Source organism: Pseudomonas sp. MRSN 12121, from assembly GCF_000931465.1.
GTDB lineage: Bacteria > Pseudomonadota > Gammaproteobacteria > Pseudomonadales > Pseudomonadaceae > Aquipseudomonas.
In genome coordinates, this window is the sequence record NZ_CP010892.1 from 6516888 (window position 1) to 6573464 (window position 56577).

General features: G+C 63.8%; 52 protein-coding genes (2 of these 52 running past the window's edge). 14 read left to right on the forward strand and 38 right to left on the reverse strand.

The annotated features are described in order from the left end of the window. The 4 genes from TO66_RS29765 to TO66_RS29780 form a co-directional block, all read right to left on the reverse strand. Positions 1-1165, reverse strand: the 5' portion of a protein-coding gene (locus tag TO66_RS29765; RefSeq protein ID WP_044465606.1) for a putative 2-aminoethylphosphonate ABC transporter permease subunit. The gene continues 560 nt to the left of window position 1, outside the view; only the first 1165 of its 1725 coding nucleotides appear in the window; it begins with the start codon at positions 1163-1165; the stop codon falls past the left edge of the window. Position 1166: 1 nt separating this feature from the next. Further along, the gene (locus TO66_RS29770) at positions 1167-2243 is read right to left on the reverse strand and encodes a putative 2-aminoethylphosphonate ABC transporter ATP-binding protein (RefSeq protein ID WP_044465607.1); all 1077 of its coding nucleotides are present in this window, start codon (positions 2241-2243) and stop codon (positions 1167-1169) included. Positions 2244-2526: 283 nt separating this feature from the next. Continuing rightward, the gene (locus tag TO66_RS29775; protein ID WP_044465608.1) at positions 2527-3390 is read right to left on the reverse strand and encodes a LysR family transcriptional regulator; all 864 of its coding nucleotides are present in this window, start codon (positions 3388-3390) and stop codon (positions 2527-2529) included. A gap of 16 nt (positions 3391-3406) precedes the next feature. Then, positions 3407-5776: a heavy metal translocating P-type ATPase gene (locus TO66_RS29780; RefSeq protein ID WP_044465609.1), complete on the reverse strand. Its 2370-nt coding sequence runs from the start codon at positions 5774-5776 to the stop codon at positions 3407-3409. 85 nt (positions 5777-5861) lie between these two features. On the opposite strand from TO66_RS29780, the gene cadR reads away from it, so the two are divergent. Beyond that, positions 5862-6311, forward strand: a complete 450-nt coding sequence (gene cadR, locus TO66_RS29785; RefSeq protein WP_044465610.1) for a Cd(II)/Pb(II)-responsive transcriptional regulator — start codon at positions 5862-5864, stop codon at positions 6309-6311. Positions 6312-6392: 81 nt separating this feature from the next. Here cadR and TO66_RS29790 read toward each other — a convergent pair whose 3' ends face one another. The 3 genes from TO66_RS29790 to TO66_RS29800 all read right to left on the reverse strand — a co-directional run bounded on the left by TO66_RS29790 (position 6393) and on the right by TO66_RS29800 (position 9092). After that, positions 6393-7364: a thymidylate synthase gene (locus TO66_RS29790; protein WP_044465611.1), complete on the reverse strand. Its 972-nt coding sequence runs from the start codon at positions 7362-7364 to the stop codon at positions 6393-6395. A 47-nt stretch (positions 7365-7411) separates the two neighbouring features. Then, complete coding sequence (gene lgt, locus TO66_RS29795) at positions 7412-8233, reverse strand: prolipoprotein diacylglyceryl transferase (protein WP_044465612.1); 822 nt, start codon at positions 8231-8233, stop codon at positions 7412-7414. 76 nt (positions 8234-8309) lie between these two features. Next, on the reverse strand, positions 8310-9092 hold the full coding sequence (locus TO66_RS29800; protein WP_044465613.1) for a sulfite exporter TauE/SafE family protein: 783 nt from the start codon (positions 9090-9092) through the stop codon (positions 8310-8312). A 121-nt stretch (positions 9093-9213) separates the two neighbouring features. Between TO66_RS29800 and TO66_RS29805 the strand changes: the two genes are divergently transcribed. Next, positions 9214-9960: an NRDE family protein gene (locus TO66_RS29805; protein ID WP_044465614.1), complete on the forward strand. Its 747-nt coding sequence runs from the start codon at positions 9214-9216 to the stop codon at positions 9958-9960. 78 nt (positions 9961-10038) lie between these two features. Here the strand turns inward: TO66_RS29805 and ptsP are convergent, their stop codons facing one another. Together ptsP and TO66_RS29815 are read right to left on the reverse strand one after the other, a co-directional pair. Next, entirely contained in the window at positions 10039-12318 is a 2280-nt protein-coding gene (gene ptsP / locus TO66_RS29810) for a phosphoenolpyruvate--protein phosphotransferase (protein ID WP_044465615.1), read from the reverse strand. Positions 12319-12340: 22 nt separating this feature from the next. Further along, a complete protein-coding gene (locus TO66_RS29815) occupies positions 12341-12820 on the reverse strand; it encodes an RNA pyrophosphohydrolase (protein ID WP_007927344.1) in 480 nt (159 codons plus the stop codon). 143 nt (positions 12821-12963) lie between these two features. Between TO66_RS29815 and TO66_RS29820 the strand changes: the two genes are divergently transcribed. Continuing rightward, positions 12964-13620: an HAD family phosphatase gene (locus tag TO66_RS29820; RefSeq protein ID WP_044465616.1), complete on the forward strand. Its 657-nt coding sequence runs from the start codon at positions 12964-12966 to the stop codon at positions 13618-13620. An 87-nt stretch (positions 13621-13707) separates the two neighbouring features. Here the strand turns inward: TO66_RS29820 and TO66_RS29825 are convergent, their stop codons facing one another. Continuing rightward, a complete protein-coding gene (locus tag TO66_RS29825) occupies positions 13708-14121 on the reverse strand; it encodes a DUF2269 family protein (RefSeq protein ID WP_044465617.1) in 414 nt (137 codons plus the stop codon). 40 nt (positions 14122-14161) lie between these two features. Next, positions 14162-15676, reverse strand: coding sequence for a threonine ammonia-lyase, biosynthetic (gene ilvA, locus TO66_RS29830; protein ID WP_044465618.1), 1515 nt, complete (start codon positions 15674-15676; stop codon positions 14162-14164). Positions 15677-15890: 214 nt separating this feature from the next. On the opposite strand from ilvA, the gene rpiA reads away from it, so the two are divergent. Together rpiA and TO66_RS29840 are read left to right on the forward strand one after the other, a co-directional pair. After that, positions 15891-16562, forward strand: coding sequence for a ribose-5-phosphate isomerase RpiA (gene rpiA / locus TO66_RS29835; RefSeq protein WP_044465619.1), 672 nt, complete (start codon positions 15891-15893; stop codon positions 16560-16562). Between the two features lie 291 nt (positions 16563-16853). Then, positions 16854-18806: an autotransporter domain-containing protein gene (locus tag TO66_RS29840; RefSeq protein ID WP_044465620.1), complete on the forward strand. Its 1953-nt coding sequence runs from the start codon at positions 16854-16856 to the stop codon at positions 18804-18806. A 186-nt stretch (positions 18807-18992) separates the two neighbouring features. On the opposite strand, the gene TO66_RS29845 is transcribed toward TO66_RS29840, so the two are convergent. The 4 genes from TO66_RS29845 to TO66_RS29860 form a co-directional block, all read right to left on the reverse strand. After that, on the reverse strand, positions 18993-19910 hold the full coding sequence (locus tag TO66_RS29845) for an SdiA-regulated domain-containing protein (protein ID WP_044465621.1): 918 nt from the start codon (positions 19908-19910) through the stop codon (positions 18993-18995). Between the two features lie 115 nt (positions 19911-20025). Continuing rightward, entirely contained in the window at positions 20026-20955 is a 930-nt protein-coding gene (locus TO66_RS29850; protein WP_044465622.1) for an SdiA-regulated domain-containing protein, read from the reverse strand. Positions 20956-21150: 195 nt separating this feature from the next. Continuing rightward, positions 21151-21816: a fumarylacetoacetate hydrolase family protein gene (locus TO66_RS29855; RefSeq protein ID WP_044465623.1), complete on the reverse strand. Its 666-nt coding sequence runs from the start codon at positions 21814-21816 to the stop codon at positions 21151-21153. 52 nt (positions 21817-21868) lie between these two features. Beyond that, positions 21869-23263, reverse strand: a complete 1395-nt coding sequence (locus tag TO66_RS29860; protein WP_044465624.1) for an FAD-binding oxidoreductase — start codon at positions 23261-23263, stop codon at positions 21869-21871. Between the two features lie 204 nt (positions 23264-23467). Here TO66_RS29860 and serA point away from each other — a divergent pair, with 204 nt between their 5' ends. Then, positions 23468-24697 (forward strand): phosphoglycerate dehydrogenase, encoded by a 1230-nt coding sequence (gene serA, locus TO66_RS29865; protein ID WP_044465625.1) that lies wholly within the window; start codon positions 23468-23470, stop codon positions 24695-24697. Between the two features lie 62 nt (positions 24698-24759). Here the strand turns inward: serA and TO66_RS29870 are convergent, their stop codons facing one another. Beyond that, on the reverse strand, positions 24760-25197 hold the full coding sequence (locus tag TO66_RS29870) for a DUF4399 domain-containing protein (protein ID WP_044465626.1): 438 nt from the start codon (positions 25195-25197) through the stop codon (positions 24760-24762). A gap of 133 nt (positions 25198-25330) precedes the next feature. Here TO66_RS29870 and TO66_RS29875 point away from each other — a divergent pair, with 133 nt between their 5' ends. After that, positions 25331-26104 (forward strand): transporter substrate-binding domain-containing protein, encoded by a 774-nt coding sequence (locus TO66_RS29875; RefSeq protein ID WP_044465627.1) that lies wholly within the window; start codon positions 25331-25333, stop codon positions 26102-26104. A 34-nt stretch (positions 26105-26138) separates the two neighbouring features. Here TO66_RS29875 and TO66_RS29880 read toward each other — a convergent pair whose 3' ends face one another. Both TO66_RS29880 and TO66_RS29885 read right to left on the reverse strand, forming a co-directional pair. Next, complete coding sequence (locus TO66_RS29880) at positions 26139-26621, reverse strand: DUF523 domain-containing protein (protein ID WP_044465628.1); 483 nt, start codon at positions 26619-26621, stop codon at positions 26139-26141. 2 nt (positions 26622-26623) lie between these two features. Beyond that, on the reverse strand, positions 26624-27256 hold the full coding sequence (locus TO66_RS29885; protein ID WP_044465629.1) for a 2OG-Fe(II) oxygenase: 633 nt from the start codon (positions 27254-27256) through the stop codon (positions 26624-26626). A 170-nt stretch (positions 27257-27426) separates the two neighbouring features. Here TO66_RS29885 and TO66_RS29890 point away from each other — a divergent pair, with 170 nt between their 5' ends. Beyond that, positions 27427-28179, forward strand: coding sequence for a DUF2059 domain-containing protein (locus TO66_RS29890; protein WP_044465630.1), 753 nt, complete (start codon positions 27427-27429; stop codon positions 28177-28179). A gap of 30 nt (positions 28180-28209) precedes the next feature. Here the strand turns inward: TO66_RS29890 and TO66_RS29895 are convergent, their stop codons facing one another. Then, positions 28210-29133 (reverse strand): alpha/beta hydrolase, encoded by a 924-nt coding sequence (locus TO66_RS29895; protein ID WP_044465631.1) that lies wholly within the window; start codon positions 29131-29133, stop codon positions 28210-28212. A 110-nt stretch (positions 29134-29243) separates the two neighbouring features. Between TO66_RS29895 and TO66_RS29900 the strand changes: the two genes are divergently transcribed. After that, the gene (locus TO66_RS29900) at positions 29244-29822 is read left to right on the forward strand and encodes a DUF6436 domain-containing protein (protein ID WP_044465632.1); all 579 of its coding nucleotides are present in this window, start codon (positions 29244-29246) and stop codon (positions 29820-29822) included. A 103-nt stretch (positions 29823-29925) separates the two neighbouring features. Next, positions 29926-32337, forward strand: a complete 2412-nt coding sequence (locus TO66_RS29905; RefSeq protein WP_044466187.1) for a penicillin acylase family protein — start codon at positions 29926-29928, stop codon at positions 32335-32337. A gap of 108 nt (positions 32338-32445) precedes the next feature. Here TO66_RS29905 and TO66_RS29910 read toward each other — a convergent pair whose 3' ends face one another. Further along, positions 32446-33351: an AraC family transcriptional regulator gene (locus TO66_RS29910; protein ID WP_044465633.1), complete on the reverse strand. Its 906-nt coding sequence runs from the start codon at positions 33349-33351 to the stop codon at positions 32446-32448. A 111-nt stretch (positions 33352-33462) separates the two neighbouring features. Between TO66_RS29910 and TO66_RS29915 the strand changes: the two genes are divergently transcribed. Next, positions 33463-33804: a carboxymuconolactone decarboxylase family protein gene (locus tag TO66_RS29915; protein ID WP_044465634.1), complete on the forward strand. Its 342-nt coding sequence runs from the start codon at positions 33463-33465 to the stop codon at positions 33802-33804. Positions 33805-33897: 93 nt separating this feature from the next. Here the strand turns inward: TO66_RS29915 and TO66_RS29920 are convergent, their stop codons facing one another. The 8 genes from TO66_RS29920 to TO66_RS34060 all read right to left on the reverse strand — a co-directional run bounded on the left by TO66_RS29920 (position 33898) and on the right by TO66_RS34060 (position 42845). Further along, on the reverse strand, positions 33898-34788 hold the full coding sequence (locus TO66_RS29920) for an ABC transporter permease subunit (RefSeq protein WP_044465635.1): 891 nt from the start codon (positions 34786-34788) through the stop codon (positions 33898-33900). Next, on the reverse strand, positions 34785-35705 hold the full coding sequence (locus TO66_RS29925; RefSeq protein WP_044465636.1) for an ABC transporter permease subunit: 921 nt from the start codon (positions 35703-35705) through the stop codon (positions 34785-34787). Before TO66_RS29925 ends, TO66_RS29920 begins: the two co-directional genes overlap by 4 nt. Then, positions 35702-36844, reverse strand: coding sequence for an ABC transporter ATP-binding protein (locus TO66_RS29930; RefSeq protein WP_007928322.1), 1143 nt, complete (start codon positions 36842-36844; stop codon positions 35702-35704). Before TO66_RS29930 ends, TO66_RS29925 begins: the two co-directional genes overlap by 4 nt. A 71-nt stretch (positions 36845-36915) precedes the next feature. Continuing rightward, entirely contained in the window at positions 36916-38010 is a 1095-nt protein-coding gene (locus TO66_RS29935; protein WP_044465637.1) for a polyamine ABC transporter substrate-binding protein, read from the reverse strand. A gap of 242 nt (positions 38011-38252) precedes the next feature. Next, complete coding sequence (locus TO66_RS29940; RefSeq protein WP_044465638.1) at positions 38253-39350, reverse strand: polyamine ABC transporter substrate-binding protein; 1098 nt, start codon at positions 39348-39350, stop codon at positions 38253-38255. A 187-nt stretch (positions 39351-39537) separates the two neighbouring features. Next, positions 39538-40902 carry an aspartate aminotransferase family protein gene (locus TO66_RS29945; RefSeq protein ID WP_044465639.1) on the reverse strand — a complete coding sequence of 455 codons (1365 nt, stop codon included), beginning with the start codon at positions 40900-40902 and terminating at the stop codon, positions 39538-39540. A 57-nt stretch (positions 40903-40959) separates the two neighbouring features. After that, the gene (locus TO66_RS29950) at positions 40960-42318 is read right to left on the reverse strand and encodes a glutamine synthetase family protein (RefSeq protein ID WP_044465640.1); all 1359 of its coding nucleotides are present in this window, start codon (positions 42316-42318) and stop codon (positions 40960-40962) included. Positions 42319-42326: 8 nt separating this feature from the next. Then, a complete protein-coding gene (locus tag TO66_RS34060) occupies positions 42327-42845 on the reverse strand; it encodes a hypothetical protein (protein WP_082061153.1) in 519 nt (172 codons plus the stop codon). A gap of 284 nt (positions 42846-43129) precedes the next feature. On the opposite strand from TO66_RS34060, the gene TO66_RS29960 reads away from it, so the two are divergent. Both TO66_RS29960 and TO66_RS29965 read left to right on the forward strand, forming a co-directional pair. After that, positions 43130-44506: a glutamine synthetase family protein gene (locus TO66_RS29960; protein ID WP_044465642.1), complete on the forward strand. Its 1377-nt coding sequence runs from the start codon at positions 43130-43132 to the stop codon at positions 44504-44506. A 227-nt stretch (positions 44507-44733) separates the two neighbouring features. Then, positions 44734-45378, forward strand: coding sequence for a TetR/AcrR family transcriptional regulator (locus TO66_RS29965; protein ID WP_044465643.1), 645 nt, complete (start codon positions 44734-44736; stop codon positions 45376-45378). 110 nt (positions 45379-45488) lie between these two features. Here TO66_RS29965 and TO66_RS29970 read toward each other — a convergent pair whose 3' ends face one another. The 10 genes from TO66_RS29970 to argE form a co-directional block, all read right to left on the reverse strand. After that, positions 45489-45704 carry a molybdopterin-binding protein gene (locus tag TO66_RS29970; RefSeq protein ID WP_007928303.1) on the reverse strand — a complete coding sequence of 72 codons (216 nt, stop codon included), beginning with the start codon at positions 45702-45704 and terminating at the stop codon, positions 45489-45491. A 39-nt stretch (positions 45705-45743) separates the two neighbouring features. Continuing rightward, the gene (gene ssuB / locus TO66_RS29975) at positions 45744-46550 is read right to left on the reverse strand and encodes an aliphatic sulfonates ABC transporter ATP-binding protein (protein ID WP_044465644.1); all 807 of its coding nucleotides are present in this window, start codon (positions 46548-46550) and stop codon (positions 45744-45746) included. Beyond that, the gene (gene ssuC / locus TO66_RS29980; RefSeq protein WP_044465645.1) at positions 46547-47335 is read right to left on the reverse strand and encodes an aliphatic sulfonate ABC transporter permease SsuC; all 789 of its coding nucleotides are present in this window, start codon (positions 47333-47335) and stop codon (positions 46547-46549) included. The genes ssuB and ssuC overlap by 4 nt, the downstream gene beginning before the upstream one ends. Positions 47336-47344: 9 nt before the next feature. Continuing rightward, positions 47345-48493: an FMNH2-dependent alkanesulfonate monooxygenase gene (gene ssuD / locus TO66_RS29985; protein ID WP_044465646.1), complete on the reverse strand. Its 1149-nt coding sequence runs from the start codon at positions 48491-48493 to the stop codon at positions 47345-47347. Between the two features lie 25 nt (positions 48494-48518). After that, positions 48519-49487 (reverse strand): sulfonate ABC transporter substrate-binding protein, encoded by a 969-nt coding sequence (locus TO66_RS29990; protein ID WP_044465647.1) that lies wholly within the window; start codon positions 49485-49487, stop codon positions 48519-48521. Positions 49488-49577: 90 nt separating this feature from the next. After that, positions 49578-50171: an NADPH-dependent FMN reductase gene (gene ssuE / locus TO66_RS29995; RefSeq protein WP_044465648.1), complete on the reverse strand. Its 594-nt coding sequence runs from the start codon at positions 50169-50171 to the stop codon at positions 49578-49580. Positions 50172-50501: 330 nt separating this feature from the next. After that, positions 50502-51140, reverse strand: coding sequence for a peroxiredoxin (locus TO66_RS30000; RefSeq protein WP_044465649.1), 639 nt, complete (start codon positions 51138-51140; stop codon positions 50502-50504). 272 nt (positions 51141-51412) lie between these two features. Continuing rightward, a complete protein-coding gene (locus TO66_RS30005; RefSeq protein WP_044465650.1) occupies positions 51413-52786 on the reverse strand; it encodes an OprD family porin in 1374 nt (457 codons plus the stop codon). A 507-nt stretch (positions 52787-53293) separates the two neighbouring features. Further along, the gene (argA, locus tag TO66_RS30010; protein ID WP_044465651.1) at positions 53294-54592 is read right to left on the reverse strand and encodes an amino-acid N-acetyltransferase; all 1299 of its coding nucleotides are present in this window, start codon (positions 54590-54592) and stop codon (positions 53294-53296) included. 135 nt (positions 54593-54727) lie between these two features. Continuing rightward, complete coding sequence (gene argE / locus TO66_RS30015) at positions 54728-55876, reverse strand: acetylornithine deacetylase (protein WP_044466188.1); 1149 nt, start codon at positions 55874-55876, stop codon at positions 54728-54730. Between the two features lie 158 nt (positions 55877-56034). On the opposite strand from argE, the gene TO66_RS30020 reads away from it, so the two are divergent. Continuing rightward, positions 56035-56577, forward strand: the beginning of a protein-coding gene (locus TO66_RS30020; RefSeq protein WP_044465652.1) for an inorganic triphosphatase. 825 nt of this gene lie beyond the right edge of the window; 543 of the gene's 1368 nt are visible here — the first part of the coding sequence; it begins with the start codon at positions 56035-56037; the stop codon falls past the right edge of the window.

Here is a 56577-nt window from a genome sequence, read left to right on the forward strand (position 1 = left end):
GGGTGTGGGTCTTCTCCATCAGGTAGGCGCCGGTGAAGATCAGCACGCTGCCGATCAGCGCCGTGCACAGGGCCATGGTCAGGCTGTTGCGATAGGCCAGCCAGCCACCGCCGGCGGTGTCGTTGAACTGGTAGTGGTTGAGCGACAGCGACAGGTTGTAGGGCCAGAACTTCACCAGCGACGAGAACACCGCCATGCCGAACACCAGCAGCAGCGCGGCGCAGATCAGCAGCACGATCGCCAGGTAGCAACCGTCCCGTAGCCGGCAAGGCGCCGGCTGGAACACCTGGGCCCGGCCGCTCATGGCGTCGCCGTGGCGGCGACGCAGCCAGGCGTCGACCCCGAAGCTGAACAGCGCCGGCAGCAACAGCACCATGCCGATCAACGCGCCGCGCCCGAACTGCTGCTGGCCGACCACCGCCTTGTAGGCTTCCAGCGCCAGCACCTGGTAGTCGCCACCGACCACCACCGGCACGCCGAAATCGGTGATGGTCAGGGTGAACACCAGGCAGAACGCGGCGAACACCGCCTGCCGGGTAGCCGGCCAGGTAATGCTGCGAAACGCCTTGGCCGGGCTGGCGCCCATGCTCGACGCGGCGTCGAACAGCCGCGCATCGGCCAGGGACAGGGCCGACAGCAGGATCATCAAGGCGTGGGGAAAGGTGTAGATCACCTCGCCGAGGACGATGCCCCAGAAGCCGTAGATATTGTCCGAGAGCAGCCCGCGCAGCAGGCCCTGGTTACCGAACAGATAGACCAGGGCGATCCCCGGCAGCATCGACGGCGCCATCAGCGGCAACAGGGACATGCCGCGCCAGATCGCCTTGCCGGGAATCAGCGTGCGTTGCAGGGCATAGGCGAACAGGTAGGCCAGCGGCACCACGATGGCGGCCACGCTGAGGGAGACTTTCAGGCTGTTGCCCAACAGCCAGTGGAAGTTGGCGCTGGTCACCAGCTCGCGGGCGGCGGCCAGGCCACCGCCCTGCCCGGCTTCGCCACTGAAGCCGCGCCAGAAGATCGCCAGCAACGGCAGCAGCACCGCCAGCCCCAGCAGCACGAGCAGCACCAGCTTGCCGCCGAGCACGAAGAGACGGTCGCCAATCTCGGCGCGGGTAGCCTGGCGCGCCCGCTTGGCGGGTAGCGGCAGGGTCAGTTCGGCAGCCATCTCAGGTAAACACCTGCAGGCTGCGCGGCGGCAGCGCTACCCAGATGTCCTGGGCGCCGAGGCGCGGCATGGCTTCCGGGGCCAGTTCGGCCAGCAACGGATGGCCAGGCAGTTCGTTGAGCTCGAAGCTCATGCGGCAGCGGTTGCCGAGGAAGGTGATTTCCCGGACCTTGGCCGGGAACAGGTTTTCCTCGTGCACCGGCGGGTTGACGCTGATCGCTTCCGGGCGGCAGAACAGGCGGCCCGAGGCGGCCTTGCCGGAATCGGCCGCCAGCCGCACGTTCATCCCGCCGACCTGGGCATGGCTGTCGCTGCTGCGACGGAACGGCAGCCAGTTGCCCTGGCCGACGAACTCGGCGACGAAGGGAGTGGCCGGGCGATCGTAGATTTCCTGGGGCGTGGCGTACTGCTCAACCTTGCCGTTGTTCATCACCGCGATCCGGTCGGCCATCAGCATGGCCTCGTCCTGGTTGTGCGTGACCATCAAGGTGGTGATGCCCAGGCGCCGTTGCAGCTGGCGCAGCTCGGTACACAGGTGCTCGCGCACCCGGGCGTCCAGCGCCGACATCGGTTCGTCCAGCAGCAGCAACGAAGGCGCCGGGGCCAGGGCCCGCGCCAGGGCGACCCGCTGCTGCTGGCCGCCCGAGAGCTGGCCGGGGTATTTCTTTTCGCTGCCGGAAAGACCCACCAGCTCCAGCATCTGCGCCACGCGCCGGCGCACTTCGTCGCGGCCGCTGCCGGCCAGGCCATAGGCGATGTTGGCCTCGACGCTGAGGTTGGGAAACAGCGCATAGGACTGAAACAGGATGCCGTAGTCGCGGGCCTGGGGCGCCAGGTGCGAGACGTCGCGATCGCCCAGGAACAATTCGCCCTGGTCCTGGCGCTCGAGGCCGGCGATACAGCGCAGCAAGGTGGTCTTGCCACAGCCCGACGGGCCGAGCAGGCACACCAGTTCGCCGGCCGCGACATCCAGGGAGACGTTATCCAGGGCGGTGAAAGCGCCGAAGCGTTTCTGCATCCCGCGCACCTTCATGGGGGCACCGGGGTTGCTCAGGGCGGTTGCGATCGGGTGGTTCATGGACGGGCCTCATCAAGCAGATGCAGGCCATCCTAAGGAGCGAATGCGTAGTTACTGTGGCAATGAGGCAAAAGCTGCCGATAGTGGTATTGGCGGATTTGGGTTGCCTCTGCTGCTAACCGCGCAACCCTGTAGCCGCTGCCAAGCGCAGCGAGGCTGCGAACGGCTGCGCAGCAGCCGCAACCCAGGCAACGCCGTATGAGCAGATAATCGCAGGGCGCCTTTTTGCGGGCGCGGAGCGCCCGTTCGCAGCCTCGCTGCGGCTACAAGGAACGGGCTAGGTTCAGGCCGGCGCCATTTCCTGGGCCAGGCCGAGGAACGCCGCGGGCAGGCGTGCGCCCTTGCGCTCCTTGAGGCAGTAGAGGTACTCGGCGATCTGTGGCGCGTTCTCGATGGTCAGCACCCGCAACTGCGGATCGTGGGGTACTTCCTGGCGGGCGATGATGCTGATGCCGATATTGCGCAGCACCGCCTCGCGGATCGATTCGCGGCTGCCGATCTCCAGCAGCGGGCCAAAATTGACCCGGGCGCTGCCAAGCAACTCTTCGGTCAGGCGCCGGGTGGTGGAACCCGGCTCGCGCATCAACAGGGTGTGCCCGGCAAGCGCGTTCAAGGGTACGTGATCGAGGGCGGCCAGCGGATGATTGCGATGCACCGCCAGCACCAGCGGATCGCTGCCGAGCACCCGGCGAATCAACCGGGAATCTTCAAGCAGCTGCGACGAGGCGGCGATGTCGACCCGGTATTCCTCCAGCGACTCCAGCACCTGCTGCGAGTTGCCGATTTCCACCGAGACCTCGACTTGGGGCAGGCGCTCACGGAAGGTCTTCACCAGGTCGAGGATGTAATACGGCGCGGTGGCGGCGATCCGCAGGGTGCCTTGCACCTGGCCGCTGTTACGCAGGAAAAACTCGATATCGGCTTCTTGCTGCAACAACGCCTTGACCATCGGCAGCAGCCGGGCGCCCTCCTCGCTGACACTGAGGCGCCGGCCGCCGCGGTAGAACAGCTCGACCGCGTACTGGCTTTCCAGATGGCGGATCTGGGTGGTCACCGTGGGCTGGCTCAGGCCGAGCTTCTTGGCCGCCTGGGTAATGCTGCCCAGGCGGGCCACCATGTAAAACGCCTTCAGCTCGGCACTCAGCACCGCATCCTCTCACCCTCTATTTGCGCAGCAGGCGCAAACCGTTGAAGACCACCAACAGGCTGACGCCCATATCGGCGAACACGGCCATCCACATGGTGGCCAACCCGGCAAAGGTTACCCCAAGAAAGATTGCCTTGATGACCAGGGCCAGGGTGATATTTTGCACGAGGACGCTCGAGGTAGCGCGCGACAGGCGGACAAACGCCGGAATCTTGCGCAAATCGTCGTCCATCAGGGCGACATCGGCGGTTTCGATGGCAGTATCGGTGCCTGCCGCGGCCATGGCGAAGCCAATCTCCGCGCGAGCCAGGGCCGGGGCGTCGTTGATGCCGTCGCCGACCATGCCGACCCGATGCCCCTGGGTATAGAGGTCTTCGATGGCTTGCAGCTTGTCGGTAGGCAGCAGGTCGCCACGGGCCTGGTCGATCCCCACCTGGGACGCGATGGCCTCGGCGGTGTGCGGGTTGTCGCCAGTGAGCATCAGGGTCTTGATCCCCAGCTCGTGCAACTGCTGGATCGCTTCCCGACTGGATTCCTTGACCGTGTCCGCCACGGCGAACAGGGCCAGGGGGCCGGCGCTGTCGAGCAGCAGCACCACAGTCTTGCCCTGCTTCTCCAGGGCGAACAGCTTCTCTTCCAGGGCCGGCGAACACAGCCCCAGGTCCTCCACCAGACGGTGGTTGCCCAAGTGGTAGAGCTGGCCGTTGATTTCGCCGCGGACCCCGCGACCGGCCAGGGCCTCGAAGTTATCCACAAGGTGCAGGTCCAGTTGCTTATCCACAGCCGCGTTGGCGATGGCCAGGGAAACCGGGTGGTCGGAACGGGCCGCCAGGCTCGCAGCAATGGCCGGGGCGGTATCGTCCGCCAGCGGGTCGAGGGACAGGAAATCGGTCTGCACCGGCTTGCCGTGGGTGATGGTGCCGGTCTTGTCCAGGGCCAGGTAGTCGAGCTTGTGACCGCCCTCCAGGTACACCCCGCCCTTGATCAGGATGCCTTTGCGCGCCGCCGCGGCCAGGCCGCTGACAATGGTCACCGGGGTCGAGATCACCAGGGCACAAGGGCAGGCCACCACCAGCAGTACCAGGGCGCGGTAGATCCAGTCGAACCAGGCCGCGCCCATGAACAGCGGCGGAATCACCGCCACGGCCAGGGCGAAAGCGAAGACGGCAGGCGTATAGATTCGCGAGAAGCTGTCGACGAAGCGCTGGGTCGGCGCACGCGCACCCTGGGCCTGTTCCACGGCATGGATGATCCGCGCCAGGGTCGAGTTGCCGGCCACCGCGGTCACCTTGTACTCCAGCGAGCCGGCCTGGTTGATGGTGCCGGCGAAGACCTTGTCGCCCACGGTCTTCTCCACCGGCAGGCTTTCACCGGTGATCGGCGCCTGGTCGATGGTCGAACTGCCCGCGGTGACTTCCCCGTCCAGGCCGACGCGCTCGCCAGGACGCACCCGCACCAATGCCCCGAGTTCGACGCTTTTGGCTTCCCGTTCCCGCCAGGTGCCATCCGCCTCCTGCATCGTGACTTTTTCCGGGGTCATCTGCATCAGGCCGCTGATGGCATTGCGCGCCCGGTCCAGGGACTTGGCCTCGATCAACTCGGCCACGGTGAACAGGAACATCACCATCGCCGCTTCCGGCCACTGGCCGATCAGCACCGCGCCAGTCACGGCGATGCTCATCAGGGCGTTGATGTTCAGGTTGCGGTTCTTCAGGGCGATCCAGCCCTTCTTGTAGGTGCCCAGGCCGCCACTGAGGATCGACACCAGGGCGACTACCGCCACCACCCAGGTCGGCGCGGCACTGGTGAAATGGATCACCTCGGCAGCCAGCGCCGCGACGCCGGAGAGCGCCAGCGGCCACCAGTGTTTCTTGGCCGGTGCGGCTGGGGCGGTCGCTTCACCGTCCTGGCCGATGGGTTCGGCCTCCATGCCCAGGGATTTGATCGCGGCGATGATCGGCGCGGTATCCGGCAGGTCGTGGGTCACGCCCAGCACTCGGTTGATCAGGTTGAACTCCAGCTGCTGCACGCCCGCCAGCTTACCCAGCTTGTTCTGGATCAGCGTCTGCTCGGTGGGGCAGTCCATGGCGTCGATGCGGAAGCTGCTCAGGCGCGCATTGGCGCTCGACGCCGTGCCGAGCTTGACCAGCGAAGGTACGGCCTGGGATGAACAGCAGGAGCCGCCGTGACTGGCATGGTCGTGTTTCTCGACGGCCCGCAGCTTCGCGCCGTGGCTGTGGCTGTGGCTGTGGCTGTGGCTGTGGCTGTGGCTGTGGCTGTGGCCATGATCGTGATCGTGATCGTGATCGTGATCGTGATCGTGATCGTGGCCAGCATGCCGGGAGCCAGCGCCGGATTTGCTAGGGGTGTGCAGGGAATCGCTCATAAGGTCGCGTCCGAAAAGGTGCCTGTTGCCAAGTGAACACCCTGTAGCCACTATAGGGTCAAGCACCCTTTCGGAGATTGTCGCGATGAAAATTGGCGAGCTGGCGAAACTGACCGACTGTCAGGTCGAAACCATCCGTTACTACGAGCGCGAAGGCCTGCTGCCGGAACCGGCCCGCAGCGAGGGCAATTACCGCCTGTACACCCAGGCCCATACCGAGCGCCTGACCTTCATCCGCAACTGCCGCAGCCTGGACATGACCCTCGAGGAAATCCGCAGCCTGCTGAACCTGCGCGACAGCCCGCAGGACCAGTGCCAGAGCGTGAATGCGCTGATCGACGAGCATATCCACCACGTCAAGGCGCGGATCGACGGCCTGCTGGCCTTGCAGACACAGTTGCTCGACCTGCGCCAACGTTGCGGCGAAGGACCGGGCCTGGATCAATGCGGGATTTTGCAGCGCCTGGAGGTCAGCGGCTCGGTGGCGCCCAGCGAGGTCGAGAATTCACACGTGGGCCGCAGTCACGGCCACTAGAAACGGCATCGCGGGCAAGCCTCGCTCCTGCAAAACGTAGGAGCGAGGCTTGCCCGCGATCATTGCGCCCGAAGGTCTGGGTCAGACCGCCATCGGCGCGGTCATCGGCGCGTGGTGCTGGTAGCCTTCCAGCGAGAAATCGCTCGGTTCGACCTTTTCCAGCCATTGCGGCTCGTACACACCCGTCTTGGCAAACTCCGGCACGCGATCGGAAATCACCAGTTTCGGCATCGGGAACGGCTCGCGCTTGAGCTGTTCGTTGAGCATGTCCAGGTGGTTTTCGTAGACGTGGGCATCGCCGATGAAATAGGTGAACCAGCGCGGGGTGTAGCCGGTCAGGCGGCCGATCAGGCTCAGCAGCGCAGCGCCCTCGGTGAGGTTGAACGGCGTGCCCAGGCCCAGGTCGTTGGAGCGGATGTAGAGGGTCAGGGAAATTTCCCGGGTCTCGACATTCGGGTGGAACTGGTACAGCAGATGGCACGGCGGCAGGGCCATTTCGTCCAGCTGGGCGCAGTTCCAGCCGTGGAACAGGATACGCCGGCTGCCCGGGTCCTTGATGATGGTGTCCACGCACTGGCGCACCTGGTCGATGGCCTTGTACAGCACCACGTAGGCCTGGCCGTTTTCCTCGCCTTCGGCGATCTGCCGGTAGCCCTGGCCCAGGGTCTGCTCGATGGCAGCCGGGTTGCTCAGGGGGATCTGCTTGTAAGCCGGCCATTTACGCCATTGCACGCCATAGATCTCACCCAGGTCGTCCTCGCCCTGGCGGAACGGGTTGGCCAGCCACTGGGCATTTTCGTTGGCGTTCTGGTCCCAGACCTTGCAGCCCAGGGCGCGGAACTCGGCGGCGTTGTTCACCCCACGCAGGAAACCGCACATCTCGCCGATGGCCGACTTGAACGCCATCTTGCGGGTGGTGATCGCGGGAAAGCCGTCCTTCAAGTCATAACGCAGCATCGCGCCGGGGAAACTGATGGTGTTCACACCCGTACGGTTGGCCTGCTTGGTGCCGTTCTTGATGACGTGGGCGACCAGATCGAGATATTGCTTCATGTATTACCTGTGTCCTTGAAGGCAGGGCTTGCGCCCTGCGATCCGAATTAGAGCGCGGCGTCTTTTGCCGTCGGGGCCGCCGGAGCGCGGTGGTAGGCCAGCCAGATCAGGAACAGGCCGCCGACGATCATCGGCACGCACAGCACCTGGCCCATGGTCAGCCAATTCCACGCCAGATAGCCCAGCTGCGCGTCCGGCACCCGGACGAACTCGACGATAAAGCGGAAAATACCGTAAAACAGGGCGAACATCCCGGAAACCGCCATGGTCGGGCGCGGTTTGCGTGAGTACAGCCAGAGGATGAGGAACAGCGCCACGCCTTCCAGGGCGAACTGATACAGCTGCGAAGGATGACGCGCCAGCTGGGCCGGGTCGCTGAACGGCGGGAAGACCATCGCCCAGGGCAGGTCGGTCGGTTTGCCCCACAGCTCGGCGTTGATGAAGTTGCCGATGCGCCCCGCACCCAGGCCGATCGGCACCATCGGTGCGACGAAATCCATCAGCTGGAAGAACGACTTGTTGTTGCGCTTGCCGAACCACAGGGCCGCCAGCATCACCCCGATGAAGCCGCCGTGGAACGACATGCCGCCCTTCCACACTTCGAAAATCAGCATCGGGTTGGCCAGGTAGGCGCTCAGGTCGTAGAACAGCACATAACCCAGGCGCCCGCCGACAATGACCCCCATCGACATCCAGAACACCATGTCGGAGAGCTTCTCCTTGGTCCAGGTGGGGTCGAAGCGGTTCAACCGGCGCGACGCCAGCAGCCAGGCGCCACCGATGCCGATCAGGTACATCAGGCCGTACCAGTGAATTTTCAGCGGACCGATGGCCAGGGCCACCGGGTCGATCTGCGGGTAAGGCAGCATTGCGACTCCTCGTTAGCGTAAAACTCGATGTGCGCCGGACCATGCCACGCGCGGATTAAGCCAGGATTGCGCCCTGTCAGAGCAGGAACGTCAGGCCCACCACAAACAGCAGGGCCGCGAACAACCGCTTCAACAGGCGCGGCGACAGCCGATGGGCCAGGCGTGCGCCGAAGCGGGCAAAGACCATGCTGGTCAGGGCGACCCCCAGCAGTGCCGGCAAATACACAAAACCCAGACTATGAGCCGGCAGCAGCGGATCATGCCAGCCCAGAATCATGAAACTTATCGCACTGGCCACGGCGATCGGCAAACCGCAGGCCGAGGAGGTCGCCACCGCCTGCTGCATCGGCACGCTGCGCCAAGTCAGGAACGGCACCGTCAGCGAGCCGCCGCCGATGCCGAAAATCGCCGAAGCCCAGCCGATCACGCTGCCGGCCAGGGTCAGCCCGAACTTGCCGGGAACCTCACGGCTGGCCTTGGGCCGCAAGTCCAGGGCCATCTGCAGGGCGACCAGCACGGCGAAGACCCCGATGATTTTCTGCAGGTTCGGCCCGGAGATGGCCTCGGCCGTCAGGGCCCCGGCCCCCGCGCCGAGCAGGATGCCCACGGTCATCCAGGCGAAGATCGGCCAGCGCACCGCGCCCTTGCGCTGGTGCTCGCGAACCGCGTTGATCGAGGTGAAGATGATGGTCGCCAACGACGTACCGACCGCCAGATGGGTCAATATCGACGGATCGAAACCTTGCAGGGTGAAGCTGAACACCAGCACGGGAACGATGATGATGCCGCCACCCACGCCGAACAGGCCGGCCAATATGCCCGCGCAGGCGCCCAGCAGCAGATAGAGCAGAAATTCCATGGAGGCATCCCGAAAAGAGTGCGGCATGGTAACGGATGCATGGCCCCGGGCTCCACTGGAGGCGATGGATACCCGGCCGATCTGTGCGTAAAGTGAGCAAAAACACAAAAGGGACAACCTGATGTGCTTGATCGTATTCGCCTGGCGGCCGGGCCATGCCCAGCCCCTGATCGTCGCGGCCAACCGTGACGAGTTCTACGCCCGCCCCAGCCTGCCGCTGGCGCAATGGCCCGAAGCTCCCGATATCTACGCCGGTCGCGACCTGGAAGCCGGCGGCACCTGGCTCGGCGTGGGCGCCGACGGACGCTTCGCCGCCCTGACCAATATCCGCAACCCCCACCAACCTCCCGCCCGGCGTTCCCGGGGCGAACTGGTGGCGCGTTTTCTCAGCGCGAAGATGCCGCTGGACGACTATTTGACCGACGTTGTCGGCCGATCGCCGGAATATGCCGGCTTCAACCTGTTGCTGGGCACCCGCGATCAGCTCTGGCACTACAACGCCCAGGAACCTGAGCCAAAACGGTTGGGCAGCGGTATCTATGGCCTGTCGAACGCCGGCCTCGACACACCCTGGCCCAAGCTGCTCAAGGCCCGGGCCGCCTTGCAGGAAGTGCTGCACGCCCCGCAGCCCCAGGCCCTGCTGGCGCTGTTGGGCGACGCGCAGACCGCGCCCTTCGCCGACCTTCCCGACACCGGCGTCGGCCTGGCCACCGAAAGCCTGCTGTCGAGCATCTTCATCGCCAGCCCCAGCTACGGCACACGGGCGAGCACCGCGCTGATCGTCCAGGCCGATGGTTCGCGGCATCTGGTCGAGCGCAGTTTCGGGCCTTACGGCGGGCATCTGGGCGAGGTGGAACTGAGGGTATAGCGGCGGCTGGAAGGACGTTATCGCGAGCAAGCTCGCTCCTGCTGGGTTGGGCAGGAGCGAACTGGCCCGCGATGACTCTTAAAGAGTCTTGGCCGACGCCGGGTTGATCATCCGCGCGAGGCCCAGGTTCTTCAGCGCCAGGTGCAGCGAGCTGTGGATAACTTGCGGGTTGTCGATGGTCATCAGCTCGGCCAGCAGTTCCCTGGCCTTGCTGAGGTTGATCTGCCGCAGCATCCACTTCACTTTCGGCAAGTTGGTGGCGTTCATCGACAGGCTGTCGAACCCCATCGCCATCAGCAGCACCGCGGCCGCCGGATCGCCGGCCATTTCGCCGCAGATGCTCACCGGCTTGCCTTCGGCATGGGCATCGCGGACCACGGTCTGCAAGGCCTGCAACACCGCCGGGTGCAGATAGTCGTAGAGGTCCGCCACCCGTGGGTTGTTGCGATCCACCGCCAGCAGGTACTGGGTCAGGTCGTTGGAGCCGACCGACAGGAAATCCACCTGGCGCGCCAGCTCACGGGTCTGGTACACCGCGGCGGGAATCTCGATCATCACCCCGACCGGCGGCATCGGCACGTCGGTGCCTTCGTCGCGCACTTCGCCCCAGGCGCGGTGGATCAGGTGCAACGCTTCCTCCAGCTCGTGGATGCCAGAGATCATCGGCAGGAGGATGCGCAGGTTGTTCAGGCCTTCGCTGGCCTTGAGCATGGCGCGAGTCTGGACCAGGAAAATCTCGGGATGGTCGAGGGTCACGCGGATGCCGCGCCAGCCAAGGAAGGGGTTGTCTTCCTTGATCGGGAAATACGACAGCGACTTGTCGCCGCCGATATCGAGGCTGCGCATCGTCACCGGTTGCGGGTGGAAGGCCGACAGTTGCTCGCGATAGATCGCCAACTGCTCCTTCTCGCTCGGGAAGCGCTGGTTGATCATGAACGGCACTTCGGTGCGGTACAGGCCCACACCTTCGGCACCACGCTTTTGCGCCCGGGCCACATCCGCCAGCAGGCCGGTGTTGACCCACAGCGGCATGCGATGGCCGTCCAGCGTCACGCACGGCTGGTCGCGCAGCGCATCCAGGCCCAGGGCCAGTTGCTTCTCTTCCTCGACCACATCGGCGAACTGCTTGCGCAGCACGTCGCTGGGGTTGGTGTAGACCTCGCCGTGGTAGCCGTCGACGATCATGTCGATGCCATCGACCTTGGAGTACGGCAGGTCGACCAGGCCCATCACCGTCGGGATGCCCATGGCGCGAGCCAGGATCGCCACGTGGGAGTTGCCCGAACCCAGGACCGACACCAGGCCGACCAGCTTGCCTTCCGGCACCTCGCCGAGCATGGCCGGCGTCAGTTCCTCGCTGACCAGGATGGTGTTGTCGGGGTAGACCAGGGTCTGCTGGCGCTCTTCCTGCAAGTAGGCCAGCAGGCGCCGCCCCAGGTCCTTGACGTCCGAGGCCCGCTCGCGCAGGTAGGCGTCGTCCATCAGTTCGAAACGGTTGACGTGATCGGTGACCACCTGGCGCAAGGCGCCCTGGGCCCATTGGCCGGTCTTGATCACGGTGGTCACTTCGCTGCCCAGGGAGGCATCGTCGAGCATCATCAGGTAGACGTCGAACAGCGCCCGCTCTTCGGGACGCAACTGGGTGGCGAGTTTTTCCGAGAGCGTGCGCATGTCGGCGCGCACGCCTTCGATAGCAGTCTTGAACAGCGCCAGTTCGGCGTCGATGTCGGTAATGCTCTTGTCGGGCACCACATCCAGGTCGGCCGGCGGCAACATGACCACCGCGGTGCCCACCGCCGCGCCTGGCGAACCGGGCACGCCGACGAACTTGGCTTCCTGGATACCCTTGCCCTGGCGACCCAGGCCACGGATCGAACCGGTGGCCTCGGCATGGGCGATAACCCCCGCCAGCTGGGCACTCATGGTCACCAGGAAGGCTTCCTCGCCCTCGTCGAACTGGCGACGCTCTTTCTGCTGGATGACCAGGACGCCGACGACCCGGCGGTGGTGAATGATCGGCGCGCCGAGGAAGGAGGCATAACGCTCCTCACCGGTCTCGGCGAAGTAGCGATAACGCGGGTGGTCGGCGGCGTTCTCGAGGTTGAGCGGTTCTTCGCGCGTCCCGACCAGGCCGACCAGACCTTCGTTGGGTGCCATGCTGACCTTGCCGATCGAGCGCTTGTTCAAGCCCTCGGTGGCCATCAGGACAAAACGGTTGGTCTCGGGGTCCAGCAGATAGACCGAGCAGACCTGACTGCCCATGGCCTCTTTGACGCGCAACACAATAATCCCCAACGCCGCCTTGAGATCCTTGGCGGAGTTAACTTCCTGGACGATCTTGCGCAGCGTATTGAGCATGGCTCGGGGTCGAACTCCGTCGTCAGTCGCGCGCTAGAAGGCGCGGGGCAAGCTCTTTGAGAGCGCGGCGATACACCTCGCGCTTGAATGTCACCACCTGGCCCAACGGATACCAATAACTGACCCAGCGCCAGCCATCGAACTCCGGTTTACCGGTCAAATCCATCCGCACCCGCTGCTCGTTGGAGATCAGGCGCAGGAGAAACCATTTCTGCTTCTGGCCGATGCACAGCGGCTGGCTATGAGTACGTACCAGGCGTTGCGGCAAACGATAGCGCAACCAGCCTCGGGTACAGGCGAGAATTTGCACATCCTCGCGCTCCAGGCCGACTTCTTCGTTCAACTCGCGGTACAGAGCGTCTTCCGGCGTTTCTTCGGGGTTGATTCCCCCTTGCGGAAACTGCCAGGCATCTTGATTGATACGGCGAGCCCATAGCACCTGGCCAGCATCATTCGTCAGAATGATCCCGACATTGGGGCGGAAACCATCGGGGTCGATCACGGCAACAACCTCGCAAACGCATGTCGCCGCATTGTTCCACAAAGGTTGTGAAAGCAGCAACGAGGCTTCCTACCTTATGTGCACTCTTGTGAAAAGACCGTATTCTGATCGCCTTTTTTCAGACTTATCAGCGAGTAACCGCGATGCGCCTGGCTTTATTCGACTTGGACAACACCCTTCTGGGCGGCGACAGTGACCACGCCTGGGGCGATTACCTGTGCGAACGAGGCTTCCTCGACGCCGTCACCTACAAGGCCCGCAATGACGAGTTCTACCAGGACTACCTGGCCGGCAAACTCGACAATGCCGCGTACCTGAACTTCTGCCTGGAAATTCTCGGCCGCACCGAGATGGACGTGCTCGACCAATGGCACCGCGACTACATGCGCGACTGCATCGAACCGCTGATGCTGCCCAAGGCCGCGCAACTGCTGGCCAAGCACAAGGCTGCCGGCGACAAGCTGGTGATCATCACCGCCACCAACCGCTTCGTCACCGCGCCGATCGCCGAACGCCTGGGCGTGGAAACCCTGATCGCTACCGAGTGCGAGATGCTCGACGGCCGCTACACCGGCCGCAGCACCGATATCCCGTGCTTTCGCGAAGGCAAGGTGACCCGCCTGGCGCGCTGGCTCGAGGAAACCGGCCATAGCCTGGAAGACAGCTACTTCTATAGCGATTCGATGAATGACTTGCCGCTGCTGGAACAGGTGGCGAACCCGGTCGCGGTGGATCCGGACCCGAACCTGCGGGCCGAGGCCGAGCGCCGCGGCTGGCCGGTGATCAGCCTGCGCGACTGAAGACACCAACGCGAACCCGCTCGCTCCTGCAGATCGGCGTGAACGACGCCTTTCCCCGTAGCGGCGAGCTGGCGCGCGATCAGGCCGTCAAACCGGCTTGGCGCCCATCAATCCGGCGATCGCCACGAACCCCAGCAGACTGATGACCGCCAGCGCCAGGGTGAAATTCAGGTTGCCGCCCCTGCCCAACCGCAGGCGATTGAGCCGCGCCACCAGCCAGAACCAGCACAGCGCCGCCACCATATAGAGGATGCTGGAGCCCAGGATCCAGGTTTGCCCCAGTGGCCAGCCGATCAGGTGCACCAGCCACCAGCCGGTGAACGGCATGCTGACCAGGCTGATGCCCATCAGCAGCCATACGAACGCCCACGGGCGCTGCAGGGTAACGGTTGGGCCGGCGCTGCGCTTGCGCCAGGCCAGCAGCGCCAGGCCGAGGCCGCTGAGCAACAGCAATGCGGTAGCGGCGATGTGGATCACCTTGAGGGTGGTCAGCGTTTCCATGTAGTCGACTCCTTGAGGCCTTGCTCACCAGCGTAGCCGTTCAGCCCAGGAACAGCTGATACGCCGGGTTATCACTCTCGTCCCAATAGGGGTAACCGATTTGCGCCAGCGCCGCCGGTACCAGATGGCGTTCGTCCGCCGGCACTTGCAAGCCCGCGACCACCCGGCCGTCGGCCGCGCCATGGTTGCGATAGTGGAACATCGAGATGTTCCAGCGCCCGCCCAGCTTGTTGAGGAAGTTGAACAGCGCCCCCGGGCGTTCCGGGAACTCGAAGCGAAACACCACCTCGTCGCTGACCCGCGCCGCATGCCCGCCGACCATATGACGGATGTGCAGCTTGGCCAGTTCGTTGTCGGTCAGGTCGGTCACCGGGAAACCCTGCTCGGACAGGCTGGCGATCAGCGCGCTGCGCGGGTCGTTTTCCGGATGGGTCTGCACGCCGACGAAAATGTGCGCCTCGCTGCCGGTGTTGTAGCGGTAGTTGAATTCGGTGATCTGCCGCTTGCCGACGGCCTCGCAGAACGCCTTGAAGCTGCCCGGCTTCTCGGGAATGGTCACGGCGATGATGGCTTCGCGGCCTTCACCCAGCTCGGCGCGCTCGGCGACATGCCGCAGGCGGTCGAAATTGACATTGGCGCCGGAATCGATGGCCACCAGGGTCTGCCCGCTGACGCCACGCTGCTCGACGTACTTCTTGATCCCGGCCACGCCCAGGGCGCCGGCCGGCTCGGTGATGGAGCGGGTGTCGTCGTAGATGTCCTTGATCGCCGCGCAGATCTCATCAGTGCTGACGGTGATCACCTCATCCACGTAGTCCTTGCAGATGTCGAAGGTGTGCTGGCCGATCTGCGCCACCGCGACGCCGTCGGCGAAGATGCCCACGGTCGGCAACACCACGCGCTCGCTGGCGGCCATGGCCGCTTGCAGGCAGTTGGAGTCGTCCGGCTCGACGCCGATAATGCGGATTTCCGGCCGCAGGTATTTGACGTAGGCCGCGATCCCGGCGATCAGTCCGCCGCCGCCGACCGGAACGAAGATCGCGTCCAGCGGCCCCGGGTGCTGGCGCAGGATCTCCATCGCCACGGTGCCCTGCCCGGCGATGGTGTGCGGATCGTCGTACGGATGGATATAGACGTAGCCCTTTTCGTCCACCAGCTTCAGCGAGTAGGCCAGGGCCTCCGGAAAGGAATCGCCATGCAGCACCACCTTGCCGCCGCGGGAGCGCACGCCTTCGACCTTGATTTCCGGGGTGGTCTTGGGCATCACGATGGTTGCCTTCACCCCCAGCACCTTGGCCGCCAGGGCCAGGCCCTGGGCATGGTTGCCGGCCGACGCGGTCACCACGCCGCGGGCGCGCTCGGCATCGCTGAGCTGGGTCAGCTTGTTGTAGGCGCCGCGAATCTTGAACGAGAACACCGGCTGCAAGTCTTCGCGCTTGAGCCAGACCTGGTTGCCCAGCCGCTCGGAGAGCTGGCGGGCCGTCTGCAACGGGGTTTCTACGGCAACGTCGTAAACGCGCGAGGTGAGGATCTTCTTGACGTACTGTTCGAGCATCGGAAAGCATCACTGAGCGGGTTGGGCAGGGCCAGCGAGTCTAACCCAGCGTTTGCCCGGGCGACCACACGAATCCCGAGGTTTTAGAGCCTGCGGCCCAGGCCCGGTGGCGCGCTGCGCTGTCTCGACCCGCCAATCGGGCAATGACCTTCCCCGCGGCGGCGCCTATAATGCCGGCCTTTCCGTCCCCCCCTTGCCCGCTTCCGGAGCCCGCATGACCCAGGATCAACTCAAACAGGCCGTGGCCCAGGCTGCCGTCGACCTCATCCTCCCGAAACTCGATGACAAGAGCATCGTCGGGGTCGGCACCGGCTCCACCGCCAACTGCTTCATCGATGCCCTGGCCCAGCACAAGGCCGCCTTCGACGGTGCGGTCGCCAGCTCCGAAGCCACCGCGGCGCGCCTCAAGGGCCACGGCATTCCGGTGTACGAGCTGAATACCGTCAGCGACCTGGAGTTCTACATCGACGGCGCCGACGAAAGCGACGAGCACCTGAACCTGATCAAGGGCGGCGGCGCAGCCCTGACCCGCGAGAAGATCGTCGCGGCGGTGGCCAAGACCTTCATCTGCATCGCCGACGCCAGCAAGCTGGTGCCGGTGCTGGGCAATTTCCCGCTGCCGGTGGAAGTGATCCCCATGGCCCGCAGCCACGTGGCCCGCGAACTGGTGAAACTGGGCGGCGACCCGGTCTACCGCGAAGGCGTGATCACCGACAACGGCAACATCATCCTCGACGTGCACAACATGCAGATCACCAACCCGGTGGAGCTGGAAGCCCAGATCAACGCCATTGTCGGCGTGGTCACCAACGGCCTGTTCGCTGCCCGCCCGGCCGACGTGCTGCTGCTGGGCACCAGCGAAGGCGTGAAGACCCTCACCGCCTGATCCCTCCGGTTTCGCCCCTGCCGCCATGGCCGGGGCGAATGCTTCGCTCCCCGCCTGCCCCTTCTTGCGCCCCTCTTTCGTTCGTACTGCTACTTTTCGCCGCATTTCGTCGCAGGAATCTCCGATTTCGCGCACCAGGTCTCAGTCTGGCGAACGGCTTCGCGTATCAAATCCGTTACAAATTACAGCCAGGCGACACCCGATTTAAGCGATGCGCCAATCCAGCGTCGCCCGGGGAATGAGGCGCGCATCGTGCAATGCCTTCCGTTTTCCCTCTCAAGGACGATCACTGTGCTCAAACCCCTCGCGCTCGCTGTCAGCCTGGGCAGCGCCCTGCTGGCCACCCCGGCCTTCGCCTACGAATACGGCGAACACGCCGCCACCACGCTGGACAAGCTGATCAACGATTACCCGGGCCGCTACCGCGGCACCGCCAACTTCGCCGGCGCCGCCGACTGGATGCAAAGCCGGATGGGCAGCGCCTATGACATCAGCCGCCAGGACTTCACCTGGACCGCCGGTGGGAGCACCCGCCGCTCGCAAAACGTGCTGGCCTACGCTGCCGGGACCCGGCCGCAATACGTGGTGCTCGGCGCGCATTTCGACACTTATTTCGGGCGCCCGGCCTTGCAGGGCCTGGACGACAACGGTTCCGGCGCCAGCGTGCTGACGGAAATCGCCCGCAACCTGGACGGCCTGCCACTGGAAAACGGCCTGCAGGTGGTCGGCTTCGGCGCCGAAGAAGAAGGCCTGCGCGGCTCCAGGGCGTTCGTCGACTCGCTCAGCGCCAGCCAGCGCGCCAACATGCTCGCCATGATCAACCTCGACAGCCTGATCACCGGCGACATGATGTATGCCCATGCCGGGCAGAACAGCACCGCCAACCCGGCCCTGGCTGCGCTGCGCGAACACACCCTGCAAATCGCCAGGGAGCTGCAGATCAACCTGTTCACCAACCCCGGGCTCGACCCGGCGTACCCCGCGGGCACCGGTTGTTGCAGCGACGGCGAAGCCTTCGAGGGGTTGAACATCCCGATTCTCTATATCGAGGCCACCAACTGGGAAATCGGCGATCTGGACGGCTATACCCAGACCACCAATCCGGCCATTCCCGGCGGCTCGACCTGGCATGATCCCGCCGAGGACAACAAGGCAGTACTGACCAACGCCTTCGGCCAGGAGCGCATCGACCAGCGCCTGCGCGACTACTCGCGCCTGCTCAGCCGCTTGGTTCTCGAACTGACCAACGCCGACCTGCTGGCCTCCACCGCGTCCGGCGGCGCCGTGGCGCGCAACCAGCAGGATCACCTGCAGCGCCAGCACCAGGCCATGGTCCGGCTGCATGACCGGCGCTGGCTGACCTTGCAGGCGATGGGCCGGGAAGTCGGCAGTTTCGATGGCGAGATCGGCATCGACGGCGAATACAGCCCCGACAGCGGCTTCGATAGCGCACCGAACCCCGAGGCGCGCCGGCTCGGCGTGCACGCCCTGGGCGACTACCAGCTCAATGCGAGCCTGAATATCGGCGCCAGCCTCAGCTACCAGAACGGCCGCGACAAGCTCGAGCATCGCGGCAAGCTCGACAGCGACACCTGGCAGGCGGCGGTCTACGCCTTGCTCAACGATGGCGGCCCGCAATGGCTGGCCGGCGACCTGAGCGTCGGTCGCACAAGCTTCGAATCCAAGCGCAACCTGGTGATCCAGGCCAACGGCGGCCCGGTGCTGCTGAACCAGAAGCTGACCGGCGATACCGACGCCCTGTCCCTCGGCGCCCGCATGCTCGGGGGCTACGACCTGGATTTCGGCGCGATCAAGAGCGGCCCGTTCGCCGGTCTCGACTACACCCACTACCGCATCGACTCGTTCCACGAAAAGCAGGACCTGCGCACCGCGCTGGGCTACGAGGAGCAGTCGTTCGAGTCGCTGGAAGCCAGCCTCGGCTGGCGCGTGCGCGGCACCCTCGCCCTGCCTTACGGCATGAGCCTGCTGCCTTACGGCGACCTGGCCTGGGTCAAGGAGCTGGCCGACGGCCGCCTGGACGACCTGGACCTGACCAGCCGCGCCGACGACCAGGTTCGCGTGGCCCGCCTGGGCGGCGTGGACAAAAGCTTCGGCCGTGCCCAACTCGGCAGCCAGCTGGCAATCACGCCGCAGTTGGGGCTGTACGCCGAGGTCAACAGCCGGATCGGTCATGCCGAGGGCAGTGAGACGGGTTATTCCCTGGGGGTGCAGTGGCAGTTCTAGGAAGGACCTGTAGCCGCTGCCGAGCTCCGGCGAGGCTGCGATCGACCGCGCAGCGGTCGCAAAACCAGGCGCCGTATTCTTCCCGGTAAATCGCGTGGACAGGTTTAGCGAGGACTATGTCGGAATGCCGCCCACCTCGATCGCAGCCTCGCTGGAGCTCGGCAGCGGCTACAGGCGGCTACGGGGTTACGGGGTTACGGCAGGCTTTTTGAAGACGTAGAACAGGTTCGGTTCGCTGACCAGATAGAGGGTGCCGCCGTCGTCCATGGCGATGCCCTCGGCCTGCGGCACCGTAGCCTGCAACCCTTGCTGCCCCTTGCGCAATGACAGGGTGCTCAGGGGACGACCGTCCACATCCAGCTCCAGCACCAGACGCGACTCGTCCGACAGCGCCAACAGATGCCCGGTGCGCTCGTCGTATTGCAGGCTGGACAGGTCCCGCACGAACAGGCCGGCATCGCGCTTGGGATTGTTGACCACATGCACCGCGTACGACTTCTCCGGGTCGTAATGCGGGAAGCCCTGGACTTCGTAGATCAGCATCGGGTCGCGTTCCTTGGCGACGAACAGGCGCTTGCCCACCGAGTCGTAGGCCAGGCCTTCGAACCCCTTGTTTCCGCTCATGTGCACGCCCAGGGTCATCTGTTCGGCGTCCGCGGCATCGAGGAACACCGTGTCGTCCTGCAGATGGATCTTGATCAGCCGCTGCTGGCGCTCGTCGGTGAGCACATAGGTGTCGGCGCTGATGAATTCGACCGCTTCCGGGTCGCCAAAGCCGGTCAGGGCGATACGGCGCAGAATGCGCCCGTCGAGCGACAGTTCGATCAGCTCGGCATTCTTGTTGGTCACGGTAAACAGGCTGTTTCGCACCGGGTCGTAGGTGAGTGCCGAGACGTCGTCCAGGCCCTCGATCTTCTGCCCTTCGAGGGTCACTCGATAGCCGTCGAGGCCAATGGCATCGGTGTTGGCCGGCTGCGACATGACCCGCCAGTTGAACCACAGACGCTCGAAGAAACGATGGTGCTGCCCGGCAACGCCGACCAGCACCAGCAGGATGAAACACAGGAGGAGGAACAGCGGTTTGGGGTAGGCAAGACGACGCATTCGGGAAGCTCAAAGACAAAATCAGGCGGATGAAATATCACGACCGCATGAATTTAAGCTTAATCGCCGCGCACGTATGCCGGATTGTGGCTCTTTATCGTCAGAGATCTCTGATTCAGCGCTTCTCGAAGCGGTAGAACAGATTGGGCTCGCTGACCATGTACAGCACGCCCTGATCGTCCATGGCCACGCCCTCGGCCCGCGGGATGGTGCTTTTGAGGCCATTGAAGCCGCCCAGCAGGGTCATGAAGCTGACCTGCTCGCCGGTTTCGGACAGTTCCAGCAGCATGTGCGAATCGGCGGACAGCACCAGGGTATGGCCGGTGCGCGGATCGATGCCCAGGGCGGACAGGTTGCGCAGGTCCAGCTCATCGCTTTCCAGCTTCTGCTTGTCGCCATGGAGGGTCTGGCTGCCGTCGCTTTTCCAGGTGAACAGTGCCGGCGGGCGCTCCTCGCCCAGCAGCAACTGCTGCTTGCGCGGGTCCCAGGCGACCGCTTCGAACGCCTTGTTCTGGTCTTGCGAAGGGCCCAGGTCGTATTTCGGGAAGTCGGCGATATTCAGTTCGCGGGTCGTGGCGTCCACCTTGACGATGGTCAGCAAGTGATCGCGCTCGTCGACGATGCCCATCAAGCCGTTTTCCATGACCGCCACCCCTTCCGGGTTGCTCCAGCCCACCAGCGGCATCTTGCGCAATACATCGCCCTGCAGGCTCAGCTCGACCAGGAACGGGTTCTTGCCCATGACGGCGAACAGGGTCTTGGTCTGCGGGTTGTAGCTCAGGTCGGAAGCCTCGTCCTTTTCCATGCCCGGCAGCGCCTTGGCATCGATGACCGCGCGGTAGTCCGGCAGCCAGACACTTTCCTGGCGCTCGGCCGGGGTTTCGAAGCGCTCCAGCACCCAGAGCAGGCCGCGGTCGTCCCAGTGCATGGCGATGGCGATGCCGTACATCACGATGCCCGACAGCAGCAGCCAGGAATACCAGCGCATGGTGAACCGACCACGACGGCGAACAGTGCGAAGCTCAGGGGCATGAGGCATGGACATGGGGCGCGTATTCCAGAAATCAGCTAGGGGGTAATAGCCCATCGGGGCAGGCTCAGACGCCTGAAACCGGGAAATTATCCAGATTGGGTGTGAAAAAAATGGCAAAGCCGCAGAACCATCCTAGACGCTGCCGGTGGTTTCACAAGAAAGGCCCGCCCGTTGCAGGCGAGCCTTGCGTGTCGGCCGTCGTCAGGATCAGCGCACGCGGCTCTCGAAACGGCTGACGCCTGGCAGCTCCAGCACCAGTTCGTCGCCCACGTTCAGCGGTCCGACACCTACCGGCGTGCCGGTCAGGATCACGTCGCCCGCCTGCAGGGAGAAGCAGCCGGCCATGTACTGGATCATCGATACGATGGGGTTGAGCATGATGCTGCTGTTGCCGTCCTGGCGGACTTCACCGTTGATGGTCAGGCGAATGCCGATGTCGGCGAGGTCCGGGAAGGTGCTGCCGACGACAAAGGGTGCCAGCACGCAGGCGCCGTCGAAGCACTTGGAGATTTCCCAGGGCAGGCCCTTGGCCTTGAGCTCGGCCTGCTTGTCGCGCAGGGTCAGGTCCAGGGCCGGGGCGAAGCCGGAAATGGCATCCAGCACTTCTTCGCGGCTGGGTCGGGTCGACAGCGGCTTGCCGATCAGGACGGCGATTTCCGCCTCGTAATGCACGGAACCACGCTCGGTGGGGATGGCGAAGCCGCCTTCCAGCGGCACCACGCAACTGCCCGGCTTGATGAAGAGCAGCGGCTCGCTCGGCACCGGGTTGTCCAGCTCCCTGGCGTGCTCGGCATAGTTGCGCCCGATGCACACGATCTTGCCGACCGGGAAATGAATACGGGTACCGTCGACATACTGGTGCTGATAGTTCATTACCGACTCCTGCTCTTTTGGTTCATCAGGTACCGCGTGATCGACCCTTGGGTCAAACAGCGAAAATCTTGCCCGGATTCATGATGCCGTTCGGGTCGAACACCGCCTTGACCGCCTTCATGTAGGCGATTTCCGCCGGCGAACGGCTGTAGGTCAGGTAATCGCGCTTGGTCATGCCCACACCGTGTTCGGCGGAAATCGAGCCGTTGTACTTCTCGACGATCTCGAACACCCATTTGTTCACGGTGGCGCACTTGGCGAAGAACTCGTCCTTGCCCAGGTTATCCGGCTTGAGAATGTTCAGGTGCAGGTTGCCGTCGCCGATGTGGCCATACCAGACCACCTCGAAATCGGGGTAATGGCGGCCGACGATCTCGTCGATTTCCCGCAGGAAGGCCGGGACTTTCGACACGGTCACCGAAATGTCGTTCTTGTACGGGGTCCAGTGGGAGATGGTCTCGGAGATGTACTCGCGCAGTTTCCACAGGTTCCGCAGCTGGGTGTCGCTCTGGCTCATCACGCCGTCCAGGACCCAGCCTTGCTCGACGCAATGCTCGAAGGTCTCCAGGGCCTGGTTCGCCACTTCCTCGGTGGTCGCCTCGAACTCCAGCAGCACATAGAACGGGCATGCGGTCTCGAACGGCGCCGGCACGTCGCCACGGCCGAGGATTTTGGCCAGGGCCTTGTCGGAGAAGAATTCGAAGGCGGTCAGGTCGAGCTTGCCCTGGAAGGCGTGCAGCACCGGCATGATCGAGTCGAAGTCGGGCGTGCCGAGGACCATCGCGGTGAGGTTCTTCGGCGCGCGATCCAGGCGCATGGTGGCCTCGACCACGAACCCCAGAGTGCCCTCGGCGCCGATGAACAGCTGGCGCAGGTCATAGCCGGTGGCGTTCTTGATCAGGTCCTTGTTCAGTTCCAGCAGGTCGCCCGTGCCGGTGACCACCTTCAGGCCGGCGACCCAGTTGCGGGTCATGCCGTAGCGAATCACCTTGATTCCGCCGGCATTGGTGCCGATATTGCCGCCAATCTGGCTGGAACCGGCGGAAGCGAAGTCCACCGGGTAATACAGGCCGTTTTCCGCCGCGAGGTTCTGCAACTGCTCGGTGACCACGCCCGGCTGGCACACTGCGGTGCGATCGGTCAGGTTCAGGTCGAGGATCTGGTTCATGTAGTCGAACGACACCACGACTTCGCCATTGGCCGCCACGGCGGCGGCCGACAGGCCGGTGCGACCGCCGGACGGCACCAGCGCGACCTTGTGCCGGTTGGCCCAGCGCACGATGGCCTGGACCTGCTCGATGGTCTTGGGAAAGACAATGGCGCTCGGCGCCGGGGCGAAATGTTTGGTCCAATCCTTGCCGTAAGCCTCCAGGGAAGCGGCATCGGTCAGGACCTTGCCAGCCTCGACCAGGGTCTTCAGCTCATCGATCAGCGCGGGATTGGTCATCGGCAGAACTCTCGAACAATTCATGGTCATCCTGAGAACGCTTCACGTCGCAGGAACGAGTGTTTCGCGGGGTCCGTATGCTAGCATACGACCCCCCGCAGAATAGTGCCGAAGGGCGTTCTGCGGCGACGGCTTTCCTGCCGTCCGGGTCAGCATCTGTTGACCATTTCCTGCCATTTTTCTCCGGGACACAGGTTTACGCAGATGAGCAAGACTTCTCTCGATAAGAGCAAGATCAAGTTCCTTCTTCTCGAAGGCGTCCACCAATCGGCTGTCGACGTCCTCAAGGCCGCGGGCTACACCAGCATCGAGTACCTCACCGGTTCTCTGCCGGAAGCCCAGCTGAAGGAAAAGATCGCCGACGCGCACTTCATCGGCATTCGCTCCCGCACCCAACTGACTGAAGAGATCTTCGATCACGCGAAGAAACTCGTCGCCGTTGGCTGCTTCTGCATCGGCACCAACCAGGTCGACCTCGACGCGGCCCGCGAGCGCGGCATCGCCGTGTTCAACGCGCCGTACTCCAACACCCGTTCCGTTGCCGAACTGGTGCTGGCCGAAGCGATCCTGCTGTTGCGCGGCATCCCCGAGAAAAATGCTTCCTGCCACCGTGGCGGCTGGATCAAGAGCGCAGCCAACTCCTTCGAGATCCGCGGCAAGAAGCTGGGCATCGTCGGCTACGGCTCGATCGGCACCCAGCTGTCGGTCCTGGCCGAAGGCCTGGGCATGCAGGTGTTCTTCTACGACACCGTGACCAAGCTGCCGCTGGGCAACGCCACCCAGGTCGGCAACCTGCACGAGCTGCTGGGCATGTCCGACATCGTGACCCTGCACGTTCCGGAAACCGCCGCCACCCAGTGGATGATCGGCGAGAAGGAAATCCGCGCCATCAAGAAAGGCGGCATCCTGATCAACGCCGCGCGCGGCACCGTGGTCGAGCTGGACCACCTGGCAGCGGCGATCAAGGACAAGCACCTGATCGGCGCGGCCATCGACGTGTTCCCGGTGGAGCCACGCTCCAACGACGAAGAGTTCGAAAGCCCGCTGCGTGGCCTGGACAACGTGATCCTGACCCCGCACATCGGCGGTTCCACCGCCGAAGCCCAGGCCAACATCGGCCTGGAAGTAGCGGAAAAGCTGGTCAAGTACAGCGACAACGGGACCTCGGTATCGTCCGTGAACTTCCCGGAAGTGGCCCTGCCGGCACACCCAGGCAAGCACCGTCTGCTGCACATCCACGAGAACATTCCGGGCGTGATGAGCGAGATCAACAAGGTCTTCGCCGAAAACGGCATCAACATCTCCGGTCAGTTCCTGCAGACCAACGAGAAGGTTGGCTACGTGGTGATCGACGTCGACGCCGAATACTCGGAGCTGGCGCAAGAGAAGCTGCAACAGGTCAACGGCACCATCCGTAGCCGCGTCCTGTTCTAAGCCTTCGCGCGTACTGAAAAGGGAGGCCCTCGGGCCTCCCTTTTTTATTGCCGCCGCCGCGCTTACTTGACGGTGATGGTGATCTTTTCCGAAACGATCGGCGGGTCGAACGGTACGTGGTTCTTGTCGCCCAGCTCCAGTTGCAGGGTGTGCTTGCCCGGGGCCAGGGTCAGTTCGGTTTCGGTCTGGGCCTTGCCGAAGTGGATGTGCTGGGCATCGGCCGGGATCGGCATGTTCTCGGCTGGCAGCTTGTCGACGTCGACCAGCAAGTGGTGGTGCCCGGTGTGCGGGGTCTGGTCGCCGGCGGGGGCCAGGGAAATGTCGCTGACGCCGAACTTGACCTTGAAGGTCTTGGCCACGGTGTCGCCATTGACCGGGGTGACAATGAACACGGACGCCCCTTCCGGCGCCTTGGTACGAGGAATATCCGCCGCAGAGGCCAGCATCGAAGCCCCCAGCATCAGGCCAGCCAGTGCAGCACGAGACATAAAGGTTTTCATTCTACTCTCCAGTTTTTGCGCAAAATCGGTACGGTTACGACAACTTCGTGGCCTATCGTTGTCGAAGGGCAATCAACACCATAGCAAAGCGAGCCCGAACAGCGCGCCGCCTATATGAATTCAAGGAGTGACCATGCGTTTCCTGTCTGGCCTGATACTTTTGCTGCCTCTTGTGAGCACTTGCGCCCAAGCCGAACTGATCGACGACGTTAACGACCGCGGGGAACTGCGCATCGCCCTGGAGGCCAATACCCCCCCGTTCAATTTCAAGGACGACGGCAAGCTCACCGGCTTCGAGGTCGAACTGGGCCAACTGCTCGCCCGCGAGATGGATGTACGGGCCGACTTCGTGGTCACCGACGCCGCCGACCTGCTGCCCGGCGTCGAAAGCGGTCGCTACGACATCGCCCTCAATCACATAGCAATGACCCCGGAACTCAAGGATCGTTTCGACTTCAGCGAGCCTTATAGCTACTCCAGCGCACAGTTGATCGTGCGCAAGGAAGAACAGCGCACGCCCGGCAGCCTGCAGGCGCTCCAGGGCCAGACGCTGGGCGTGGCCCAGGGCAGCCAGTTCGTCGAACAGGCGCGCACCGTGGAAGGCATCGACCTGCGCGCCTACCCGAACGCCCAGCAGCCGATCAAGGATGTGGCGGACAAGCAACTCGACGCCGCCATCAGCGACCGCCTGCTGGTGCCCTACGCCATCCGCGACAGCCGTTTGCCGGTGAAGGAAGGCGCCAAGGTCGGGCCGACGCTGAGCCTGGCGATTCCGTTCCAGAAAGGTAATCCGGCGTTCCAGGCGAGCCTGGACGGCGCGCTGCAGCGCATCAAGGCCGATGGCCGGTTGATGGCGTTGTCGGAAAAGTGGTTCGGCATGGATGCGAGCAAACCGCCCAAACCCTGACTCCGGCGCCATCGCACCAGAGGCGGCTATGGCCTCAGAGAGCGGCCAGGGCGGCGGCCGCTTCGGCCAGTTCCAGCTCGCTGAACACCTGCACGCCGGCCCGCTTGAGCAACGCGGCGGTGACGCCCTCGCCGCTGACCTTGGCCCCGCTGAACGTCCCGTCGTAAGTCAGCAGGTTGCCGCAGGACGGGCTGTTGGCCTTGAGCACGGCGATGCGGATACGGTGTTCACGCACCAGTTCCAGCGCCTGGCGGGCGCCGGCGAGGAACTCGGTGCTGACATCCTCACCGTCGCGAGTGATGACCCGCGCCAGGCCATCGAGCACTTCAGCGCCCTGCCCGCCCGGGATTTCCGCGGCCGCCCGTGGCGTCGGCAAGCCGCCGGCGACTTCCGGGCACAGCGCCACCACCCGCCCCTCGGCCTGCCAGCTCGCCAGCAGGTCGAACGGCCCGCTGGCACCGCCGTCGTAACGCACGCGGTGGCCCAGCAGGCAGCGACTGACGAGGATCTTGTGCATGCTCAGAACGGCTCGCTGCCGCGCCGGCGGAACCAGCCGGTCAAGGACAGGCGTTCCCGGGTCGCGGGCAGCACTTCGTGGGGCACCTCGCCGGAGAGGAACACCACCAGCCGGCCGGCGACAGGATCCACGTCGTATTCGACCGCGTCGTCCAGGTACATGCGCAGCTGGCCGCCCTCCTCGGGCAGCCAGTCCGGGTTGAGGTAGATCACCGCCGACACCATGCGCCGGTCGTCGTCGCGGAAACGATCGAGGTGCTTGAGGTAGAAAGCCCCGGGCGGGTAGAGGGCGAAATGGCTTTCGAAATCCTCCAGGCCCAGGAACAGCCCGCGGTTCAATGCCTCGCGCAAGCTGTCCATCAACCCCAGGTAGGTATCGCAGCAGTCGGCCTGGCCGGGCTCGAGCCATTGGATATGATCGCCGCGGATCCCCTCGCGGATTTCCTGCGCCGGGCCGCGGCCGACCGCCGCCGGCGCCAGCTCGCCCTCGGCCGCGCGTTTACGGCACTCGGCCGCCAGCTCCAGGGTCAGAGCCTGGGGCAGGAAAATATTCTGTTGCGACCAGCCACGGACGGCCAGGTCATCGACGATGCGCAACAGCAGGGGGTGATCAGAGGGCATGTGCATGGCGCGCATAGTATCCACACCCAAATGAATCCGACAGATCCCGTAGATAATTCTGACCAAGCAGCCTGACGGCCTTGGTATTCGTCCTGCGATCGGACAGTTTGCGTACTGAACTGATACGAATTCTCGACAACCATCGCCTTGCCCCGGAGAATAGTGGGCTGCCGACAGGAGTCCTTATGCGCCGTTTGCTTTTTTCACTGTTGATGTTCTGTGTGTTGCCCGCCTGGGCAGACGGCCACGACCAGTTGTACAAGGTCGCCGGCTGGCCGGAACAACGCGCGCATTTCAACGATGCCCTCACCGCCGCCCAGCAGCGTTACCAGAACAGCCTGCCGCCAGCGGTGTATCAGGCGCTGGTCAACAACAGCAACCAGCGCTTCGCCCCGCAGGCCATGGACCGCCGCGCCCAGGCCCAGCTGCGGCAGAACCTCGCCGACCCGCAGCCGGCGCTGAAGTTTTTCCAGTCGCCGCTGGGGCGCAAGATCATCGCCGCCGAACTGCTGGCGACCCGTCGCGACCAATTGGCGAAAAACGCCCAGGGCCTGCCGAAGATGCAGGCCAGCGATACCCGTCAACTGATCATCGGCCACCTGGCCCAGGCGCTGCCGGCCCGCGAGGCCGGTGCGGAAGTCAGCCTGGCCATCGCCGGCGTGGCGGCCGACAGCCTGAGCCAGATGATCCCCGGCCTGCTCGGCGCCGGCCAGGCGCAGAACATGCTCAACGGCCAGCGCCAGCGGCTGATGGCGCAGATCGGCAACGACTTGAACAACACCTTGCTGTACGTCTATCGCGACTTGTCCGACCCCGAGCTGGAAGAATTCGCCAATTTCGCCGAGTCCGCCGACGGCAAGGCCTACTATCAGGCCGCCCTGGCCGCGATCCGTGCCGGGCTGGCCGTCGGCCAGAGCACATCGAGCCTCGCTCCCTGAACACCCCCGCCCCCTATAGCGGGAATAGGTTCAAAGATGCTGGTTCAGGAAGGCGAAGTATTGCTGGCGGATGCGCTCCGCCTCGTTCGCCAGGTGATGCCGCGCCTCGGGCAGCATCAGCACCTGGGGATGCTGGAATTTCTCCCCGAGCACTTGCAGGTTGTGCTGCCAATCCACTGTCATGTCCGCCTGCCCCTGGACGATCAGCGGCTGCCGGCTGCTGCGCGGGGCCCGTTCGATGCGCTTGATCCAGCGCGCCAGCGCCCCGACCCAGGCGGTCGGCAGGCGCCGGGGTTGCAAGGGGTCGCGCTGCAGGAACGGCAGGAAGCCGGGATCGGTGGAGTTCTCGCTGAAACGCCGGGCAATGCCTTTGACGAAAGGCCTGAGCAGGTAATAGCTGAGCCTGGACCAGCCCCAGGCCCGTGGACGCACCAGTGGCGACAGCAGGATCACCTGCCCCTGCGCCGGGCTTTGCGCCCCCTGGTTGAGCAGATGATCGACCACGATCGCGCCCCCTGTGCTTTGCCCGCACAGGTGCCAGGGCTGCGGCAGGTCGAGGGACCGGGCCTCATCGAACAAGCCTTGCAGCACCGCCTGGTACACCGCGAAATCGTCGATGCTGGCGCGCTCGCCGCTGGACAGCCCGTGGCCCGGCAAGTCGCAGGCAATCACCGCCCACTGCCGCTGCAGCGCCCACTCGATTACATGTCGGTACAAGCCCATGTGGTCGTAGAAGCCGTGCAGCAGAAACACCGTGGCCACCGGCCGTTCGGGCCACCAGACCTGGCCGACCACCTCGAAGCCGCCAACCGCGAAACGCCCCAGCCCGCGCCTGACCGGCAGGTCCAGCCCATAGAAGCGCTGATAGGCCTGCGCCTGCTCCGAGAGCGGCCGGGCCTCGGCCAGGGGCCGCAGGCTGGCGCGCAGAAGGTCGGGGTCGAAGGTCACAGGCATAAGGTTTTTCCAGGGAGGGGCGCGAAACGCAAAACGGGCTTTATCGGTCTGCGATATTCATCTGTCGCGGCAAGCATGGCAAGCTACGCGACCTCCAAGGAATGATCCGTATGCGCCTGCCCTACCGCACGACCCTGCTTGCCAGCCTGCTCGCGCTCCTGTGCGCCGGGGTGCTGTGGGGCGCCTACGACTGGTTCCAGGGACGTTTCCTGCGCGCCTTCAGCGAGCACACCGCGGTGTTTTCCGGCGACCCGCTGCAATTGCCGTCCGGCCTGGCCGGCGAAGGCGCCATCCGCCTGGTGCACTTCTGGGACCCGGCCTGCCCCTGCAATGTCGGCAACCAGCAACACCTGGCCGAACTGATCGAACACTACGGCCCGCAGGGCGTGGAATTCTACTCCGTGCAGAAAAGCGGCAGCCACGGCCAGTTGCCCGCCACCCTGAGCCGCCTGAAAATCCTCGACGACCTGCCCGGCTCGGAGCAGGTCCCCGCCAGCCCGGCCGTGGCGATCTGGGACCGCAGCGGCAAGCTGGCCTACTTCGGCCCCTACAGCGAAGGGCTGACCTGCAATTCCAGCAACAGCTTCATCGAGCCGATCCTCCAGGCCCTGCACGAAGGCCGCACGGTCAACGCCACCCACACCCTGGCGGTGGGCTGTTATTGTCCATGGCCGAACCCGACGGATTAAGGCATTCGCGACTTTTCGCGGACAGTGGATGCCCGGCGCAGAAGGCCTGTGCTAAATGTTTGCCTTCACCCGGCAGGCCATCGCCGAAGAACAAGGAGTCACCATGAAACGCAGCCTGACCGTAGTCGCCGTCCTGATCCTCGCCCTTGTCGCCGGCGGGGGCTGGTACCTGTACAGCAAGCAGCCGTCGCGCCAGGGCCAGGTCGAGCTTGCGCGCCTGCAGGGCTCGGTCACCGTGCGTTACGACGAACGCGGCGTGCCGCATATCCGCGCCGAAAACGAAACCGACCTGTACCGTGCGCTGGGCTATGTGCATGCCCAGGACCGGCTGTTCCAGATGGAGATCATGCGGCGCCTGGCCCGGGGCGAGCTGGCCGAGATCCTCGGGCCCAAGCTGCTGGACACCGACAAGCTGTTCCGCAGCCTGCGTATCCGCGAGCGCGCCGACAGCTATGTGGCCGCGCTGGACCGCCAGTCCCCGGCCTGGAAAGGCCTGCAAGCCTACCTGGACGGGATCAACCAGTATCAGGATACGCACCCGCAACCCGTCGAATTCGACGTGCTGGGCATCCCCAAGCGCTCCTTCACCGCCGAAGACAGCATCAGCGTCGCCGGCTACATGGCCTACAGCTTCGCCGCGGCCTTTCGTACCGAGCCGCTGCTGACCTACGTGCGCGACCAGCTCGGCAGCGATTACCTGAAAGTCTTCGACCTCGACTGGCAAGCCAAGGGCGTGCTGGCCAAGGGACGCGCCCCGCTGTCCCTCGGCCTGGCCGCCAGCGACTGGCAAGACCTCGGCGCCATCGCCCAGTTGAGCGAGCAAGCCCTGGCCGACGCCGGCCTGCCGCAGTTCGAAGGCAGCAACGCCTGGGCGATCTCCGGCACCCGGACCAAGAACGGCAAGCCGTTGCTGGCCGGCGATCCGCACATCCGCTTCGCCGTCCCCTCGGTGTGGTACGAGGCCCAGCTGTCGGCGCCGGGCTTCGAGCTCTACGGCCATCATCAAGCGCTGGTGCCCTATGCCTTCCTGGGCCACAACCTGGACTTCGGCTGGAGCCTGACCATGTTCCAGAACGACGATCTGGACCTGATCGCCGAGAAGATCAACCCGGACAACGCCAACCAGGTCTGGTACCGCGGCAAGTGGGTCGACCTGGTCACCAGCCAACAGCAGATCGCGGTGAAGGGCCAACCGCCGGTCACCCAGATCCTGCGCCAGTCGCCCCACGGGCCGATCGTCAACGATGCGCTCGGGGCCAACGCCGGCAAGACGCCGATTGCCATGTGGTGGGCCTTCCTGGAAGCGCCCAACCCGATCCTCGACGGCTTCTACCAGCTCAACCGCGCCGACACCCTGGCCAAGGCCCGCAGCGCGGCGGCCAAGGTCCAGGCGCCGGGGCTGAATATCGTCTGGGCCAACGCCAAGGGCGATATCGGCTGGTGGGCCGCGGCGCTGCTGCCGAAACGGCCGATCGGCGCCAAGGGCTCCTTTATCCTCGACGGCAGCACGTCGCTGGCGGACAAGGACGGTTTCTACCCGTTCAGCGCCAACCCGCAGGAAGAAAACCCGGCGCGCGGCTACATCCTCTCGGCCAACTTCCAGCCGGTCTCGCCCACCGGCATGGAGATTCCCGGCTACTACAACCTCGCCGACCGCGGCCAGCAACTGGATCGCCAGCTCAGCGACAAAAGCGTGAAGTGGGACCTCGAAGCCAGCCAGAAACTCCAGCTCGGCACCACTACCGCCTACGGCCCGCGCCTGCTGGCGCCGCTGCTACCGGTGCTGCGCGAGGTGGTGAGCGACCCGCAAGAGCTCAAGCTGGTGGAGCAACTGGCGCAGTGGCAAGGCGACTATCCGCTGGACTCGACCAGCGCCACCCTGTTCAACCAGTTCCTGTTCGACCTCACCGATGCCGCCTTCCACGACGAGCTGGGCGACGCCTTCTTCGACACCCTGCTGACCACCCGGGTGATCGACGCCGCGCTGCCGCGCCTGGCCGCCTCCGCCGATTCGCCGTGGTGGGACAACCGCAACACCCTGGGCCAGGAAAACCGCGCCGATACCGTGAGGAGCGCCTGGCGCGCCAGCATCGCCCATCTCAAGGCCACCTACGGCGATGACCCCGCGCAATGGCGCTGGGGCCAGGCGCACACCCTGACCCATGGCCACCCGCTGGGCCTGCAGAAACCCCTGGACCGGTTCTTCAACGTCGGCCCGTTCGCCGCCCCGGGCACCCACGAGGTGCCGAACAACCAGTCGGCGAAGATCGGGCCCGCGCCCTGGCCGGTGACCTACGGCCCTTCGACCCGGCGCCTGATCGACTTCGCCGACCCGGCCCACAGCCTGACCATCAACCCGGTCGGGCAAAGCGGCGTGCTGTTCGACAGGCATTACCAGGACCAGGCCGAGGCCTATATCGAGGGCGTGTACCAACAGGCGCACTTCAACGAAGAAGAAGTCACGGCCAATACCCACAGCACCCTGAAGCTGTTGCCGGCGCGGGCGGCGCAATAACCCCTTGCTCCCGTAGAAGCCAGCCTGCTGGCGATACGGGCGCCGCGGTATGTCAGGTACGGCGCTATCGCGAGCAGGCTCCGCTCCGACAAAAATTGGCGCAGGCCGTCAGATCTGCCGCCTGAGCTTGCCTGGGGCCTCGCCATAGGCCTCCTTGAACTTCTTGCTGAACGCCGCCTGTGACTGATAGCCGACCTCGGCGGCGATATCGCTCAAGCTCAAATGCGAATGCCTGAGCAGCCCGAATGCCCGCTCCATGCGGACCCGGGTCAACAGCGCCCAGGGCGAGACCCCGGCCACCCGCACGAATGCCCGCATGAAGGTGGCCCGCGACATCGCCGCGGCCTGCGCCAGGCCATCGATGTTCCATTGATGGGCCGGATCGGTGAGCATCGCCTGCCAGGCGCGCCCCAGGCGCTTGTCGCCGAGCAACGCCAGGGTGCCGCTCTGCGGCAGCGCACTGTCCAGATAGGCCCGCAACATCAGGGTGAACAGGGCCGACGACAACGCGTCGAGCAAAGACCGGGCGCCAGCCTGGGCGCCGTCGGCCTCGCCGCGTAACAGGGCCACCAACGCCGCCAGCGGGCCCTCGCCAGGTGCCGCGACGCCGGGAATCAGCAAATACTGCGGCAAGGCGGCGAACAGCATGGAGGCCCGGTTGTAGAAAAACCGCCCGCAGAGCATGTCCAGCTCGACCTCCCGGTCGCCCAGCCGGTGCACCGGCACCGCCCCCGACGCCTCCACCACCGGCGCGATCGCGGGCACTCGCCGATCGGGGCTGCGCATGACATGGGGTGAGCCCTCCGGCAACAGCAGGACATCCCCGGCCCGCAGATGCAGGCGCTGCCCGTCGGGCAGCTCAACCCGGCACTGCCCCGCCAGGACGATGTGATAAGGCGCCATGCCCAGCGCTTCCTGGGGATGCTCCAGGGTCCAGCCGCCCTGGAACTGACAACGCAGATCCAGGCTACCGCGCACATTGGCCAGGGCAATGAGGGTATCGATCGAATTCATTTGAGCGCATCGCGTCGGTAAGTGAGCGGATCGGACAAACCCGGAACGCCAGGAGGGTCGAGACTACAGGTGTCGCGACAGTACACCCCATCCCCTTCTGGAGTTAATGCCATGTTCAACAATTGGTCAGAACTGCTGCCCACCGTCAAGAAAGCCTTCGGCTCCCTGGGCAAGAGCAACCCGAAAATGGTCCAGGCCTACATGGCCCTGGGCGAAGCGGCGGCAGAAAACGACGTACTCGACGCCAAGACCCGCGAACTGATTTCCATCGCCGTAGCCATCACCACCCGCTGCGACGGTTGCATCGGCGTGCATACCGACGCCGCGATCAAGGCCGGGGCGTCCCGCGAAGAAGTGGCAGCGACCCTGGCCACCGCCATTTCGCTGAATGCCGGCGCAGCCTATATCTATTCGCTGCGCACGCTGGAAGCCTACGACACGCTGAAAAGCTGAGGCGACGGCACTGCGGTGACTGCCGCCAGAAACGACATCGCCCCAATCCTGGGGCGATGTCTTGCAGCGGGTAAGTCGTGTTGCTGTCGCGCCTCAGGCCACTTCCGGGGCCTGGGAACGACGGACGTCCGGCTGCTTCCAGGAGTCGGCGGCAGCTTCTTCGATGGCTTGCTGGATGGCGCGCTTGCGGCGCTCTTCGGCCTGGCGGCTGAAGTACCAGACCAGGAAGGTCACCAGCGACACCGCCAGCAGGATCAGGCTGGCCACGGCGTTGATCTCCGGCTTCACCCCCAGGCGCACCGCCGAGAACACTTCCATCGGCAGGGTGGTGGAGCCCGGGCCGGAGACGAAGCTCGCCAGCACCAGGTCGTCCAGCGACAGGGCGAACGACATCATGCCGCCCGCCGCCAGCGACGGCGCGATCATCGGGATGGTGATCAGGAAGAACACCTTCCACGGCCGCGCGCCCAGGTCCATGGCCGCCTCTTCGATGGACAGGTCCAGCTCGCGCAGGCGCGCCGACACCACTACCGCCACATAAGCCGCGCAGAACGTGGTGTGGGCGATCCAGATGGTGACGATGCCCCGCTCCTGGGGCCAGCCGATCATCTGGGCCATGGCCACGAACAGCAGCAACAGCGACAGACCGGTGATCACCTCGGGCATTACCAGCGGCGCGGTGACCAGGCCACCGAACAGGGTACGACCCTTGAAACGGGTGATGCGGGTCAGCACGAAGGCCGCCAGGGTGCCCAGGGCCACCGCCGCCACGGCGGTGTAGCAGGCGATCTCCAGCGAGCGCACCACCGAACCCATCAGTTGCGAGTTGTCCAGCAGGCCGACATACCATTTCACCGACCAGCCGCCCCAGACCGTCACCAGCTTGGAGGCGTTGAACGAGTAGATCACCAGGATCAGCATCGGCAGGTAGATGAACAACAGCCCCAGCACCAGCATCAGGTTGGAGAAACTGAAGCGCTTCATTCCTTGCCCTCCATTTCTTTGGCCTGACTGCGGTTGAAGAGGATGATCGGCACAATCAGGATCGCCAGCATCACCACCGCCAGGGCCGAAGCCACCGGCCAGTCACGGTTGTTGAAGAACTCTTGCCACAGCACCTTGCCGATCATCAGGGTCTCCGGGCCACCGAGCAGCTCGGGGATCACGAACTCGCCGACCACCGGGATGAACACCAGCATGCAGCCGGCGATGATGCCGTTCTTCGACAGCGGCACGGTGATCTTCCAGAAGCTGTTGAAGGTGCTCGACCCCAGGTCCGAGGCGGCCTCGAGCAGGCTGGTATCGTGCTTCACCAGGTTGGCGTACAGCGGCAGCACCATGAACGGCAGGTACGAATAGACCACGCCGATATACACCGCCAGGTTGGTGTTGAGGATCTGCAGCGGCTCGTCGATCCAGCCCATGCTCATCAGGAAGCCGTTGAGCAGGCCGTTGTTGCTGAGGATGCCCATCCACGCATAGACGCGGATCAGGATCGCGGTCCAGGTCGGCATCATGATCAGCAGCACCAGCACGGTCTGCATCTCTTTGCGGGCACTGGCGATGGCGTAGGCCATCGGGTAGCCGATCAACAGGCACAGCAGCGTGCTGAAGAAGGCCATCTTCAGCGAGCCCAGGTAAGCGGCGATATACAGCTCGTCGTCGCCGAGCATCGCGTAGTTGCCCAGGTTGAGCAGCACCTGCAGCTTCTGGTCGACGAAGCTGTAGATCTCGGTATACGGCGGAATGGCCACGTCCGCTTCGGCGAAGCTGATCTTCAAGACGATGAAGAACGGCAGCATGAAGAACAGGAACAGCCAGAGGAAGGGCACCCCGATGACCAGCTGACGGCCACCGGGCGTTATCCGGTTGAGGCGGCGCTTGAGCTTTCGCATGTTCATGAGCGCAGTACCACGCCGCTGTCGTCTTCCCACCACACGTACACCTGGTCGCCCCAGGTCGGCCGCGCGCCGCGGCGCTCGGCGTTGGCCACGAACGACTGCACCAGCTTGCCGCTCGGCAGCTCGACGTAGAACACCGAATGCCCGCCGAGGTAGGCGATGTCATGCACCTTGCCGCTCGACCAGTTGTATTCGCAGGTCGGCATGTCCGGGGTCACCAGGAGTTTCTCCGGGCGGATGGCGTAGGTCACCGACTTGTCCTGCACCGAGGTGCTGATGCCGTGGCCCACGTAGATGTTGCGGTCCAGGTCCTTGCAGGTGATGGTCGCGTGGCCTTCGGCGTCGTCGATCACTTCACCCTCGAAGATGTTGACGTTGCCGATGAACTCGCAGACCAGGCGGCTGGTCGGGGTTTCGTAGATGTCGATCGGGCTGCCGATCTGGGCGATCCAGCCCAGGTGCATGATCGCGATGCGCTCGGCCATGGTCATGGCCTCTTCCTGGTCGTGGGTCACCATCACGCAGGTCACGCCCACGCGCTCGATGATCTCCACCAGTTCCAGTTGCATCTGCGAACGCAGCTTCTTGTCCAAGGCGCCCATCGGCTCGTCGAGCAGCAGCAGCTTCGGCCGCTTGGCCAGGGAACGGGCCAGGGCCACGCGCTGGCGCTGGCCACCGGAGAGCTGATGCGGCTTGCGCTTGGCGTACTGGCTCATCTGCACCAGCTTGAGCATCTCGGCCACGCGGGCATCGATCTCGGCCTTGGGGATCTTGTCCTGCTGCAGGCCGAAGGCGATGTTCTGCGCCACGGTCATGTGCGGGAACAAGGCGTAGGACTGGAACATCATGTTGATCGGCCGCTCGTAGGGCGGCATGTCGGTGATGTCCACACCGTCCAGGTAGATGCGCCCCTCCGTGGGCCGTTCGAAACCCGCCAGCATGCGCAGCAGGGTGGATTTGCCCGAACCCGAGCCGCCGAGCAGGGCGAAGATCTCGCCTTTCTTGATTTCCAGGGACACATCGTCCACGGCAATCGTCTCGTCGAACTTCTTCGTGACCCGGTCGATCTTGACCAGCACCTGCTTGGGTGTCTGGTCGCCCTCGAGGGCTTTCTTGTAGGCGCCGGAGGCAACTGCCATTTACGAAACTCCCAACAGAATTTGCAGTTCGCCCCATGCGGGCGAACTCTGGATAGTTTGAGCGATTGACGCTATTTGCCCGACTTGACCTTGGTCCAGCTGCGGGTCATGAGTCGTTGGATCTTGGGCGGCAACTCTGAGTTGACGTACAGCTTGTCGACAATCTCCTGCGGCGGGTAGACCGCTTCGTCCTGGCGGACCGATTGCTCCATCAGTTCGCCCGCCTTGGGGTTCGGGTTGGCGTAACCGACGTGGTCGCTGACCTGGGCGATCACCGCAGGTTCGAGCAGGTAATTGATGAAGGCATGCGCCTGCTTGACGTTACCGGCGTCCTTGGGAATGGCCAGCATGTCGAACCAGAGGTTGCCGCCTTCCTTGGGAATCACATAGGCGATGGCAATGCCCTTGCCGGCTTCCTCGGCGCGCGCCTTGGCCTGGAACACATCGCCGGAGAAACCCGCGGCGACGCAGATCTCGCCGTTGGCCAGGTCGGAGATGTATTTCGAGGAATTGAAATAGGTGACGTAGGGCCGTACCGCCATCAACTTGGCTTCGGCCTTCTTGTAGTCTTCGGGGTTCTGGCTGTTGGGGTCCAGGCCCAGGTAGTTGAGCACCGCCGGGAGCATCTCGTCGGCGGAATCGAGGAAGGCCACGCCGCAGCTCGACAGTTTCTTGATGTTTTCCGGCTCGAACAGCATGGCCCAGGAGTCGATCTTGTCCACGCCCAGCGCGGCCTTGACCTTCTCGACGTTATAGCCGATGCCGTTGGTGCCCCACAGGTAAGGCACGGCGTACTGGTTGCCCGGGTCGTTCTTCTCCAGGCGCTTGAGCAGCGCAGGGTCGAGATTCGAATAATTGGGCAACTGCGCCTTGTCGAGCTTCTGGAACGCCCCGGCCTTGATCTGCTTGCCCAGGAAGTGGTTGGACGGCACGACCACGTCATAGCCGGTACGACCGGCCAGCAACTTACCTTCCAGGGTTTCGTTGGAGTCGAACACGTCGTACACCGGCTTGATGCCGGTGGCTTTCTCGAAATCTGCCAATGTGCTCTGACCGATATAGTCAGACCAGTTATAAATATGCACGGTCGGTGCGGCCTGGACACTGACGGCCAGCGTCAGCCCGGCACCTGCCAGCAAGGCTTTGCGAAATAAAGAAATAGGCAAGTGGAGGTCCTCTAAATAATTGGGCCTGGGTTGCCCGCGCTACCCGACAGCCAATGGCCGCCCAGCAACAAAACCGGCGCGCAACTTACCCTCGATAAACCGATCCAGCAAAACTTTCTGTCATTGAATGACTACAAAACGCTGCAGCCGCCGCCATGAGGCGGTTATCGACACCGTTGCCTTGAAGGATGTCGGCCGCCGCCAAGGCCATTACAGCCCGGTCGGCGGCTACAGGTCTGGCATTACTTACCGGATTTGATCTTGGTCCAGCTGCGGGTCAGGATCCGCTGGGTCGCCGCCGGCAAGTCGGCAATGGCGTACAGCTTGGCCTGCACGTCGGCAGGTGGGTAGATGCCCGGGTCGGCGGTGATCTCTTTATCGACCAGCGCCGTCGCAGCCGCGTTACCGTTCGGGAAACGCACGGCGTTGGTGATTTCCGCCATGATTTCCGGCTTCTGCAGGAAGGTCATGAACTTGTAGGCGCCTTCGACGTTTTCGGCGTCCTTGGGAATGGCGACCATGTCATAGAAGCTGCCGGCGCCTTCCTTCGGAATGTTGTAGCTGACTTTCACCTTGTCGCCGGCCTCGGCAGCACGGGCCTTGGCCTGGTAGATGTCACCCGAGTAGCCGACGGCTACGCAGATATTGCCGTTGGCCAGGTCCGAAATGTACTTGGACGAGTGGAAGTAGCCGATCGAAGGACGGATCTTCAGGAACAGCGCTTCGGCTTCGGCCAGTTGCTTCTTGTCCTGGCTGTCGGTCGGGTAGCCGAGGTAATGCAGGGCCACCGGGATCATTTCGGTTGGCGAATCGAGGAAGCTGATACCGCACGACTTCAGCTTGGCGGCGTTCTCAGGCTTGAACAGCAGGTCCCAGGAGTTGGTCGGCGCATCGGCGCCCAGCGCGGCCTTGACCTTCTCGGCGTTGAAACCAATGCCGATCGAGCCCCACATGTAAGGGAAGGCGTGCTTGTTGCCCGGGTCGCTGACCGATACCGCCTTGAGCAGCGACTCGTTGAGATTCTTCCAGTTGGGCAGCTTGGACTTGTCCAGCTCCTGATAGACACCCGCCTTGATCTGCTTGGCCAGGAAGTTGTTCGACGGTACGACGATGTCGTAGCCGGACTTGCCTGCCAGCAACTTGGCTTCGAGGGTTTCGTTACTGTCGAACACGTCATAGACGACTTTGATGCCCGACTCGGTTTCAAACTTCTTGATGGTGTCCGGCGCAATGTAGTCGGACCAGTTGTAAACGTGCAGCACCTTGTCATCCGCCTGGGCCGCCGCTGCCATCACGCCCATCAGGGACATGGCGAGGAGGGTCTTGCCAGCTTTCTTCATACCTAATGCCTTCATGCGTAATGCTCCAATTATTCTTTTTAACCTTGCGTTCAGCGACCGGTTGCCGGGCAACTAAAAACAGGCGGTAGTCTGGCAAGTTCCAAGGCAGGCTTTCAACAAAAGCCCCATCCTTTATGACCGCTCCGAGCGAAAGTACCCCGAAGTACTCCCGCTCAGAGCCTAGCACTTAGCCCTGCAACGCACTCAGGGTCAGATCCAGGCACTTGCGCGCCTTGGCCACCAGCTCGTCGATCTCCTCCCGGGTGATCACCAGGGGCGGAGCGATGATCATGGTGTCGCCAACGGCACGCATGATCAGGCCGTTGTCGAAGCAGAACTGCCGGCAGATCATGCCCACGCCCTTGCCGACATAACGTGCCCGGGTAGCCTTGTCCTGAACCAGCTCGATAGCGCCCAGCAGGCCGACTCCGCGAACCTCACCCACCAGCGGGTGATCGTTCAGTTCCCGCAGGCGTTTCTGCAAATACGGTGCCGTTTCTGCCTGGACGCGCTCGATAATTTTCTCGTCGCGCATGATGCGGATGTTTTCCAGGGCCACCGCGGCGGCCACCGGGTGCCCGGAATAGGTGAAACCGTGGTTGAAGTCGCCGCCCTCGTTGAGCACCGCCACCACTTCGTCGCGCACCACCAGGCCGCCCATCGGGATGTAGCCGGACGTCAGGCCCTTGGCGATGGTCATCATGTCCGGCTTGAGGCCGTAGAAGTCGCTACCGAACCACTCACCGGTACGACCGAAACCGCAGATCACCTCGTCGGCGACGAACAGGATGTCGTACTTGGCGAGGATCTCCTTGATCCGCGGCCAGTAGCTGTCCGGCGGTACGATCACCCCGCCCGCGCCCTGGATCGGCTCGGCGATGAAGGCCCCGACGTTGTCGACGCCGACTTCGAGAATCTTCTCTTCCAGCTGGTTGGCCGCCCAGATCCCGAACTCGTGCGGGCTCATGTCGCCGCCCTCGCCGAACCAGTAAGGCTGCGGGATATGCACGATGCCCGGGATCGGCAGGTCGCCCTGTTCGTGCATGTAGGTCATGCCGCCCAGGCTCGCGCCGGCCACGGTAGAACCGTGGTAGCCGTTGACCCGGCTGATGATGGTTTTCTTCTGCGGCTGGCCCTTGATCGCCCAGTAGTGGCGAACCATGCGCAGCATGGTGTCGTTGCCTTCGGAGCCGGAACCGGTGAAGAACACATGGTTCATGCCCTGCGGCGCGACATCGGCAATCGCCTTGGCCAGCTCCAGCGCCGGCGGGTGGGCGGTCTGGAAGAACAGGTTGTAGTACGGCAGCTCGCGCATCTGCTTGCTGGCTGCCTCGGCGAGTTCCGCGCGGCCGTAACCGATGGCCACGCACCACAGGCCGGCCATGCCGTCGAGGATCTTGTTGCCCTCGCTGTCCCAGAGGTAGACGCCCTCGGCGTTGGTGATGATGCGCGGGCCCTTCTCCTTCAACTGCTTGAAGTCACTGAACGGAGCCAGGTGGTGCTCGCTGCTGAGGGTTTGCCACTCACGGGTTTGCGGGTTGTTGCTGGTCATTGGAACTCTCCTGATTTTCCGGTGAAGGCGCCGCCGGTTACCGCGGCGCCCCGCGCATCAGACGGCGAAGAGCAGGAACTCCCGCTCCCATGAACTGATCACGCGCTTGAAGTTTTCATGCTCGGCCCGCTTGACCGCGACGTAGCCAGTGATGAATTTCTTGCCCAGGTACTTCTCGATGGTCTTGCTGTTTTCCATGCGCTCCAGGGCGTCCTCGATGGTCAACGGCAGGCGCAGGTTGCGCCGCTCGTAACCGCGGCCGACCACCGGGGCGCTCGGGTTGTGGCCTTCGACCATGCCGATGAAGCCGCACAGCAGGCTGGCGGCGATGGCCAGGTAAGGGTTGGCGTCGGCGCCCGGCAGGCGGTTTTCCACCCGGCGGTTCTGCGGCCCGGCATCCGGTACGCGCAGGCCCACGGTGCGGTTCTCTTCGCCCCACTCCACGTTCACCGGGGCCGAGGTGTCCGGCAGGAAGCGGCGGAACGAGTTGACGTTGGGCGCGAACAGCGGCAGCAGCTCGGGGATGAACTTCTGCAGGCCGCCGATGTGGTTGAGGAACAGCTGGCTCATGGTCCCGTCTTCGTTGGAGAAGACGTTCTTGCCGGTCTCGATGTCGATGATGCTCTGGTGCAGGTGCATGGCACTGCCCGGCTCGCCGGTCATCGGCTTGGCCATGAAGGTCGCGGCCACGTCATGCTTGAGCGCGGCTTCGCGCATGGTGCGCTTGAACACCAGGATCTGGTCGGCCAGGGACAGGGCGTCGCCGTGACGGAAGTTGATTTCCATCTGCGCCGTGCCGTCTTCGTGGATCAGCGTGTCGAGGTCCAGCTCCTGCAGTTCGCACCAGTCGTAGACATCCTCGAACAACGGGTCGAATTCGTTCGCCGCCTCGATGGAGAACGACTGGCGACCGGTTTCCGGACGGCCGGAGCGCCCCACCGGCGGCTGCAGCGGGTAGTCCGGGTCGTCGCTGCGCTTGGTCAGGTAGAACTCCATCTCCGGCGCCACGATCGGCTGCCAGCCGTGATCGGCATAGAGCTTGAGCACTTTCTTGAGCACGTTGCGCGGCGACAGCTCGATCGGGTTGCCCTGCTTGTCGTAGGTGTCGTGGATCACCTGGGCGGTCGGCTCGATGGCCCAGGGCACCATGAATACCGCGTTCTGATCGGGACGGCAGACCATGTCGATGTCGGCCGGGTCCAGCAATTCGTAATAGATGTCGTCTTCGACATAGTCGCCGGTGACCGTCTGCAACAGCACGCTCTCGGGCAGGCGCATGCCTTTTTCGGCGATGAACTTGTTGGTCGGCGAGATCTTGCCCCGGGTGATCCCGGTCAGGTCGCCAATCATGCATTCGACTTCTGTGATCTTGTGGTCTTTCAACCAATCGGTGAGCTGGTCGAGGTTGTTGCTCATAAATGCCTCTAGGCGTGAGTTTCCTGACTCTTATAAGCCAGGTTGTGTGACGCATCGGCGTCGCATCGGGGGACCCGCTTGCCACAGGCATCGTCAGATGCCGGGAAGCCAGGGTAACGGGAGCTAGAGCTTACCTGCCATTGAGGGTACTGATGCACCCCCAAGGCAAAAGCCTTGCCTCCCCCGGTCGGCGCCCCTTCGAGCGGGAAGGCTGCGACCCACCCGCCAGGCGCACGGACCTCGCCCCCGTATTCGGCATCCTGCCCACCGTCAGGCCCGGCAGCGCCGGCGATACCGGCCCTGTGCAAGGGACTTTCATGATGAACGCATGCGTTATGGGCAGAGGAACGGCTAAAGAGAATGTGCGCCGGACCGTCCAGAATATCGGACGGGGCCGGAACATCGGCCAGGGCTGGAAGGATCATGGCTGCTACTGCATGAACGCACGGATCACCACAGGTGTGAGAAGCATGCAGACCGATCTGCCTGGAGCAGGCGGTGACGCCGATTAACGGCAGGCGAGACATGAAACACCCCGGTATTATTGATGTTATGGGTTTGAATCGAGCTTAGCCTTGTTCATTTTTTTACACAACACCCCCGTAAAAAATACAACACGGCCCGCTCAAGCCTGCGGCGAGCAGGACCTTCGCAGCCCCCAAAGCGCCCCAAAAATGCCCCACAAGCGCTTTTTTAGGGCAAAAAAGGCCTCGCTTGACTTCGGCAGGCCGTTCGGGTTGACTGAAACCAGAAAAGCCCAATGATTGATATTTTTAACAAACGTTATTCTTAATAACAAAGGTGTTGCATCATGTCGGTACCCCCGCGTGCCGTTCAGCTCAACGAAGCGAACGCGTTCCTTAAGGAACATCCTGAGGTTCTGTACGTTGACCTTCTGATTGCGGATATGAATGGTGTGGTGCGCGGCAAGCGCATCGAACGCACCAGCCTCCACAAGGTTTACGAGAAAGGCATCAACCTGCCGGCCTCCCTGTTTGCCCTGGATATCAATGGCTCGACGGTGGAAAGCACCGGCCTGGGCCTGGACATCGGCGACGCCGACCGGATCTGCTATCCCATCCCCGATACCCTGAGCAACGAACCCTGGCAGAAGCGCCCGACCGCGCAACTGCTGATGACCATGCACGAACTCGAGGGCGAGCCGTTCTTCGCCGACCCGCGCGAAGTGTTGCGCCAGGTCGTGGCCAAGTTCGACGAGCTGGGCCTGACCATCTGCGCGGCGTTCGAGCTGGAGTTCTACCTGATCGACCAGGAGAACGTGAACGGCCGGCCACAGCCGCCACGCTCGCCGATCTCCGGCAAGCGTCCGCACTCGACCCAGGTCTACCTGATCGACGACCTCGACGAATACGTCGACTGCCTGCAGGACATCCTCGAAGGTGCGAAAGAGCAAGGCATCCCCGCCGACGCCATCGTCAAGGAAAGCGCGCCGGCGCAGTTCGAAGTCAACCTGCATCACGTCGCCGACCCGATCAAGGCCTGTGACTACGCGGTCCTGCTCAAGCGCCTGATCAAGAACATCGCCTACGACCATGAGATGGACACCACCTTCATGGCCAAGCCTTACCCGGGCCAGGCGGGTAATGGCCTGCATGTCCACATCTCGGTCCTGGACAAGGATGGCAAGAATATTTTTGCCAGCGAGGATCCCGAGCAGAACGCCGCACTGCGTCACGCGATCGGCGGTGTGCTCGAGACCCTACCGGCGCAGATGGCTTTCCTCTGCCCGAACGTCAACTCCTACCGTCGTTTCGGCGCGCAGTTCTACGTGCCGAACTCGCCGAGCTGGGGCCTGGACAACCGTACCGTGGCCCTGCGCGTGCCGACCGGCTCCGCCGATGCGGTCCGCCTGGAGCACCGCGTGGCCGGCGCCGACGCCAACCCGTACCTGCTGATGGCTTCGGTCCTGGCGGGCGTGCACCACGGCCTGACCAACAAGGTCGAGCCACCGCCGCCAACCGAAGGCAACAGCTACGAGCAGAACGAGCAGAGCCTGCCGAACAACCTGCGCGATGCCCTGCGCGAGCTGGACGACAGCGAAGTCATGGCCCGCTACATCGACCCGAAATACATCGATATCTTCGTGGCCTGCAAAGAGAGCGAGCTGGAAGAGTTCGAACACTCGATCTCCGACCTCGAGTACAACTGGTACCTGCATACCGTGTAAGCGGCGCAGCCGGAAAACGACGCCACAGGCCGCAACGCCTGTGGCGTTTTTTTATGGCCGCCTTGCGGCGGATCGCGGGCAAGCCTCGCTCCTACAAGAGCAATTGCATACACCCCGGACCTCCTGTGGAAGCGAGCGGGCGGCGATCCGACTTGCCAGCGAAGGCGCCCTGGCAGACAACACCCAGCCCGCCTCGTACAATGCCGGCTGCCCCGCAGGAGACTCCCATGACACGCGTAGCCGCCCCCCGCAAACCCCGTGCACGCAGCCAGGCCCGGATCGACTCGATACTCGAGGCCGCCCGCACCCTGCTCGCCGCCGAGGGCGTGGCCAGCCTGTCGATCTACAGCGTCGCCGAACGCGCACAGATCCCGCCCTCCTCGGTCTATCACTTCTTCGCCAGCGTGCCCGCGCTGCTCGAAGCGCTGACCGCCGACGTCCATGCGGCGTTCCGCGCCTGCCTGCAGGAACCCATCGACCATGCAGCGCTGAACAGCTGGCACGACCTGTCGCGCCTGGTCGAGCAACGCATGCTCGCCATCTACAGCGCCGACGCCGCGGCCCGCCAGTTGATCCTCGCCCAGCATGGCCTCACCGAAGTCACCCAGGCCGATCGCCAGCACGACATCGAGCTGGGCGACCTGATGCGCAAGTTGTTCGACCGGCACTTCCAACTGCCGGCGCTGCCCGAGGAGGTCGATGTGTTCGCCCTGGCCATGGAGCTGGGCGACCGCGTCTATGCGCGCTCGGTACAGCAGCACGGGCAGATCACCGGACGCATGGCCGAGGAGGGCATGCGCGTATTCGACGCCTACCTGGGGCTGTACCTGCCGCCCTATCTGCCCAAGCGCGAGCTATCGCAGGCGGGCTGACGCCTAGCGCGAGCACGCTCGATCCCACCAGGGTTCGAGCCGCTCAAGCCCTGCCCCACAAAAAAGCCCCGAAGGGCTCGCGCCGTCCGGGGCCGGTTGTCGCGCACCGATCACAACTTGGCGATCGACACCTCGGTGGATTTCACGAAGGCGATCACCTCACTGCCGATCGCCAGTTCCAGCTCCCGGACCGAACGCGTGGTGATCACCGACGTGACGATGCCGGAGGCGGTTTGTACGTCGATTTCCGACAGCACGTCGCCTTCGACGATTTCCTTGATGGTGCCTTTGAACTGGTTACGAACGTTGATGGCTTTGATAGTCATGGTGTTGATTCCTGTCTGGGGTAAGGGTGTGAGGTTGCTTTACTGAGCCCAACGCAATTGCGTGGGCAAGGGTGAAACGGGTTCCGGCTCGGGCGGTGTCCCGGGCAGCGACAGCACGCGGTTGAGGACTTCGGCTTCCAGGGCGGCCAGTCGATGGGAGCCCCGCACCCGTGGGCGCGGCAGCTCCACCAGCAGGTCGAGACCGACCTCGCCCTCTTCGATCAGGATCACCCGGTCGGCCACTGCCACCGCTTCACTGACATCGTGGGTCACCAGCAGGACGGTGAAGCCATGCTGCTGCCACAGGCGCTCGATCAGTTGCTGCATTTCGATCCGGGTCAGGGCATCCAGCGCGCCCAGCGGCTCGTCCAGCAGCAACAGCCGCGGCTGATGAATCAGCGCCCGGGCCAGGGCCACGCGCTGTTTCTGGCCGCCGGACAGGGCCGCCGGCCACTCGTTGGCGCGATCGGCCAGACCCACCGCCTCGAGGGCTTCCAGGGCCTGGGCACGCCAGTCGCCCTTGAGGCCCAGGCCAACGTTGTCGATGACTTTCTTCCAGGGCAGCAGGCGCGCCTCCTGGAACATCAGCCGGGTGTCTTCGATCGCCTGGCTCAGCGGTGCGGCGCCGGCCAGCAGCTCGCCGGCGGTGGGCTGGTCGAGACCGGCCAGCAAGCGCAGCAAGGTGCTCTTGCCGCAGCCGCTGCGGCCGACCACCGCGACGAACTGCCCGGCCGGGATGTGCAGGTCGATCTCGCGCAGCACTTGGCGCGCACCGAAGGTCTTTTGCAGCTTGCGCACGACCAGCGGGATCCCGCGCAGCAGGCGTGGCGGTTGTTGAGCCGTCATTGCGCACCTCCCTTGGCCACTTGATAGGCCGGATGCCAGCGCAGCCAGGCACGTTCAAGGCCGCGCGCGACGAGGTCCGCCAGCTTGCCGAGCACGGCGTACATGACGATGGCCAGTACCACCACGTCGGTCTGCAGGAACTCCCGGGCGTTCATTGCCAGGTAGCCGATGCCGGAGCTGGCGGAGATGGTTTCCGCGACGATCAGCGTCAGCCACATGAAGCCCAGGGCGAAACGCACGCCCACCAGGATCGACGGCAAGGCGCCCGGCAGGATCACCTGGCGAAACAGGGCAAAGCCCGACAAGCCGTAGCTGCGCGCCATTTCCACCAGCGCCGGGTCGACATTGCGAATACCGTGATAGGTATTCAGGTAAATCGGGAACAACGTGCCCAGGGCCACCAGGAAAATCTTCGCCGACTCGTCGATGCCGAACCACAGGATCACCAGGGGAATCAGCGCCAGGTGCGGCACGTTGCGGATCATTTGCACGGAACTGTCCAGCAGGCGTTCGCCCCACTTCGACAGGCCGGTGATAAACCCCAGGGTCAGGCCGATGCCGCCACCGATCAGGAAGCCGATCGCCGCGCGCCAGCCACTGATGGCCAGGTGAGTCCAGATTTCGCCGCTGCGCACCAGTTCGACCCCGGCGGCAATCACCGCGCTGGGGGCCGGCAGGATCCGCGTCGACAGCCAGCCCGCCGAAACCGACAGCTGCCACACCGCCAGTAGCAGCAACGGCAGGGCCCAGGGCGCCAGGCGATGGAACAAGGTTTGTCTGTTCATGGCCGCGCCTCAGCTCTGGGACGCAGCTTTGGGGATGATGTCGTTGGCGACCATTTCGCCGAACGGGCTCACATAACCGGCGCCCTTGGGCTGTTCGGGCCGCTGGATATCCAGGTGCGGGAACAACAGCTCGGCCACCCGGTACGACTCCTCCAGGTGGGGATAGCCGGAGAAGATAAAGGTATCGATGCCCAGGTCCGCGTATTCCTTCATCCGCGCGGCCACGGTCGGGCCGTCGCCGACCAGCGCGGTGCCCGCGCCGCCACGTACCAGGCCGACGCCGGCCCAGAGGTTGGGGCTGACTTCCAGTTTGTCACGGCGCCCGCCATGCAGGGCCGCCATGCGCTGCTGGCCGACCGAGTCGAAACGCGCCAGGGAAGCCTGGGCACGGGCGATGGTGTCGTCGTCCAGGTGGGAGATCAGGCGTTCGGCCGCTTGCCAGGCCTCGGCGTTGGTTTCGCGCACGATCACGTGCAGGCGGATGCCGAAGCGCACGCTGCGTCCCTGCTTGGCAGCCTTGGCGCGCACCTGCTCGATTTTCTCGGCCACCGCGGCTGGCGGTTCGCCCCAGGTCAGGACCATGTCCACCTGCTCGGCGGCGAGGTCCTGGGCGGCTTCCGAGGAGCCGCCGAAGTACAGCGGCGGACGCGGTTGCTGGATCGGCGGATAGAGCAGCTTGGCGCCCTTCACGCTGATGTGCTGGCCGTCGTAGTCGACGGTCTCGCCCTCCAGCACACGCCGCCAGATGCGGGTGAACTCCACCGAGGCTTGATAACGCTCCTCGTGATCGAGAAACAGGCCATCGCCGGCCAGCTCGTCCGGGTCGCCACCGGTCACCAGGTTGAACAGCGCCCGGCCGCCGGACAGGCGATCCAGGGTCGCGGCCTGGCGTGCCGCCACTGTCGGGGAAATGATGCCGGGGCGCAGGGCGACGAGGAACTTCAGGCGCTGGGTCACCGGAATCAGCGATGCCGCCACCAGCCAGGAATCCTCGCAGGAACGCCCGGTGGGGATCAGCACGCCGCCGAAGCCGAGGCGGTCCGCTGCCTGGGCGATCTGCTGCAGGTAACCGTGATCGACGGCGCGAGCGCCTTCGGCGGTGCCAAGGTAATGGCCGTCGCCGTGGGTAGGCAGGAACCAGAAAATGTTGAGGCTCATGGAGTTGTCTCCTGAAGGAATCGGATTACGGCGCTTTGGCAACGGCGGCTGGAGGTGTCCAGATCACGTCCTTGATGCTCAGGGGCTTGGGAATCAGCTTGAGCTGGTGGAAGCTGTCGGCGATTTTCTGCTGCGCCGCGACCACTTCCGGGGTCAGGAACTGCGCGCCGTAGCCCTGGCGTTTCACCGAGGTCAGGGTGATGTCCGCCGGCAGGCCGAGCAGCGGCGCCACCTGTTGGGTCACCTCGTCCGGGTTGGCCTTGGACCACTCGCCCACCGCGCGCACTTCTTCCACCAGGGCCTTGATCACCTCGGGGTGCTGTTGCGCGTAGGGTTTGGTCGCCAGGTAAAACTGGTGGTTATCGACGATGCCGCTGCCGTCACGCAGGGTGCGGGCGTTCAGCTGCTTCTCGGCCGCGGCCTGGTAGGGGTCCCAGATCACCCAGGCGTCGACGCTGCCACGCTCGAAAGCGGCGCGGGCATCGGCGGGCGGCAGGAACACGGTCTGGATATCGCTGTACTTGAGGCCAGCGTCCTCGAGGGCGCGGACCAGCAGGTAATGCACGTTGGAGCCTTTGTTGAGGACGACCTTCTTGCCCTTGAGCTCGGCCACCGATTTGATCGGCGAATCCTTGGGCAACAGGATCGCTTCACTGGTGGGCGCCGGTGGCTCGTAGGCCACGTACACCAGGTCGGCACCGGCCGCCTGGGCAAACACTGGCGGGGTTTCGCCGGTGACGCCGAAGTCGATCGAACCGACGTTCAGGCCTTCCAGCAACTGCGGGCCGCCGGGGAACTCGGTCCATTGCACCTGCACCCCCTGCTCCGCCAGGCGCTTCTCCAGCGAGCCCTTGGCCTTGAGCAGCACCAGGGTGCCGTACTTCTGATAGCCGATACGCAGGGTCTCGGCCGCTTGGGCTTGAACGATGACGCCGAAGGACACAGCCGCAGCAAACAGAGCGACCAGACCACGACGCAAAATCACAGGGCGCATGGCGCTCTCCTTTTTGCTGTTGGGTATTGGCTGCACCTGCTTGCCCGTTGGCGGACCAGTAAGGTGAGTACTTCGAATTCGGGGTGAGGCTCAAATGCTCCAGCGAGCACTCAACAAACGGTCATTCAACAGATTCGGGTCCAGCGGCTTGGGACGCCGCGCCATGGCGCTGTGGAACTGCTCCAGGGCCTCGTGCAGGCGCTGTTCCAGCGCCGGCGCCAACTGCGCCTGGGCGCTGCCTTCGCCGTAGGCGATCTGGCTGTCCTCGGCGAAGATGCCCTGGAGCATCTCCTGGGCCTTCAGCGCCGACAGCACGGGCTTGAGCGCGTAGTCCACCGCCAGCATGTGGGCGATGCTGCCGCCCGTGGCCATCGGCAACACCACCTTGTGATTCAGGGCGCGCTCCGGCAGCAGGTCGAGCACGGTTTTCAACGCGCCGGAAAACGATGCCTTGTAGACCGGCGTGGCGATCAGCAATCCGTCGGCCTGCTCGATCTGTTGCAACAGATCGATCACCATCGGGCTGTCGAAGCGCGCATGGAGCAGATCCTCGGCCGGGAAATCCCGGACCTGGTAGTCGACCACTTCCACACCTTGTTGCTGCAACCAGCGTTTGGCACGTTCCAGCAGCACCCCGGAGCGGGAGCGTTGGCTGGGACTGCCACCGAGCGAGACGACCAGCATGCAGAGAGTTCCTTAACGGTAATGGGCGATTCGCGGTTTGCGATCTCGCTGAGCTGAGCAGACCTTAACAGCCTATTCATATATCCATAAATCTTATTTATTCATTTGTTTATTCTTTAAATGAATATAAGACCACGCTTTTCCCAGGCGAAAAAAAAGGCCGTCGAAACGGCCTGAAAACCCCTGCTTTATGGATACGGCTCTTGTAGGAGCGAGCGGGCGGCGATTCGACTTACCCGCGATAGGCACGACTCGATGTCGTGGTAGTCACGGATGACGCCATCGCGGGCAAGTTGGATCGCCACCCGCTCGCTCCTACGGTCTGTAGCGTTAACGATTCGGTTGTGGCGTCAGGCGCAGGTACGGCTTGACCGCGCGATAACCTTTGGGGAACCGCCGCTTGATTTCATCTTCGTCCTTGAGCGAAGGCACGATCACCACTTCGTCACCGTCCTGCCAGTTGGCCGGGGTGGCCACCTTGTAGTTGTCGGTGAGCTGCAGCGAGTCGATCACCCGCAGGATCTCGTGGAAGTTGCGCCCGGTACTGGCCGGATAGGTAATGGTCAGACGCACCTTCTTGTTCGGGTCGATGACGAACAGCGAGCGCACGGTCAGCGTGTCGTTGGCATTCGGGTGGATCAGGTCGTAAAGGTCGGAAACCTTGCGGTCGGCATCGGCCAGGATCGGGAAGTTGACCAGGGTGTTCTGGGTTTCGTTGATGTCCTCAATCCACTTGTGGTGCGAGTCCACCGGGTCCACCGAGAGGGCAATGGCTTTCACACCGCGCTGGGCGAATTCGTCCTTGAGCTTGGCGGTGAACCCCAGCTCCGTGGTGCACACCGGGGTAAAGTCCGCCGGATGGGAAAACAGCACGCCCCAGCTGTCGCCGAGCCACTCGTGGAAACGAATCTTGCCGGCACTGGAATCCTGTTCGAAGTCGGGGGCGATGTCGCCCAGTCTGAGGCTCATGGTGCTGCTCCTGTGAGTGCGTTATGAGCCCTACTCTGCCTGTGCCGACGAATATTTAAAAAGAATAAATGTCGATTTATCTAGATCGAAAGGGAATATTAAAAATCTCTTCACTGGATTCATGCACGCCCAGGGCACACCATTCTCGACGAGGTTCGAGAAGGCCTTGAGTAGCTGTAAAGAGGGGTTTCGGGAAGGACCTGCGGGGGTGGGTCCGACCTGGATGACGACACCTCGCCCGGCATTGCGCCGGGCGAGGCTTTAACGTCGGATTACAACAGCGGGATCGAGTAGCTGACGATCAGGCGGTTTTCGTCCTGCGAGCGCTGGCCAGGAATGTCGTTACGCCACATGGCGTTTTTCCAGGTCAGGCCGAGGTTCTTCAGCGGACCTTCCGGAATCACGTAGGCCACGGTCAGGTCGCGTTCCCACTCGCTGGCATTGGTAACCGAAACGGTACGCTGAGGGAGAACGGAACCCTCTTTGCCGGAAGTGTCGATGTTGTCGCCACGCAGGTAGATCACACCGGCGGTCAGGCCTGGCACACCCAGCTTGGCGAAATCGTAGGAGTAGCGAGCCTGCCAGGTACGTTCACCGGCGCGGGCGAACTTGGCGATCTGCATGTCGGTGGTCAGGTAGGCCGACGAACCGTCGCCCTGGTTCAGCCAAGGGAAATCGCTGTCGCCGTTGCTGACCTGGTAGCCGCCACCGAAGGTGTGGCCGTTGACCGAGTACAGGAACAGGCCGCTGATCAGGTTGTTATCAACCTTGCCCTTGGTGATGCCAGTGCCGTAGTCACCGGTGGTGTAGTAGGCCGAGTCGTGGCCATTGGCACCGTCGTCGCGGCTATTGAAGTAGCGCAGGTCGGATTTCAACACGCCCGGGCCGATCGCCCAGTTGTGCAGCAGGCCAACGAAGTGCTGCTTGTAGAAATCTTTCAGGTTGCCGTAGTAGTACTGGGCAGTCAGATCTTTAGTGATCTTGTAGTCGCCACCACCGTAGATGAACTTGTTGCTGTCACGACCGGCAGCGGTGTGCGCGTTCGCGCCAGCAATCGACAACTCTTCGTTGTTGCTGGAGTTACGGCCCTTGGCGTGCTCGATCTGACCGCCTACCAGCGTCAGGTCCTTGATGTCGTTCGAGGTGATCTGACCACCCTGGAAGGTTTGCGGCAGCATACGACCATCGTTGGTCACGATGACCGGCAGTTTTGGCTGCAGGGTGCCAAGCTTCAGTTCGGTCTGGGAGATCTTGGCCTTGGCGGTCAGGCCCAGGCTGGAGTAGTTATCCACTGCCTTGCCGTTGGACTCGCTCGGGAAGACGGTGCCGCCGTAGGAAGTGGCAGTGGCGCCGTTGGTGCCGCCGCCCGAATCCAGCTTGATGCCCAGCAGGCCGATGGCGTCGAGACCGAAGCCCACGGTGCCTTCGGTGTAACCGGAAGTGAAGTTGAGCTGGAAGCCCTGGCCCCATTCTTCCTGCTTGCTCTGCGCACCGGAGGCCTTGGTATCGGCATCACGGTTATCGGTATTGATATAGAAGTTACGCAGACCCAGAGTGGCCTTGCTGTCTTCGATGAAACCCGCGGCGCCTGCCTGCTGCGCCAGAACCCCAACGGCCACAGCCAGGGCCAAGGTGGACTTGTTCATGTTTCGCTCCTCTCGTTTCTAATTCTTGTGTACTCAGGCCCAGGGTCTTGTGCCCCGGGTCCATCGGTGGGCGATTAGCGCCAGACCGTGACCCATAAGTCAATCGTAACCAACTGTGTCTACGACCAAGGTCTAATCGCGGTGATTGAATCCTTGCAGGGTAATGAATTTCTCATAATCCCAAAAAGAATTATTTCATCCTTTTTCATGCACTCCAGGAATATAGAGGCGTCCCCTCCTCTGTGCCGCGGCAAAAGTATCGGCGACGTCTTTGATTCCTGAATGTTATTGCCCTGCGATTCTTTAGACCAAACCGTTGAAACATCAGCCAGATACGTCAACCAGTATCAAAAAGGCGACGCAATCATGGCTAAACGCCGATGCTCTCGTCAATTTGTTACAGTTTTTGTATCGCCCACCTTTATTTTTCTGAAATAAAAAGCCAGGCGACAAGCACAGCAAAAAAACCGCGCCTGTCAAGGCGCGGTTTTTTCGGGTGAAGGGCGGTCAGAGCGCTTTTTCGAAGATCTTCGAATTGCGCTGGTAGTTGTACAGCGAAGCCCGCGCGGAAGGCAGGCGTTCGACGCTGCTGGGTGCGAAGCCGCGCTCGCGGAACCAGTGGGCGGTCCGGGTGGTGAGCACGAAAAGGGTCTTCAGGCCCTGGGCCCGGGCGCGGGTCTCGATCCTTTCCAGCAGTTCGTCGCCGCGACCGCCATGGCGATACTCGGGGTTCACCGCCAGGCAGGCCAGTTCGCCGGCATCGGAATCGGCGATCTGATAAAGCGCCGCACAGGCAATGATCATCCCCTCGCGCTCGACCACGCTGAACTGCTCGATCTCCCGCTCGAGCACTTCGCGCGAGCGCCGCACCAGGATCCCCTGCTCTTCCAGCGGGCTGATCAGATCCAACAAACCGCCAACGTCTTCGATGGCCGCCTCGCGGACCAGCTCGAACTGCTCCTGGGCCACCAGCGTACCGCCACCGTCGCGGGTGAACAGTTCGGTCAGCAGCGCGCCGTCTTCGGCGTAGCTGACGATATGGCTGCGCCCCACACCGCCCCGACATGCCTCGGCCGCGGCATCCAGCAACTCCGCCTGATAGTTGCCGCCCAGGCGCTGCAAATGAGCCGGCACCTGTTGCGGGCGCAACTCGCGGACCAGATGGCCGCTCTCGTCCAGCAAGCCCTGCTCGGCGCCGAACAGCAGCAGCTTGTCGGCGCCCAGGTCGATGGCGGCGCGGGTCGCGACGTCCTCGCAGGCCAGGTTGAAGATTTCCCCGGTCGGCGAGTACCCCAGCGGCGACAGCAGCACGATCGAGCGTTCGTCCAGCAGGCGATTGATGCCCTTGCGGTCGACCCGGCGCACTTCGCCGGTATGGTGATAATCCACACCCTCGAGGACCCCGATCGGTCGGGCGGTCACCAGGTTGCCGCTGGCCACGCGCAACCGCGAGCCCTGCATCGGCGAGGACGCCATGTCCATGGACAAGCGGGCTTCGATGGCGATCCGCAATTGGCCCACGGCATCGATCACGCATTCCAGGGTCGCCGCATCGGTGATGCGCATGCCGTGATGGTAATGCGGAGTCAGGCCGCGGGTAGCCAGGCGGGCTTCGATCTGTGGGCGCGAACCATGCACCAGCACCAGGCGCACGCCCATGCTGTGCAGCAGCACCAGGTCATGGACGATGTTGCCGAAGTTCGGGTGTTCGACACCGTCGCCGGGCAGCATGACGACGAAAGTGCAATCGCGGTGGGCATTGATATAAGGAGAAGCGTGACGCAGCCAATTGACGTATTCGGGCATGACCTGAGCCTGTAAACAAGAAGCAGCCTATGAAAGGACGAAACGGAAAAACGCACGGCGGGCTGATGGTTATCGTCGGAACAGGCTTGGCGACACGCTCGCTCTCCTTCTGATACGGGCCTGGACGGCGGTGATTTAGGCCGGCGTCAGGCAATAGTGTTCGATCAGTTCACGTAATAGATGCACGGTAGGCTGCAAGCGTGACATTTCGAGGTATTCCCCCGGCTGGTGCGCACAGGCAATGTCGCCCGGGCCCAGGACCAGCGTCTCGCAACCAAGGCGCTGAAGATAAGGCGCTTCGGTGCCGAACGCCACTGATTCGGCGCGATGGCCGGTCAGGCGTTCGGCGATCCGCACCAGTTCGGCATCGGCGGCCTGCTCGAAGGACGGTGCCTCGGGAAACAGCGGCGCGTAATCGATCTTCACCTGGTGCCGCTCGGCCACAGGCACAAGCTTCTGCCGGATGGCGGCGCGCAGGGCCTCGGGGTCCATGCCCGGCAAGGGCCGCAGGTCGAACTCCAGCGAGCACTGGCCACAGATGCGGTTCGGGTTGTCGCCCCCATGGATGCAGCCCAGATTGAGGGTCGGCTGCGGCACGCTGAACTGCGGGTTGCGGAACTCGCGCTGCCACGCCAGGCGCAGGCCGCGCAATTCGCCTATGGCGTCATGCATGGCTTCCAGGGCGCTGTGGCCCAGGCTCGGGTCGGACGAATGGCCGCTGCGGCCGAGAATGTCGATGCGCTCCATCATCACCCCTTTATGCAGGCGGATGGGCTTGAGCCCGGTCGGTTCGCCAATCACCGCGGCGCGCCCCAGGGGCCGCCCGGCTTCGGCCAGGGCCCGGGCGCCGGCCATGGAGCTTTCCTCGTCGCACGTGGCGAGAACCAGCAGCGGCTGCTTGAACGGTTGCTCCAGCAATGGCCGGACCGCCTCGATGATCAGCGCGAAGAAACCTTTCATGTCACAGCTGCCCAGGCCGACCCAGCGACCGTCGACCTCGGTGAGTTTCAGCGGATCGGTCTGCCACAGCGCACCGTCGAACGGCACGGTGTCGCTATGGCCGGCCAGCACCAGGCCACCGGGGCCACTGCCGAAGCTGGCGAGCAGGTTGAATTTGCCAGGGCTGACCGGCTGGATATCGCAGGCAAAACCCAGGTCGCCGAGCCAGCTGGCGAGCAGGTCGATGACCGGGCGGTTGGACTGGTCCAGCGCAGGCTGGGTACAACTGACCGAAGGGGTGGCAATCAGTGCAGCGAACTGCTCTTTCATGGACGGCAATGGCATGCGCTGGCTCCCCGATTCCTGGACGAGGCCCATCATAGAGCCATCCCGCGACAGGAATAAACCGCCACGGCGCCTCGACGCGGCGAGTCCTGTACACTGCACGGCCTTGGCAGCCACACATTCCCCCGACTGCGCTCCCGATCCTGGATTTTCCGGCCATGCAGAAAGAAACCGAAATCAAACTCCGCGTCAGCCGCGAAACCCTTGCCGCCCTGCGTGAGCACCCGCTCCTGAAAAAACGCAATAAAAGCGGCTGGGAACACCGTGAACTGATGAACCAGTACTTCGACACGCCCGAGCGCGACCTGGCCCGCGCCAAGGTCGCCCTGCGCCTGCGCCGCGATGGCGAAGAAGTGATCCAGACCCTCAAGACCCGCGGCCAGAGCGTCGCCGGCCTGTCGGAACGCAACGAATACGACTGGCACCTGGCCAAAGCCAAGCTCGACCTGAAGAAACTCGACGGCGAATGCTGGCCCGAGCAACTGGCCGAGCTGGACAAGAAAACCCTCAAGCCGCTGTTCACCACCGATTTCGTCCGCGAGCGCGCGGAAATCGCCTGGGGCCGCGGCAAGGCCAAGGTGGTGATCGAAGCCGCCCTGGACCTGGGCCACGTGGTGGCCGGCAAGCAGAAGGAAGAAATCTGCGAGCTGGAACTGGAACTGCGCGAAGGCGAACCGGCCGCCCTGCTGGAGCTGGCCGCC

What these genes read in the sequence shown, in the direction of transcription:
- TO66_RS29970 (WP_007928303.1), bottom strand. Translation starts at nt 45,704, where the DNA reads ATGACTATCAAAGCCATCAACGTTCGTAACCAGTTCAAAGGCACCATC.
- TO66_RS29925 (WP_044465636.1), bottom strand. Translation starts at nt 35,705, where the DNA reads ATGAACATGCGAAAGCTCAAGCGCCGCCTCAACCGGATAACGCCCGGT.
- ssuE (WP_044465648.1), bottom strand. Translation starts at nt 50,171, where the DNA reads ATGCTGGTCGTCTCGCTCGGTGGCAGTCCCAGCCAACGCTCCCGCTCC.
- TO66_RS29930 (WP_007928322.1), bottom strand. Translation starts at nt 36,844, where the DNA reads ATGGCAGTTGCCTCCGGCGCCTACAAGAAAGCCCTCGAGGGCGACCAG.
- TO66_RS29790 (WP_044465611.1), bottom strand. Translation starts at nt 7,364, where the DNA reads ATGAAGCAATATCTCGATCTGGTCGCCCACGTCATCAAGAACGGCACC.
- TO66_RS29825 (WP_044465617.1), bottom strand. Translation starts at nt 14,121, where the DNA reads ATGGAAACGCTGACCACCCTCAAGGTGATCCACATCGCCGCTACCGCA.
- TO66_RS30005 (WP_044465650.1), bottom strand. Translation starts at nt 52,786, where the DNA reads ATGAACAAGTCCACCTTGGCCCTGGCTGTGGCCGTTGGGGTTCTGGCG.
- argA (WP_044465651.1), bottom strand. Translation starts at nt 54,592, where the DNA reads ATGCCCGAATACGTCAATTGGCTGCGTCACGCTTCTCCTTATATCAAT.
- cadR (WP_044465610.1), top strand. Translation starts at nt 5,862, where the DNA reads ATGAAAATTGGCGAGCTGGCGAAACTGACCGACTGTCAGGTCGAAACC.
- rpiA (WP_044465619.1), top strand. Translation starts at nt 15,891, where the DNA reads ATGACCCAGGATCAACTCAAACAGGCCGTGGCCCAGGCTGCCGTCGAC.
- TO66_RS29900 (WP_044465632.1), top strand. Translation starts at nt 29,244, where the DNA reads ATGCGCCTGCCCTACCGCACGACCCTGCTTGCCAGCCTGCTCGCGCTC.
- argE (WP_044466188.1), bottom strand. Translation starts at nt 55,876, where the DNA reads ATGCCATTGCCGTCCATGAAAGAGCAGTTCGCTGCACTGATTGCCACC.
- TO66_RS29855 (WP_044465623.1), bottom strand. Translation starts at nt 21,816, where the DNA reads ATGAACTATCAGCACCAGTATGTCGACGGTACCCGTATTCATTTCCCG.
- TO66_RS29905 (WP_044466187.1), top strand. Translation starts at nt 29,926, where the DNA reads ATGAAACGCAGCCTGACCGTAGTCGCCGTCCTGATCCTCGCCCTTGTC.
- TO66_RS29845 (WP_044465621.1), bottom strand. Translation starts at nt 19,910, where the DNA reads ATGCGTCGTCTTGCCTACCCCAAACCGCTGTTCCTCCTCCTGTGTTTC.
- TO66_RS29850 (WP_044465622.1), bottom strand. Translation starts at nt 20,955, where the DNA reads ATGTCCATGCCTCATGCCCCTGAGCTTCGCACTGTTCGCCGTCGTGGT.
- TO66_RS29885 (WP_044465629.1), bottom strand. Translation starts at nt 27,256, where the DNA reads ATGCGCGCCATGCACATGCCCTCTGATCACCCCCTGCTGTTGCGCATC.
- TO66_RS29880 (WP_044465628.1), bottom strand. Translation starts at nt 26,621, where the DNA reads ATGCACAAGATCCTCGTCAGTCGCTGCCTGCTGGGCCACCGCGTGCGT.
- TO66_RS29780 (WP_044465609.1), bottom strand. Translation starts at nt 5,776, where the DNA reads ATGAGCGATTCCCTGCACACCCCTAGCAAATCCGGCGCTGGCTCCCGG.
- TO66_RS29940 (WP_044465638.1), bottom strand. Translation starts at nt 39,350, where the DNA reads ATGAAGAAAGCTGGCAAGACCCTCCTCGCCATGTCCCTGATGGGCGTG.
- TO66_RS29920 (WP_044465635.1), bottom strand. Translation starts at nt 34,788, where the DNA reads ATGAAGCGCTTCAGTTTCTCCAACCTGATGCTGGTGCTGGGGCTGTTG.
- ssuC (WP_044465645.1), bottom strand. Translation starts at nt 47,335, where the DNA reads ATGAACAGACAAACCTTGTTCCATCGCCTGGCGCCCTGGGCCCTGCCG.
- ilvA (WP_044465618.1), bottom strand. Translation starts at nt 15,676, where the DNA reads ATGCTCGAACAGTACGTCAAGAAGATCCTCACCTCGCGCGTTTACGAC.
- TO66_RS29860 (WP_044465624.1), bottom strand. Translation starts at nt 23,263, where the DNA reads ATGACCAATCCCGCGCTGATCGATGAGCTGAAGACCCTGGTCGAGGCT.
- TO66_RS29890 (WP_044465630.1), top strand. Translation starts at nt 27,427, where the DNA reads ATGCGCCGTTTGCTTTTTTCACTGTTGATGTTCTGTGTGTTGCCCGCC.
- ssuB (WP_044465644.1), bottom strand. Translation starts at nt 46,550, where the DNA reads ATGACGGCTCAACAACCGCCACGCCTGCTGCGCGGGATCCCGCTGGTC.
- TO66_RS29945 (WP_044465639.1), bottom strand. Translation starts at nt 40,902, where the DNA reads ATGACCAGCAACAACCCGCAAACCCGTGAGTGGCAAACCCTCAGCAGC.
- TO66_RS29960 (WP_044465642.1), top strand. Translation starts at nt 43,130, where the DNA reads ATGTCGGTACCCCCGCGTGCCGTTCAGCTCAACGAAGCGAACGCGTTC.
- TO66_RS29875 (WP_044465627.1), top strand. Translation starts at nt 25,331, where the DNA reads ATGCGTTTCCTGTCTGGCCTGATACTTTTGCTGCCTCTTGTGAGCACT.
- TO66_RS29915 (WP_044465634.1), top strand. Translation starts at nt 33,463, where the DNA reads ATGTTCAACAATTGGTCAGAACTGCTGCCCACCGTCAAGAAAGCCTTC.
- serA (WP_044465625.1), top strand. Translation starts at nt 23,468, where the DNA reads ATGAGCAAGACTTCTCTCGATAAGAGCAAGATCAAGTTCCTTCTTCTC.
- ssuD (WP_044465646.1), bottom strand. Translation starts at nt 48,493, where the DNA reads ATGAGCCTCAACATTTTCTGGTTCCTGCCTACCCACGGCGACGGCCAT.
- TO66_RS29805 (WP_044465614.1), top strand. Translation starts at nt 9,214, where the DNA reads ATGTGCTTGATCGTATTCGCCTGGCGGCCGGGCCATGCCCAGCCCCTG.
- ptsP (WP_044465615.1), bottom strand. Translation starts at nt 12,318, where the DNA reads ATGCTCAATACGCTGCGCAAGATCGTCCAGGAAGTTAACTCCGCCAAG.
- TO66_RS29950 (WP_044465640.1), bottom strand. Translation starts at nt 42,318, where the DNA reads ATGAGCAACAACCTCGACCAGCTCACCGATTGGTTGAAAGACCACAAG.
- TO66_RS29910 (WP_044465633.1), bottom strand. Translation starts at nt 33,351, where the DNA reads ATGAATTCGATCGATACCCTCATTGCCCTGGCCAATGTGCGCGGTAGC.
- TO66_RS29820 (WP_044465616.1), top strand. Translation starts at nt 12,964, where the DNA reads ATGCGCCTGGCTTTATTCGACTTGGACAACACCCTTCTGGGCGGCGAC.
- lgt (WP_044465612.1), bottom strand. Translation starts at nt 8,233, where the DNA reads ATGCTGCCTTACCCGCAGATCGACCCGGTGGCCCTGGCCATCGGTCCG.
- TO66_RS30000 (WP_044465649.1), bottom strand. Translation starts at nt 51,140, where the DNA reads ATGAGCCTCAGACTGGGCGACATCGCCCCCGACTTCGAACAGGATTCC.
- TO66_RS29965 (WP_044465643.1), top strand. Translation starts at nt 44,734, where the DNA reads ATGACACGCGTAGCCGCCCCCCGCAAACCCCGTGCACGCAGCCAGGCC.
- TO66_RS34060 (WP_082061153.1), bottom strand. Translation starts at nt 42,845, where the DNA reads ATGTCTCGCCTGCCGTTAATCGGCGTCACCGCCTGCTCCAGGCAGATC.
- TO66_RS29770 (WP_044465607.1), bottom strand. Translation starts at nt 2,243, where the DNA reads ATGAACCACCCGATCGCAACCGCCCTGAGCAACCCCGGTGCCCCCATG.
- TO66_RS29800 (WP_044465613.1), bottom strand. Translation starts at nt 9,092, where the DNA reads ATGGAATTTCTGCTCTATCTGCTGCTGGGCGCCTGCGCGGGCATATTG.
- TO66_RS29895 (WP_044465631.1), bottom strand. Translation starts at nt 29,133, where the DNA reads ATGCCTGTGACCTTCGACCCCGACCTTCTGCGCGCCAGCCTGCGGCCC.
- TO66_RS29870 (WP_044465626.1), bottom strand. Translation starts at nt 25,197, where the DNA reads ATGAAAACCTTTATGTCTCGTGCTGCACTGGCTGGCCTGATGCTGGGG.
- TO66_RS29990 (WP_044465647.1), bottom strand. Translation starts at nt 49,487, where the DNA reads ATGCGCCCTGTGATTTTGCGTCGTGGTCTGGTCGCTCTGTTTGCTGCG.